This window comes from Campylobacter sp. BCW_6463 (assembly GCF_001762785.1).
In the GTDB taxonomy this organism is placed as follows: Bacteria; Campylobacterota; Campylobacteria; order Campylobacterales; family Campylobacteraceae; genus Campylobacter_D; species Campylobacter_D jejuni.
Window position 1 is genome coordinate 1 of record NZ_MJXL01000021.1, and the last position, 53,537, is coordinate 53,537.

At 30.4% G+C, this 53,537-nt stretch carries 53 protein-coding genes, 2 tRNA genes and 1 pseudogene; 18 read left to right on the forward strand and 38 right to left on the reverse strand.

Annotated features, from left to right (window positions below):
• Nucleotides 1-224: 224 nt before the first annotated feature.
• The 13 genes from hypA to AJ884_RS02230 form a co-directional block, all read right to left on the reverse strand.
• Nucleotides 225-569 (reverse strand): hydrogenase maturation nickel metallochaperone HypA, encoded by a 345-nt coding sequence (gene hypA / locus AJ884_RS02170; protein WP_070277230.1) that lies wholly within the window; start codon nucleotides 567-569, stop codon nucleotides 225-227.
• A complete protein-coding gene (gene hypE, locus AJ884_RS02175; RefSeq protein WP_070285957.1) occupies nucleotides 569-1,543 on the reverse strand; it encodes a hydrogenase expression/formation protein HypE in 975 nt (324 codons plus the stop codon). Before hypE ends, hypA begins: the two co-directional genes overlap by 1 nt.
• Nucleotides 1,540-2,631, reverse strand: a complete 1,092-nt coding sequence (gene hypD / locus AJ884_RS02180; RefSeq protein WP_002855234.1) for a hydrogenase formation protein HypD — start codon at nucleotides 2,629-2,631, stop codon at nucleotides 1,540-1,542. Before hypD ends, hypE begins: the two co-directional genes overlap by 4 nt.
• Nucleotides 2,615-2,896, reverse strand: coding sequence for a HypC/HybG/HupF family hydrogenase formation chaperone (locus AJ884_RS02185; RefSeq protein ID WP_002776342.1), 282 nt, complete (start codon nucleotides 2,894-2,896; stop codon nucleotides 2,615-2,617). The genes hypD and AJ884_RS02185 overlap by 17 nt, the downstream gene beginning before the upstream one ends.
• Nucleotides 2,896-3,639 (reverse strand): hydrogenase nickel incorporation protein HypB, encoded by a 744-nt coding sequence (gene hypB / locus AJ884_RS02190; protein WP_070276054.1) that lies wholly within the window; start codon nucleotides 3,637-3,639, stop codon nucleotides 2,896-2,898. Before hypB ends, AJ884_RS02185 begins: the two co-directional genes overlap by 1 nt.
• Nucleotides 3,640-3,715: 76 nt before the next feature.
• Nucleotides 3,716-5,905, reverse strand: a complete 2,190-nt coding sequence (gene hypF / locus AJ884_RS02195) for a carbamoyltransferase HypF (protein WP_070286391.1) — start codon at nucleotides 5,903-5,905, stop codon at nucleotides 3,716-3,718.
• A complete protein-coding gene (locus AJ884_RS02200) occupies nucleotides 5,886-7,406 on the reverse strand; it encodes a hypothetical protein (RefSeq protein WP_070233275.1) in 1,521 nt (506 codons plus the stop codon). Before AJ884_RS02200 ends, hypF begins: the two co-directional genes overlap by 20 nt.
• A gap of 41 nt (nucleotides 7,407-7,447) precedes the next feature.
• A complete protein-coding gene (locus AJ884_RS02205; protein ID WP_053872557.1) occupies nucleotides 7,448-8,095 on the reverse strand; it encodes a M48 family metallopeptidase in 648 nt (215 codons plus the stop codon).
• Nucleotides 8,071-9,387, reverse strand: a complete 1,317-nt coding sequence (locus tag AJ884_RS02210; RefSeq protein ID WP_053872558.1) for an MATE family efflux transporter — start codon at nucleotides 9,385-9,387, stop codon at nucleotides 8,071-8,073. The genes AJ884_RS02205 and AJ884_RS02210 overlap by 25 nt, the downstream gene beginning before the upstream one ends.
• A gap of 78 nt (nucleotides 9,388-9,465) precedes the next feature.
• Nucleotides 9,466-10,206, reverse strand: coding sequence for a phosphate ABC transporter ATP-binding protein PstB (gene pstB / locus AJ884_RS02215; protein WP_053872559.1), 741 nt, complete (start codon nucleotides 10,204-10,206; stop codon nucleotides 9,466-9,468).
• Complete coding sequence (gene pstA, locus AJ884_RS02220; RefSeq protein WP_044780021.1) at nucleotides 10,203-11,291, reverse strand: phosphate ABC transporter permease PstA; 1,089 nt, start codon at nucleotides 11,289-11,291, stop codon at nucleotides 10,203-10,205. The genes pstB and pstA overlap by 4 nt, the downstream gene beginning before the upstream one ends.
• Nucleotides 11,288-12,202 carry a phosphate ABC transporter permease subunit PstC gene (pstC, locus tag AJ884_RS02225; RefSeq protein ID WP_053872560.1) on the reverse strand — a complete coding sequence of 305 codons (915 nt, stop codon included), beginning with the start codon at nucleotides 12,200-12,202 and terminating at the stop codon, nucleotides 11,288-11,290. Before pstC ends, pstA begins: the two co-directional genes overlap by 4 nt.
• A gap of 9 nt (nucleotides 12,203-12,211) precedes the next feature.
• Nucleotides 12,212-13,207 (reverse strand): substrate-binding domain-containing protein, encoded by a 996-nt coding sequence (locus AJ884_RS02230; RefSeq protein WP_070209859.1) that lies wholly within the window; start codon nucleotides 13,205-13,207, stop codon nucleotides 12,212-12,214.
• A gap of 180 nt (nucleotides 13,208-13,387) precedes the next feature.
• Between AJ884_RS02230 and ctf the strand changes: the two genes are divergently transcribed.
• The 4 genes from ctf to AJ884_RS02250 are packed head-to-tail and all read left to right on the forward strand — an operon-like array spanning nucleotide 13,388 to nucleotide 17,486.
• Entirely contained in the window at nucleotides 13,388-13,891 is a 504-nt protein-coding gene (ctf, locus tag AJ884_RS02235; protein WP_002825034.1) for a non-heme ferritin, read from the forward strand.
• 42 nt (nucleotides 13,892-13,933) lie between these two features.
• Nucleotides 13,934-15,310, forward strand: coding sequence for an MBOAT family O-acyltransferase (locus AJ884_RS02240; protein WP_070286392.1), 1,377 nt, complete (start codon nucleotides 13,934-13,936; stop codon nucleotides 15,308-15,310).
• Nucleotides 15,311-16,321, forward strand: coding sequence for a DUF459 domain-containing protein (locus AJ884_RS02245; protein WP_044780017.1), 1,011 nt, complete (start codon nucleotides 15,311-15,313; stop codon nucleotides 16,319-16,321).
• Nucleotides 16,308-17,486: an SGNH/GDSL hydrolase family protein gene (locus tag AJ884_RS02250; protein ID WP_070277239.1), complete on the forward strand. Its 1,179-nt coding sequence runs from the start codon at nucleotides 16,308-16,310 to the stop codon at nucleotides 17,484-17,486. Before AJ884_RS02245 ends, AJ884_RS02250 begins: the two co-directional genes overlap by 14 nt.
• A gap of 2 nt (nucleotides 17,487-17,488) precedes the next feature.
• On the opposite strand, the gene AJ884_RS02255 is transcribed toward AJ884_RS02250, so the two are convergent.
• The 5 genes from AJ884_RS02255 to ppk2 all read right to left on the reverse strand — a co-directional run bounded on the left by AJ884_RS02255 (nucleotide 17,489) and on the right by ppk2 (nucleotide 24,117).
• A complete protein-coding gene (locus tag AJ884_RS02255; RefSeq protein WP_070277240.1) occupies nucleotides 17,489-18,859 on the reverse strand; it encodes a TolC family protein in 1,371 nt (456 codons plus the stop codon).
• 1 nt (nucleotide 18,860) lies between these two features.
• A complete protein-coding gene (locus AJ884_RS02260) occupies nucleotides 18,861-20,786 on the reverse strand; it encodes an ABC transporter permease (RefSeq protein ID WP_070277241.1) in 1,926 nt (641 codons plus the stop codon).
• Nucleotides 20,786-21,958: an efflux RND transporter periplasmic adaptor subunit gene (locus AJ884_RS02265; protein WP_002871376.1), complete on the reverse strand. Its 1,173-nt coding sequence runs from the start codon at nucleotides 21,956-21,958 to the stop codon at nucleotides 20,786-20,788. Before AJ884_RS02265 ends, AJ884_RS02260 begins: the two co-directional genes overlap by 1 nt.
• A gap of 78 nt (nucleotides 21,959-22,036) precedes the next feature.
• A complete protein-coding gene (locus tag AJ884_RS02270) occupies nucleotides 22,037-23,227 on the reverse strand; it encodes a M20 family metallopeptidase (RefSeq protein WP_070286393.1) in 1,191 nt (396 codons plus the stop codon).
• Between the two features lie 8 nt (nucleotides 23,228-23,235).
• Nucleotides 23,236-24,117, reverse strand: a complete 882-nt coding sequence (gene ppk2, locus AJ884_RS02275; RefSeq protein WP_053872584.1) for a polyphosphate kinase 2 — start codon at nucleotides 24,115-24,117, stop codon at nucleotides 23,236-23,238.
• Between the two features lie 93 nt (nucleotides 24,118-24,210).
• On the opposite strand from ppk2, the gene AJ884_RS02280 reads away from it, so the two are divergent.
• Genes AJ884_RS02280 through AJ884_RS02290 form a run of 3 tightly spaced genes read left to right on the forward strand, consistent with a single transcriptional unit; the run spans nucleotide 24,211 to nucleotide 27,973 of the window.
• Complete coding sequence (locus tag AJ884_RS02280) at nucleotides 24,211-25,914, forward strand: protein-disulfide reductase DsbD family protein (RefSeq protein ID WP_070209854.1); 1,704 nt, start codon at nucleotides 24,211-24,213, stop codon at nucleotides 25,912-25,914.
• Complete coding sequence (locus tag AJ884_RS02285; RefSeq protein ID WP_070209853.1) at nucleotides 25,911-26,579, forward strand: MOSC domain-containing protein; 669 nt, start codon at nucleotides 25,911-25,913, stop codon at nucleotides 26,577-26,579. Before AJ884_RS02280 ends, AJ884_RS02285 begins: the two co-directional genes overlap by 4 nt.
• Nucleotides 26,580-26,629: 50 nt before the next feature.
• Nucleotides 26,630-27,973, forward strand: a complete 1,344-nt coding sequence (locus tag AJ884_RS02290) for a sodium-dependent transporter (protein ID WP_070209852.1) — start codon at nucleotides 26,630-26,632, stop codon at nucleotides 27,971-27,973.
• On the opposite strand, the gene AJ884_RS02295 is transcribed toward AJ884_RS02290, so the two are convergent.
• The 5 genes from AJ884_RS02295 to peb4 all read right to left on the reverse strand — a co-directional run bounded on the left by AJ884_RS02295 (nucleotide 27,965) and on the right by peb4 (nucleotide 33,199).
• On the reverse strand, nucleotides 27,965-28,840 hold the full coding sequence (locus AJ884_RS02295) for a 1-aminocyclopropane-1-carboxylate deaminase/D-cysteine desulfhydrase (protein ID WP_053872869.1): 876 nt from the start codon (nucleotides 28,838-28,840) through the stop codon (nucleotides 27,965-27,967). The two genes, AJ884_RS02290 and AJ884_RS02295, sit on opposite strands and share 9 nt — an antisense overlap.
• Nucleotides 28,827-29,780, reverse strand: a complete 954-nt coding sequence (locus tag AJ884_RS02300; protein WP_002852313.1) for an OmpA family protein — start codon at nucleotides 29,778-29,780, stop codon at nucleotides 28,827-28,829. The genes AJ884_RS02295 and AJ884_RS02300 overlap by 14 nt, the downstream gene beginning before the upstream one ends.
• Entirely contained in the window at nucleotides 29,777-31,219 is a 1,443-nt protein-coding gene (locus AJ884_RS02305) for a MotA/TolQ/ExbB proton channel family protein (protein ID WP_070286394.1), read from the reverse strand. The genes AJ884_RS02300 and AJ884_RS02305 overlap by 4 nt, the downstream gene beginning before the upstream one ends.
• Before the next feature lie 94 nt (nucleotides 31,220-31,313).
• Nucleotides 31,314-32,378: a class II fructose-bisphosphate aldolase gene (gene fbaA, locus AJ884_RS02310; RefSeq protein WP_070286395.1), complete on the reverse strand. Its 1,065-nt coding sequence runs from the start codon at nucleotides 32,376-32,378 to the stop codon at nucleotides 31,314-31,316.
• Complete coding sequence (gene peb4 / locus AJ884_RS02315) at nucleotides 32,378-33,199, reverse strand: peptidylprolyl isomerase PEB4 (protein WP_070286396.1); 822 nt, start codon at nucleotides 33,197-33,199, stop codon at nucleotides 32,378-32,380. Before peb4 ends, fbaA begins: the two co-directional genes overlap by 1 nt.
• 80 nt (nucleotides 33,200-33,279) lie before the next feature.
• On the opposite strand from peb4, the gene nth reads away from it, so the two are divergent.
• Genes nth through AJ884_RS02340 form a run of 5 tightly spaced genes read left to right on the forward strand, consistent with a single transcriptional unit; the run spans nucleotide 33,280 to nucleotide 35,906 of the window.
• Entirely contained in the window at nucleotides 33,280-33,906 is a 627-nt protein-coding gene (gene nth, locus AJ884_RS02320; protein ID WP_044779333.1) for an endonuclease III, read from the forward strand.
• The gene (locus tag AJ884_RS02325) at nucleotides 33,903-34,553 is read left to right on the forward strand and encodes a DNA/RNA non-specific endonuclease (RefSeq protein WP_070286397.1); all 651 of its coding nucleotides are present in this window, start codon (nucleotides 33,903-33,905) and stop codon (nucleotides 34,551-34,553) included. The genes nth and AJ884_RS02325 overlap by 4 nt, the downstream gene beginning before the upstream one ends.
• Before the next feature lie 10 nt (nucleotides 34,554-34,563).
• Entirely contained in the window at nucleotides 34,564-35,196 is a 633-nt protein-coding gene (locus tag AJ884_RS02330) for a trimeric intracellular cation channel family protein (RefSeq protein ID WP_070286398.1), read from the forward strand.
• 57 nt (nucleotides 35,197-35,253) lie between these two features.
• Nucleotides 35,254-35,694, forward strand: coding sequence for an EexN family lipoprotein (locus AJ884_RS02335; RefSeq protein WP_070286399.1), 441 nt, complete (start codon nucleotides 35,254-35,256; stop codon nucleotides 35,692-35,694).
• Nucleotides 35,685-35,906: an EexN family lipoprotein gene (locus tag AJ884_RS02340; protein WP_072225837.1), complete on the forward strand. Its 222-nt coding sequence runs from the start codon at nucleotides 35,685-35,687 to the stop codon at nucleotides 35,904-35,906. Before AJ884_RS02335 ends, AJ884_RS02340 begins: the two co-directional genes overlap by 10 nt.
• Here the strand turns inward: AJ884_RS02340 and cmoA are convergent.
• From cmoA to AJ884_RS02390, 10 genes are read right to left on the reverse strand one after another with little or no spacing between them, the layout of a single operon-like run.
• Nucleotides 35,896-36,606: a carboxy-S-adenosyl-L-methionine synthase CmoA gene (gene cmoA / locus AJ884_RS02345; RefSeq protein WP_072225838.1), complete on the reverse strand. Its 711-nt coding sequence runs from the start codon at nucleotides 36,604-36,606 to the stop codon at nucleotides 35,896-35,898. The genes AJ884_RS02340 and cmoA overlap by 11 nt on opposite strands.
• Nucleotides 36,593-37,447, reverse strand: a complete 855-nt coding sequence (locus AJ884_RS02350) for a bifunctional riboflavin kinase/FAD synthetase (RefSeq protein ID WP_070233256.1) — start codon at nucleotides 37,445-37,447, stop codon at nucleotides 36,593-36,595. Before AJ884_RS02350 ends, cmoA begins: the two co-directional genes overlap by 14 nt.
• Nucleotides 37,413-38,174 carry a TlyA family RNA methyltransferase gene (locus AJ884_RS02355; protein ID WP_002880301.1) on the reverse strand — a complete coding sequence of 254 codons (762 nt, stop codon included), beginning with the start codon at nucleotides 38,172-38,174 and terminating at the stop codon, nucleotides 37,413-37,415. Before AJ884_RS02355 ends, AJ884_RS02350 begins: the two co-directional genes overlap by 35 nt.
• Entirely contained in the window at nucleotides 38,171-39,175 is a 1,005-nt protein-coding gene (locus AJ884_RS02360; RefSeq protein ID WP_079264392.1) for a hypothetical protein, read from the reverse strand. The genes AJ884_RS02355 and AJ884_RS02360 overlap by 4 nt, the downstream gene beginning before the upstream one ends.
• Nucleotides 39,156-41,099, reverse strand: coding sequence for an NAD-dependent DNA ligase LigA (ligA, locus tag AJ884_RS02365; protein WP_070233255.1), 1,944 nt, complete (start codon nucleotides 41,097-41,099; stop codon nucleotides 39,156-39,158). Before ligA ends, AJ884_RS02360 begins: the two co-directional genes overlap by 20 nt.
• Nucleotides 41,100-42,242, reverse strand: coding sequence for a dihydropteroate synthase (folP, locus tag AJ884_RS02370; protein ID WP_044779340.1), 1,143 nt, complete (start codon nucleotides 42,240-42,242; stop codon nucleotides 41,100-41,102).
• 1 nt (nucleotide 42,243) lies between these two features.
• Nucleotides 42,244-42,843 carry a DNA polymerase III subunit delta' gene (locus tag AJ884_RS02375; RefSeq protein WP_002921223.1) on the reverse strand — a complete coding sequence of 200 codons (600 nt, stop codon included), beginning with the start codon at nucleotides 42,841-42,843 and terminating at the stop codon, nucleotides 42,244-42,246.
• 5 nt (nucleotides 42,844-42,848) lie between these two features.
• Nucleotides 42,849-43,385 (reverse strand): HobA family DNA replication regulator, encoded by a 537-nt coding sequence (locus AJ884_RS02380; RefSeq protein ID WP_070233254.1) that lies wholly within the window; start codon nucleotides 43,383-43,385, stop codon nucleotides 42,849-42,851.
• Entirely contained in the window at nucleotides 43,386-44,588 is a 1,203-nt protein-coding gene (locus tag AJ884_RS02385) for an aspartate kinase (RefSeq protein WP_070233253.1), read from the reverse strand.
• A 1-nt stretch (nucleotide 44,589) separates the two neighbouring features.
• Nucleotides 44,590-45,060, reverse strand: coding sequence for an RNA pyrophosphohydrolase (locus AJ884_RS02390; RefSeq protein ID WP_052817268.1), 471 nt, complete (start codon nucleotides 45,058-45,060; stop codon nucleotides 44,590-44,592).
• Between the two features lie 101 nt (nucleotides 45,061-45,161).
• Between AJ884_RS02390 and hemW the strand changes: the two genes are divergently transcribed.
• The 4 genes and pseudogenes from hemW (at nucleotide 45,162) to queA (ending at nucleotide 48,454) form a co-directional block, all read left to right on the forward strand.
• Nucleotides 45,162-46,229: a radical SAM family heme chaperone HemW gene (gene hemW, locus AJ884_RS02395; RefSeq protein WP_070233252.1), complete on the forward strand. Its 1,068-nt coding sequence runs from the start codon at nucleotides 45,162-45,164 to the stop codon at nucleotides 46,227-46,229.
• A gap of 58 nt (nucleotides 46,230-46,287) precedes the next feature.
• Nucleotides 46,288-46,703: pseudogene (tatB, locus tag AJ884_RS02400) on the forward strand (Sec-independent protein translocase protein TatB).
• Entirely contained in the window at nucleotides 46,696-47,433 is a 738-nt protein-coding gene (gene tatC / locus AJ884_RS02405) for a twin-arginine translocase subunit TatC (RefSeq protein ID WP_002856930.1), read from the forward strand. The pseudogene tatB and the gene tatC overlap by 8 nt, the downstream one beginning before the upstream one ends.
• Nucleotides 47,426-48,454, forward strand: coding sequence for a tRNA preQ1(34) S-adenosylmethionine ribosyltransferase-isomerase QueA (gene queA / locus AJ884_RS02410; RefSeq protein ID WP_070233251.1), 1,029 nt, complete (start codon nucleotides 47,426-47,428; stop codon nucleotides 48,452-48,454). Before tatC ends, queA begins: the two co-directional genes overlap by 8 nt.
• Here queA and lpxD read toward each other — a convergent pair.
• From lpxD to AJ884_RS02435, 5 genes are read right to left on the reverse strand one after another with little or no spacing between them, the layout of a single operon-like run.
• Nucleotides 48,443-49,408 carry a UDP-3-O-(3-hydroxymyristoyl)glucosamine N-acyltransferase gene (gene lpxD, locus AJ884_RS02415; RefSeq protein ID WP_070233249.1) on the reverse strand — a complete coding sequence of 322 codons (966 nt, stop codon included), beginning with the start codon at nucleotides 49,406-49,408 and terminating at the stop codon, nucleotides 48,443-48,445. The two genes, queA and lpxD, sit on opposite strands and share 12 nt — an antisense overlap.
• Nucleotides 49,405-49,869, reverse strand: coding sequence for an acetolactate synthase small subunit (ilvN, locus tag AJ884_RS02420; RefSeq protein ID WP_002852211.1), 465 nt, complete (start codon nucleotides 49,867-49,869; stop codon nucleotides 49,405-49,407). Before ilvN ends, lpxD begins: the two co-directional genes overlap by 4 nt.
• Nucleotides 49,866-51,566, reverse strand: a complete 1,701-nt coding sequence (locus AJ884_RS02425) for an acetolactate synthase large subunit (RefSeq protein ID WP_070233247.1) — start codon at nucleotides 51,564-51,566, stop codon at nucleotides 49,866-49,868. The genes ilvN and AJ884_RS02425 overlap by 4 nt, the downstream gene beginning before the upstream one ends.
• Nucleotides 51,567-51,583: 17 nt before the next feature.
• A complete protein-coding gene (locus AJ884_RS02430) occupies nucleotides 51,584-52,027 on the reverse strand; it encodes a GatB/YqeY domain-containing protein (protein ID WP_002852081.1) in 444 nt (147 codons plus the stop codon).
• A gap of 11 nt (nucleotides 52,028-52,038) precedes the next feature.
• Entirely contained in the window at nucleotides 52,039-53,058 is a 1,020-nt protein-coding gene (locus AJ884_RS02435; RefSeq protein WP_070233245.1) for a bifunctional 3,4-dihydroxy-2-butanone 4-phosphate synthase/GTP cyclohydrolase II, read from the reverse strand.
• A 92-nt stretch (nucleotides 53,059-53,150) separates the two neighbouring features.
• On the opposite strand from AJ884_RS02435, the gene AJ884_RS02440 reads away from it, so the two are divergent.
• Both AJ884_RS02440 and AJ884_RS02445 read left to right on the forward strand, forming a co-directional pair.
• A tRNA-Gln gene (locus tag AJ884_RS02440) sits at nucleotides 53,151-53,225 on the forward strand.
• 33 nt (nucleotides 53,226-53,258) lie between these two features.
• A tRNA-Met gene (locus AJ884_RS02445) sits at nucleotides 53,259-53,334 on the forward strand.
• The last annotated feature ends 203 nt before the right edge of the window (nucleotides 53,335-53,537 follow it).

A 53,537-nucleotide genomic window follows, 5' to 3' on the forward strand; every position in this document is an offset into this window, starting at 1 on the left:
TCAATTTAAATTTTATTTTATATAAAAAATTAATTTAATGAGAGTAAATTTATATGAAATGTTGTAAATATTTTTGTGGTATTTGTAAATTATATTTAAAATAAATTTAAAAGTGTATTTTTTTAGTTTTTATATTTTGGATAAAAATTTAAAATTTTTGATTTTGTATTTTTTAGATATTTTATCTATAGATTAACTATAATTTAATCGAGCATCGCAATGTATTATTTCATCACAAGTCGCATAAGATGCAAGTCTTCACCTTTTGTGATTTTATATTCTATACTTTCACATTTGGGACACTTAAAAACATTTTCTTCTAAAATGCTTGTTTGATCGCATTTTAAGCATAAAATTTCAAGCGGAGCAAGTTCTATAAAAAGTTTGGCATTTTTACAAATATTTGAGTTTTCTTTAAAAGTTTCAAAACAACGCTTAAAAAGATCCACTTCTACACCGCTTAAACGCCCGATTTTTACATAAATTTCTTGCACATTGCAAGCCTTATTGTTTAAGGCATTTTCTTCGCAAAGTTCGATTAAAGATTCTACTATACTTAATTCGTGCATTAGCAAATTCTTGGTAAAAGTTCGCCTTTAGGGCTTTCTAAAAAGCGTTTTGCCCCATAAGCGTTTTGTAAAATCACGCGTGCTTTTTTCTCTTCTAAAACTTCTCCTATAATACTCGCATTTACATTGTATTTTTTTAGAATTTCTAAGGCTTTTAACTCATCTTCTTTTTCCACGCAAAGTATGAAAGTGCCTTCATTGGCAAGCTCATAAGCTTCATAACCAAAAAGTTCACAAAGTCCTAAAACCTCATCTTGAACGATGATTTTTTCTTCAAAGATCAAAAGATCATTTCCGCTTTGCTTTGCCCACTCATTTAAAACCGCACTAAGCCCCCCGCGAGTAGCATCTCTCATAGCTACAACCTTTATATCTTTTTCTAAAAGCTCTAAAACCTCTTTATCCAAAGCCTTACAATCGCTTTTAATATCGGCTTCTAACTCATTTCTTTTGATTAAAACACTAGCTCCATGCCTTCCTATATCGCCTGAAAGAAGTATGCTAAGCCCTACTTTGATATTTTTACTTTCTTTTTTGGAAACAATTTCACCTAAGGCCGTAGTGTTGATATAAATTTCATCTGCCTTACCCTTAGGAACGACTTTAGTATCGCCACAAACTAACATGACTCCGCATTTTTCACATTCTTCTTTAATGCTTTTTAAAATGCGTTCTAGTTTTTCTAGCTCAAAACCTTCTTCTAAGATAAGCCCTAAGCTTAGATATTTTGGCTTAGCACCCACCATCAAAACATCGTTAATAGAACCACAAACACAAAGTTTGCCTATATTAACCTCTTCATCTAAAAAAATCGGACTTAAAACAAAAGAATCCGTGCTTAAAGCCAAATTTCCTAAAATTGCTGCATCATTACTTGCGTTTAAAATTTCATTATCAAAGATCTTAAAAAGCTTAGTTAAAAGCTCATTCGTCTCTTCTCCACCACCTCCGTGGGCTAAGGAAATATTTTTCATACATTCACCTTTGAGTATTTATAATACGCTGCACAAGCACCCTCACCAGAAACCATACAACTTCCTATAGGACTTCTTGGTGTACAAGCCTTACCAAAAACTTTACAATCATAAGGCTTAGCCAAACCTCTTAAAATTTGTCCGCAAATACAGGCTTTGCTTTCATTTTTACTTTGCACCGCACAATCAAATTTTTTACTTGCATCATAGGCGCTAAATTCTTCTTTTAGCTCCAAACCTCCATCTTTAATAAGTCCTAAGCCACGAAATTCAAAATCACACACTCTAAAGTATTTTTTTACTAAATTTTGCGCTTTAACATTGCCTTCTTTACTTACGGCTCTTTTGTATTGATTATACACTTTAAAAGTGCCTTCATTGCTTTGTTTTATGATATTTAATACACTTTCTAAAATATCAACTGGCTCAAAACCACTCACCGCTATAGGGGTTTTAAACTTTGCTGCCAAAGGCTCATAAATACCATAACCTGTTATCACACTCACATGAGAAGGGCCTAAAAAAGCATTGATTTTTACATTTTCATCATTCATGATCGCTTCTACAGGTGCTGGAACTGTGATATGATTGATATGAAAAAAGACATTATTTATTTTTTCTTCTATAACCTTTTGAAGAAGTAAAGCACTCATAGGCGTAGTGGTTTCAAAGCCTATAGCAAAAAAGATGATATTTTTGTTTAAATTTTGCTTAGCGATTTCTAAAACCTCAAGCGGAGAATAAAGCGCTCTAACATCAGCCCCTTTAGCTCTTAAATCCAGTAAAGAAATTTCACTTCCAGGCACTCTCAAAAGATCTCCTAAAGTACAAAAAATCGTATCTTTCATGGAGGCTAACTTGATAGCTGTATCAATGCGAACTCTTGGCATAACACAAACAGGACATCCTGGTCCATGGATGAAGTTAATTTCTTTTGGCAAAATAGAAGGTAGGGCATATTTCATAATACTATGCGTATGCCCACCGCAAATTTCCATGATATTGATAGGATTTTTAAGTTCTTGTTCTATGAGTTTTTTTAAAGCTAAAATGCTTTCTTTATCTCTAAATTCATCGATGAAATTCATTTAAACCCAAATCTCCTTCATCGCTTTTTATCTCTCCGCTATTCATTTTTTCTACTATTTCTTGATAGGTTTTAATGCTTTCTAGTGCAGCTTCTTTGTCGATTTTTTCCATAGCAACGCCTACATGGATTAAGACATAATCGCCTTGTTTTAAAGGCTCATCAATCAAATCCAAATTAACTTTTCTTTTCACACCTAAAGTTTGCACTAAAGCATTGTTTAACTCATCGATTTCTAAAATTTCAGAAGGTATAGATAAACACATTAAAAAAGCTCCTTTTTAAGTTTAAGCACCTTATACCAAAGCTCCATATTAGTACCATTTTTTGCATCAAGAGTGATAATATCTGCTCTAGGATTTAATTCTTTAATCAACTTAATTGCCTCTTTAACATCAAAATCAAAATGATGAGCCAAATCTGCCTTTGTGATTAAAACTATATCAGCCTTTTTAAACATCACAGGATATTTTTGCGGTTTATCACTTCCTTCAGTTACCGAAAGCAAAACTACATTTAAATGCTCTCCTAAATCATAACTTGCAGGACAAACCAAATTTCCAACATTTTCTATAAAAAGCAAATCCACATCATCAATTGCCAAATGATGCAAAGCCTCATGCACCATAAAAGCATCCAAATGACAGCTTTGTCCTGTAGTGATTTGATACGCTAAAGCTCCGGCATTTTTTACTCTTAGAGCATCATTATTGGTTTCTAAATCCCCTTCAATCACAGCGATTTTAAGTTCATTTTTCAAAGCCTTGATCGTACTTTCTAAAAGCGTAGTTTTTCCACTACCTGGAGAACTCATTAAATTAATACAAAGCGTGTTAGCTTCATTAAAATGCGCCCTATTGTGCTTAGCTTCTTCATCATTTTTGCTTAAAATTTTAGAAATCACTTCTATGGTTTTACTTTCTTTTAAACTTAGATTTTCATGGTGGTGATCATGATGATGATCGTGCGTATGGCTTGAATTTATAGAACAGCCGCAATCTTTACACATTTTCTTTCCTTTATAATTTTTGTTTCATTTTAACCTTAAAAGCATTAAAAAATTATGAGTTTTTAGAATATTTGCTTTATTTTTCTAAATTTAAAAAATGCACCATTTGTCCTAAGGCTATGGAGCTATCATTGCAAGGATATTTTAAAGGTACAAAAAAATCAAAATTTTTAGCTTTTAAAATTTCAAGTAAGGTTTTGTTTTGAAAAACTCCTCCACTTAAAAGCACTTTTAAATCATAATCTTTGCTAAAATCTATGATAAAATTTGCCAAAGCATTAAACATACCTGTAATTGCTTTAGTTTTTTCATCTTGCAAAGCCCCTAAAATTAAATTTTTAAAATTAACCTGCCCTTTTTCTACAAAAAGCTTATAAGAAAAATCAAGATTTTTATCATAAAAAGCTTCACACATTAAGCCAACTTGGGCTTCATAAGAGCTTTTTTCTAAGTTAAAAACAATACTTCCAAAAGCATCGATAATGCGTCCTAAGGAACTTGTTTGTAAGTTAGAATGTGAATAAATTTTTTTAAGATTTTCAAGTTTGATTTTTGGAATTTTTGCTAAAAAATCCTTAGCCTTATCTTCTAAATCATAATGAAAAATAAGACTTAGAGCCAAATTTTGTATATTTTTAATATCACTATTTATGAGAGTGAAATTTTCAAAATGTACAATTCTTTCATATTCTTTTAAATTTCCTACAAAAACTTCTCCACCCCAAATTTTGCCATCTTCGCCATAACCTGTTCCATCACAAATAAAAGCTAAAGCCTTTTCATCTTTTGCAAAATTTTCTTCGTATTCAAAATAAGCCGCACAAAAATGCGCATAATGATGAGAAATTTTAATCCTTTCTTCAAATTCTTTTGCATAGCTAAAATGCGGGTGTTTATCACACAAAATCGCATCAAATTTCAAATCATAATTTTTTTTAAAAAATTCTAAAAGTTTAAAAAATCTCTCATGCACATCAAGACTTTTCAAATCCCCTATATAAGGAGAAATTAAAAGTTTATTTTCATAAAAAATCACAAATTCATTTTTAAGCTCCGCGCCCAAAGCTAAAAAAGTGCCTTTTTTATTAAAATTTCTTTCCAAATAAAAAGGATTTAAACCCCTTGAAGTACGCAAAAACATAGTTTTACCATTTACCACTTGAGCTATGCTATCATCACTTGCATTGATAATTTCTCTATCATAATCCAAATAAAAATCAAAAACTTTATCAAGTTTTTGACACAAATTAAACTCATCTTTAATGATACTTTCTCCGCTTAAATTCGCACTTGTTGCCACAAGACTTCCTTTAAAATACTCAAAAAGCAAAAGATGTAAAGGCGTATAAGCTAGCATAATACCGATTTTATCAACATCAGGTGCGATTAAAGAAAAGGCTTTTTTTGCCTTTAAAATCACAATAGGAGCTAAAACCCCGCCAAGCAAAGCTTCTTCTTTTTCATCTATAAAGGCAAGTTCTTTAGCACTTTGTAAATCTTTACACATCAAAGCAAAGGGTTTTTTGGGGCGATTTTTTCTAAGTCTTAGAGTTTTTAAAGCTTCTTCATTAAAAGCATCGCACATAAGATGAAAACCGCCCATGCCTTTAATGGCTAAAATTTTACCTTCCTTTAAAAACTTCGAACTTTGCATAAAAGCTTCTTGATCTTTGGCTAAAATTTCACCCTTTGGATTTTTAAGAAAAACATTGATTTTACACTTAGGACAACTAATAGGCTGGGCATGAAAACGCCTATTTTTAGGATCTTCGTATTCGCTTTTGCAAAACTCACACATCAATAATTCTTGCATGGAAGTATGGGCTCTATCATAAGGAAGACTTTTTATAATACTAAAGCGTGGCCCACAATGTGTGCAAGTGATAAAAGGATATAAAAAGCGTGGATTTTTTTCATCAAAAAATTCTTTTTTACACTCCTTACAAAGCGCAAAATCACTTAACATAGGCGTGCTTTTTGTATTCTCTAAAGAAGGAGTAATGCTAAAATTCTCATAGTTTGAAATAGAAATTTGCGTCATTATAAGCTTATCTATTCTTGCTAAAGGTGGAAGATGATTTTTTAAATTTTCTATGAAATTTTCACATTCTTTTTGAGCACAAGCAAGGATGATTTCTACCCCAAAACCATCATTTCTTACCTCTCCAAAAAGCTTTGATTTCAAAGCTAGTTCATAAACTAAAGGGCGAAAACCCACCCCTTGCACCAAGCCTGAAATTTTGATCTTATACCCTAAGTGGCACATCGCTTAACTGACAATTTTTAAGATGTTTTAAAGTATTTTTAAGCAAAGATTTATGTTCAAACAAAGAGCCACTTATAAGCGCTAAGTCGCTTTGCTTTTTCTCTCTTAATTCATCATAAGTATCACGTAAGAAATAAGCCAAACTCTCAACCGCTCCATAAGCGATATTAGCACTATCCACACCTGCTAACATAAAACTCATAGTAGATCTTAAAGTTCTTGTATAATCAAAACTTTTATCTTCTTTCAAGCGATAATCAATCTTTACTCCACGAGGCATTTTTGATTCATCAGCGATTTTTAAAAGCTCACTAGCACTCTCTTGTAAATTTTTACCCAAATTTAGCACTCTGCCTACCAAGCCAAGCAAGGAATAAAAATTGTTTTGAAGCTCAAAATTTTCATCTAAAAGAGGAAATTCCTTGCTAAAATTTTCTAAAAGCCTTGCACCAATTTCATCTTTTTTAATCTCTTCATAAAGTTCTTTGCTGTGTTTTGGTAAGCAAAGTTTAAGCAAATTAAGCTCTTTGTTAATAAGCAAAATATCTTCATAATCTTTGCTAAGCTCTAAAATAAAAGCTTTTTCTTTATAACGGCTTACAAGATAAGAAATTCTTGCCATATTTTTATCTTCTTTAGAAAAAATAAGCTCTCTTGCCTTAGCATTGATAAATTCAAAGCCTTCCAAAACCACCACTTGCTCATCTAAAGCACTGATATAAAAATCTTTTTGATATTCTTCTATTTTTTTTACGCTTAAAAATTTATATTCATTTTCAAAAAGTTTTAAACCTAAAGCAAAGCAAAACAAATCTCTAGCAAGTCTGATTTTAAAATCATTAAAATCAAGATTGTGATTTTTTCTAAACATGGCATTAAGTCTTAGCTTCATCAAAGGTTTTTCTAAACTTGCAAGAAGTTTTAAATTTTCATTTGAACAAACAAAAACTGAATTTATAGCCTTAATATCACAAGGAAGTAAAAAATCTCCTATAAATTCGTTCTTAAACAAAGAAAATTCATAAATGCCATTTTTATCTTTTAAATAAATCTTTTTTTCTTGACTTAACAAATCAAAGGCAAGATTTAAAAAAGTATTGAAATTTTCTTCATTGATTTTTTCAAATTCTGATAAATTGCTTGAAAATTCACACTCACAAAACACGCCCCACTCGTTTTTGTTTAAAAGTTTTTTTTCTTGATAGGCATTAGAATTTAAATGAGTAATATAAGAAAATCTTGAAAATTCTTTATCCTCTGGCATACAAGGGTTAAAATCCTGCCCCGCTTTTACATCAAATTTTTTCAAAAAAACACTATGACTCATGAAATTTAAAGAATCACAAAAAGTCTTTAAATTTTCTTCATCTGCATCAATAGAAAAATGATAAATATTTTCTTCTTTGCTAAGGGTGTAGTTATAATTTTTCGCATAAAAACGCAATAAATATTCAAAAATATTATTATCTGCATTATAAATAAAATCAAAATTCAAAGTCATATTATGCCTTTTTTGAAAAATAAACTATAAATATAACATTTTTAACTTAAAAATTCTTTCTCTCTTTGTCTAAAATCACTCATAAAATGCTCCATAAAAGAGTAAAATTCTTTGCTGTGATTGGGGAATTTTAAGTGGCTTATTTCATGCAAAATCACATATTCAATAGCCCTTAAACTCTTTTGAATGAGTTTTAAATTTAAGTTAATATAAGCTTTATTGTGATTACATGAACCCCAACGCGTTTTCATATTTTTAATACTTAAATGCGTGTAAAATAAACCTGTTTTTTGGCTCCATTTTTTAAGATAAAAAGTAAAAATCTTTTTGGCATTTTGTCTTAAAAATAAATCTAATTTTGCTTTATTTTGACAAAGAATTTTATCTTTATCAAAATAAGTTTTTTTAGCATTTTCATCAAATATAATTTTATATTTTTTAGCTAAAAAGATTAATTCATCATCTTTTAAAACTTTTTTTTCAAATCTTTTTTTTGCCTCATTTATCCAAGAACTTGATTTATCTAAAAACTCATAAACACTTTTAAAAGTGCAAAAATAAGGAATGCTAAGAACAAATTCACCCCTTTCATTTAGCCTTAATCTTAAAGTTTTTATGCGTTTTTTAGAATAAAAATAACACTCATCTTTATAAGTAAATGATTTTAAACTAGAGCTTTGCCTTGCCATTTTTTACTTTTCCATCTGTATGAATTTACCATTCCACGCAAAAACTCATCTGCACAAAATCCTATCCAAACCCCTAAAATTCCAAGATTAAAATGAAAACAAAGCACATAACCCACAGGCAAAGATACCCCCATCATAAAAACAAGTCCGCTAAAAAATGGAAACTTAGCATCGCCACTTGCACGTAAGGAATTAACCATGACTATATTGAAAGTTCGTGAAATTTCAAGAAAGATTGAAAGGGCAAATAAAGGTATCATTAAATTTTTTAACTCTTCTTTAAGTCCTAAAATTTGCATAGTAAAATCTTGGCAAAGATAATTCAAAAGTGCCACTAAAGCACTTGCCACCACACTAAAATACAAAGCACGCCAAGCATGTTTATAAGCGATATTTTCATATCTAGCACCGACTAATTTACCTACTATGATTTCATTAGCTATGCTTGTAGCTTGTCCTATAAGCATGATAAGCATTGAAATTTGAAAATAAATCGTTTGCACACTCAAACTTGCTTCGCCTAAGCTTGCTACAAAAGCAAAAGCTATAGTGTATTGGACTATCCACAAAAGATTTTCCCCTGCTGAAAATCCACCTATATTTAAAACCTTTTTTAATACCTCTTTTTCAAGTTTTATCATTTCTTTGATTTTAAGATGGATTTTAAGCTTATAAAAAAGTATCACAAGTAAAGCCGCTATAGCAACAATACGAGCAAAAATATTGCTAAGCCCTACTCCAAAAAGTTCTGATTTTGTATAATGCAAAACATAATAATTTCCACAAATCACCACTATATCCATCAAAAAGCCTATAAGCATGACCCAATAAGCCATATTATAAACCCTTACAATAGCAGCTAAAACAATTCCTATGGCATCAAAAAACAAACAAATTGCAAGCATATGCAAGTAAATTTCGCTATCTTTGAGCAATTCTTGTGGGATTTTTAAAAGATAAAGCAAATACTTCCCATGCCATAAAATAAGCGCGCCACACACAAAGCCTAAAAGTGCATTTAAAAACAAACTTTGATGAATCACTTTTCTTGCTAAAACATGATCTTTTGCACCAATAGCCTGAGCTATCACCACACTACAACCCACACTTAAAAATGAAAAAATAGTGATAAAAAGATCTAAAATTTGATTTCCAGCCCCCATAGCACCGACAAGAAAATTAGAATAATGCGACACCATAGCGGTATTGATAATCACGGTTAAATACTTAGAAAGCAAGTCCCAAAATATAGGAAAACTAAGCCTTGTTAAAGAGAGTTGTTTTTTTGCCATAATTAATGCCTTACAAAGATAAAAGGCAAATTTTAACAAATTTTTCTTAAAATAAAAAACCGCTAAAAAGCGGCTTTATTATCCAAAAGCACCGCTTAGATAAGCCTTGGTTTTTTCTTGTTTTGGATTTTCAAAAAATTCTTTACTTTCACCAAATTCTATAAGCTCACCTAGGTGAAAAAATGCAGTATAATCAGCCACGCGTTTACCTTGTTGCATATTATGCGTAACCATGATCATAGAAAGATTATGACTTAGCTCTTTTAAGAGCTCTTCTATAACACCTGAGCTAATAGGATCAAGTGCGGAAGTTGGCTCATCTAAAAGCAAGAGCTTAGGTTTTATTGCTAAAGCTCTTGCGATACAAAGGCGTTGTTGTTGTCCGCCTGAAAGAGCTAGAGCATTTTGCCTTAATTTATCTTTAACCTCTTCAAAAAGTCCTACTTTTTGCAAACAATCCACCACCAAAGCTTCTTCTTCATCTTTATTTTTAATCATACCATGAAGTTTTGGTGCATAAGAGATATTTTCATAAATGTTTTTTACAAAAACATTAGGTTGTTGAAAAACCATGCCTACATTTTTACGCAAAGCTACTACATCTTGATTTTTAACATCTTTTCCTTCAATTTCTACCAAACCATCGATTTTTGCGATTTTATCATTCATTCTGTTAAAACAACGCAAAAAAGTGGATTTACCGCATCCTGAAGCACCGATGAGTGCGGTAATTTTGTTTTGCTCTATTTGCATATTGATATCAAATAAAGCTTGTTTTTTTCCATAAAATAAATTTAAATTTGTTGTTTTTGCTATCACTTTAATTTTCCTTGAAAATATTTTCTTAATAATATCGCACTAAGATTTAACACGACTAAAAGTCCTAAAAGCACAATAATACCCGCTGCTGTTCTTTCTAAAAATGCACGCTCTGGCATAGCTGACCATGAGTAAATTTGAGCAGGCAAAACGCTAGTTGGATCAAAAATCGAACTAGCTACATCAGGGATAAATGCTATCATACCGATAATCATCAAAGGTGCAGTCTCGCCTATAGCCCCAGCTAAAGTCAAAATAGAACCTGTTAAAATCATAGGCATAGCCAAAGGCAACATAATACCTTTTACCATTTGAACCTTTGTCATACCTAAGGCATAAGCAGCATTTTTCATGTTAATGTCCACACTTTTTAAAGCCGCTTTGGTTGAAACAATGATAATAGGTAAACTCATGATCGCCAAAGTAAGCCCACCCACTAAAGCACTTGATCGAGGCATTCCAAAAAGATTGATAAACACTCCAAGTCCTAAAAGTCCAAACAAGATACTTGGAATACTTGCAAGGTTGTTAATACACACTTCTATAAAATGTGTAAGGATATTTTGTGGCGCAAATTCTTCTAAATAAATTGCTGCTGCAACGCCTATAGGAACACTCACAACCATACAAACAAGCATAACAAGCAAAGTCCCTACAACTGAAGATAAAATTCCTGAATTTTCAGGAGATTTTGAGTCCCCATTTAAAAAGAAATTGCTATTAAATTTAAGCTCTATATCGCCTTTTTGCACAAGATCATCGACTAAAGTTCTTTGTTTTTCACTAAGGCGATTATATTTTTGCTTCATATATTGATCCACTTCTGAATTTGCCAAAAGCCAAGTTTTTTCAGTGATTTGCCCTGTTCTTATTTTTCTTTGCTCAGCACGAGATAAAAGATCATAAACAGGAGAATTTCTATTAGCCTCTACAAAAATATAAGTTTGCTTAAAAGCTCCAATTCCAAGATAACCCACACTTCCTAAAAAGATACAAAGAAAAATTAAATTAATATAAAGCCCCATTTTACAAAGTCTTTTAAAAGACTTTGAAGCTTTTTGTCTTTTTTTAAAAAGTTTTTTCATAAATTTTTCCTTTTGTGAAAGCGATTAATGAGATAAACGCTAAACATATTGATGATTAAAGTGATGATAAAAAGCACCAAACCTAAAGAAAAAGCACTCAAAGCTAAAGAACTATCAAAAGCTTGATCTCCGCTTAAAGCTTCTACGATTTTTACCGTTACTGTTGTCATATCTTCTAAAAAATTCATCGTTAAATTTGGACGCAAAGAAGCTGCCATTACCACTATCATAGTTTCGCCTAAGGCTCTTGAAAGTCCTAAAAGACAAGCTGCAACTATACCAGGAATAGCCTCAGGTAAAATCACAGCAAAAACCACTTCTTTTTTTGTCATACCTAAAGCATAAGCGCCATTAATCCTTTTCTCGCTTACTGCTTCAATGCAATCTTGAGATAACGAAGCCACTATAGGCACTATCATGATCCCCATGATAAAACCTGCGCCTAAAGCACTTTGAAAACTTGCTTGTATGCCAAATAAAGAAAAAAACCACACTATAAAAGGCGCTACGACTATAGCTGCAAAAAATCCAAAAACAACAGTAGGAATCCCTGCAATGATTTCTAAAATAGGTTTTAAGTAATTTTTAGATTTTTTGCCAGCAAAAACACCTAAATATATAGCACACATAACCCCTAAAGGTAAAGCCGTTAGCATAGCAATCAATGAAATATAAAAAGTTCCCCAAAAAAGCGATAGCGCTCCAAAAACACCTTGTTTGCTCGTGCCATCTGCATTCATAAAAGCTGCATCAGCTGCCCACTGACTTGAGAATAAAAAGGTAGCAACACTTTCTTTTTGAAAGAATTTTAAAGCTTCAATTAAAATTGTAAGCATGATAGCAAAGCTTACTATCACGCTTACAAAAGCACATAAAAAAAGTGCAAATTTGATTATTTTTTCTTTTAGCAAAGTTTTTCCTTAAAAAACTTTTCCAGCTTTTACAAGCTCATCATTTAAAATTTTTCTATCTTCTATATGTTTTTGAGAAGCTTTTAATTTATCATCGCTTAAAGGAACAAGTCCTATTTTTTCAAGTTCTCCGCCACTTTTTGCCAAATCATCACTCATGTAAATTTTTGCAAAATCAAAGGCTTCTTTTGGATTTTTCTTAGCATTGATATAAATAAACAAGCTTCTTGCAAGTTCGTATTTTTCATCTGCAATATTTTCTTCACTTGGTGTAACACCATCGATAGTAGCGACATTGATTTTATCTGAGTTGCTCACTAAAAAGCTATAACCAAAAATTCCAAAAGCATCTTTATCAATAGTAAGTTTTGAAACGATTAGATTATCATTTTCACCGCTTGGGATATAAGCACCATCTTGACGCAAAGTTTTATACTCGCCTTTATACTCAGGAATTTTTTTAGACACATCACTCATAACAAGCTCTTCTATAGTATCTCTTGTTCCTGAACTTGATGGTGGACCATAAACACTAATTTTACGATTTGGTAAATTTTTATTGATTTGATTCCAGTTTGTATAAGGATTTGGTATAAGTTTTCCATTTTGTGGAATTTCTTTTGCCAATGCTAAGAAAAGTTCTTTTTTTGTGATATTTAATGGAGCATTGGTTTTATTTTGAGCTAAAACTATACCATCATAACCTATCATAATCCCTACTATATCAGTTACTCCTGCTTTTTTGCAAGTTTCAAATTCACTTAATTTCATAGGTCTTGAAGCATTGGAAATATCAGTAGTTCCTTCACAAAATACCTTAAATCCACCCCCTGTTCCCAAGCTCTCTACTATAGGAGTTTTTGTATTTTTGATCGAAGCATATTCTTCAGCTACAAAAGAAGTAAAAGGATACACAGTCGATGAACCTGCGATTTTTAAATCTGCTGCATTTAAAGCACCACAAAGTGCAAGACTTGCCACACTTAAAGATAGAATTTTTTTCATTTTTTCTCCTTAACTTTAAAAAAAGTAATGGAAGTTTAAAAAAACTTGGAAACATTTTGGAAACATTTTTTATTTTGTGTTTTTCTTAAATATAATTTTTAACTATCAAAAAATTTAGCTTGTTTTTAAAAAAATAATATATCATTACAAAACATTTTAAATTTTAATAAGGAGATAAGAATGCTTTCTAAAGAAGTTATAAAATTACTCAATGAACAAATAAACAAAGAAATGTATGCAGCAAACTTATATCTTAGTATGAGTTCTTGGTGTTATGAAAACAGTCTTGATGGAGCTGGAGCCTTCTTGTTTGCACATGCAAGCGAAGAAAGCGATCATGCTAAAAAGCTTATCACTTATCTTAATGAAACAGATTCTCATGTAGAGCTTCAAGAAGTAAAACAGCCTGAACAAAATTTCAAATCTTTACTTGATGTTTTTGAAAAAACCTATGAACATGAGCAATTTATCACAAAGTCAATCAATACTTTAGTTGAACACATGCTAACACATAAAGACTATTCTACTTTTAATTTCTTACAATGGTATGTAAGCGAACAACACGAAGAAGAAGCACTTTTCCGCGGCATAGTTGACAAGATTAAATTAATCGGAGAACACGGAAATGGACTTTATTTAGCTGATCAATACATCAAAAATATTGCATTAAGTAGAAAAAAATAATCTTTGCCCTATTATGGGCAAATCTCGCTTTGGATTGAAGGTATGACTTATTTTTCTCTAGAATTTAGTATTTTAATGATAGCTTTTTTTGCTATTTATTGGACTTTTAAAAATGATTATAAAATACAAAATATTTTAATTTTAATTTTCTCTTATATTATTTATATTTTAATCAATCCTTATTTCGCCTTAGTTTTATTTATATATACCTTTTTTATACACTATTTTGCCTTGCTTATTTTTGTGCGTCGCAAGCGTTATATTTTCGCTACTTGTATGGCTTTTATTGTTTTAAATTTATGTTTTTTTAAATACTTTCCTAGCATCAAAGGAAGTATTGATGAGATATTAGATTTTTTCGGTTTAGAATTTTTAAATATTGATTTAGTATTTCCAATAGGAATTAGTTTTTATACCTTTACTTCTATCACTTATCTTGTAGAAGTTTGCCAAAAACGCCGTTTAGAAAGCTTTTTAAATTTAGCAACCTTCTTATCATTTTTTCCAACACTACTTTCAGGGCCTATTATGCGAAGTTCTTTTTTCTTTGAACAAGCCTATCAAAAACGCGAATTTAAACATGCAAATTTAATCATCATCTTGCTTGTTTTTGGTATAGTTAAAAAAGTTTTAATAGCCAATTACCTTGGAATTTATGCTAAAAGTATTTTAGACTTTCCACAATCTTATAATTTCATACAACTTTTAAGCGCAATTTACGCCTATGCGATTCAAATATACTGCGATTTTAGCGGATATGTTGATTTAGTTTGTGCTTTTGCTTTAATGTTAGGTTTTACCCTTCCACCTAACTTTAACATGCCTTATCTTGCAAAAAATCTAAAAGATTTTTGGGCTAGATGGCATATCAGTCTTTCAACCTTTATAAGAGATTATATCTATATACCTTTAGGGGGCAATAGAAAAGGAATGCCACGCACTATAGTTAATATACTCATCGCTTTTATACTTTCAGGTATGTGGCATGGTAATACACTTGCTTTTATTGTTTGGGGTTTATTGCATGGTATTGGCATAGTTTTTATACATTTGCTAGCTTTAAGCAAATTTAGTTTACAAAAAATTCCAGCTTTAGGAAGATTTTTAACCTTTCAATTTATATGTTTTACTTGGATTTTCTTTTACTATAGCAAAAATCTAGAAGATGCAATAGAATATTTTAAAGCTTGTTATTATAATTTCTTCCAAATTCCATCTTATAATGATATTTATATGTTGGTTGCTTTTGGGGTTCTTTTTATGATCTATCCTTTATTTATTAATTTTAAAGAATATTGCATTAAGATTTTAAACCTTACTCCATTTTTACTAAAACCTTTTATCATAGCTTTTATTTTACTTTTGGTTTTTGCTTTTATGCCAGATGGAATTCCTGATTTTATTTATTCGAGTTTTTAGATGAGTGCAGTTAGATTTTTCTTCATTTTGATTATAGTGCTTGGCTTGGTTGTTGTAGTTATGAATCAGAGCATTAGCTCTTATATAGAACAAAAATATCACTTTGCATTCTATCCCCATAATGATCTTTTAAAAGAAGCCAATGGCTTCAAAATTAAATTAGAACAAATTCGTGCAATTTTAAGCAACGAACCCTTGCCTCAAACCAATGAAGAAGATACAAATCAAGAAAGTAAATCAACAGATGAAAACTTAAGTAAAATAGATAAAGTTTTAAACACTTTAGAAAATGATGAAAACACTTCTCATAAAGAAACAAATCTAACCTTAATCCAAGATGCAAATATTAGTTTTATCGACAATACCAAATTAGAGCTACAAAATGGAGATGAGTTTTTATTTATCGGAGATTCTTTAATGCAAGGTGTTGCAATAGCCTTAAATAGAGATTTAAGAAATTTAAATCTTAAGGTAACCGATCTTAGTAAACAAAATACAGGCCTTTCTTATAAATCCTATTTTAACTGGTCAAAAGCAACCAATGAAGCTTTTGTTAAAAACTCAAATATTAAATATCTTGTTGTTCTTCTTGGTGCTAATGATCCTTGGGATATTAAAAAAGGAGGAAATTACCATCGTTTTGGCTCCCCTTCTTGGATAGATATTTATACAAATCGTGTAGATGAAATCATTAAAATCGCTAAAAAACATAAAGCCAAAGTTTTTTGGTTTGAAATCCCTCCTGTAAAAAAAGAAGATTTGAACAAAAAAATACAAGTGCTCAATAAAATTTACAGCAATGAAATTCTTAAAAATAAAGAAATTTTTATCAACACTAAACTATTTTTTAGTGTCAATGATGAATACTCAGCTTATATAAAAGATGAAAACAATAGAAGTATAAAAGTAAGAACAGATGATGGGATTCACTTTACCCCAAGTGGTGCAAGAGAAATGTCTAAACTTTTATTAGAACACATAAAACTTAAGGAAGAAAATGCTAGTAAATAAATTTAAAATTATCTTATTGTTTTTTATTATTTTTACTAGCTCTTATGCACAAAATTTAAATACAAATGACACAATAGATTCCATACTCAATCAAAACAAAAATCACCCTGCTTTAGCAAATTATGTATCAAAAAAAGATCTTAAAAATCTAGAAAAAAAATTAGAAAAAAATCAAAACATAGGAATTAGAATTTATGGAGATTCTCATATGGCGGCTGATTTCTTTCCGCGTGTCATAAGAGGATATTTAATCCGCTCTAACTCTATAGGTTTTGCCTATCCTTTACAGCCCAAATATCAACAAAATCTTAATCTTGTTTATTCTTATAAAAACTTTGAAATTTTAAACTCAAGAAATCCTACTAATGCTGGACATAATTTTCCACTAGGTGGGATAATAGCCAAAGCAAAAATCAAAGGTGCAAAAATCAACCTTGATACAACCTTAGATAAAAAAAAATTCAAGATAGGATTTTTATTTAAAACCAAGCAAAATACCAATGCTTTTAGCATCAAAGATGCAAAAAACCAAAGCTATGAGTTAAGAACCACGCAAATTAATAAATGGTCTTATAAAGAACTAGAACTTGATCTTCCTTTACAAATTTCAGCCTTACAAAAGGATGCTGAGCTAGGAGGATATTTCATCACAAATAAAGATAATAATGTTTTCTTAGATACCATTGCAATCAATGGTTCTAAAAGTGATTTATGGCTCTCTTGGAATCAAGCAGTTGTAAAAAAAGAACTAGAACTTTTACACAATGATTTAATTATTCTTGCTTATGGTTCTAATGATGCACTCTTTAAAGGGTTTGAAAAAGAAAAATTCAAAAATAATTTAAAAAAATGGATTGGCATTTTAAAAACTTACAATAAAAACGCTGTTATCATGCTAATCTCTCCACCAACCGTAGTTCAAAAACAAGGTAAAAACTACAAGCTTGCTCCTGATTTTTTTACCATACGCAAAGCATTATATGAAGTTGCTAAAGAAGAAAAAACTCTTATCTTTGATATGCATCAGTTTATGCAAGATAGCGGAGGAAAAAACAAATGGATAGAACAAAAGCTTTCGCTCAATGATGTACATCTTACTATAAAAGGCTATGAGCTGATGGCTAAAAAGTTACTCGAGGATTTAAAAAATATCATCGATTATTAAATTTAATACTTAGGAAATTCTAAGTTTTCATCATTAAAACTTAAAGCTGTGATTTGATAGTAAGAATTAATGGTTTTTAAAAGATTAAATCTAGCTCTTAAAAATTCTTGCTGGGTAGAATTTAAAGTGTTATTTGCATCCAAATAATCTTTTAATTCACTTTTTCCTAAAATATATTTTTCATAATACGCCTTAGCGATAAGCTCTTGTTTAATGTTAATATTTTGCAAATTTTGCAAAAGCAAGGTGTCGCTTTGATAGTCTTTATAATTCAATGCAAATTCATTCATCGCACTTTGTAAAGCTTGCTCATAAGAAATTAAAAGTTGTTCATAAGCAAATTGTGAAATTTTGATATTTTGCTTTACTCTACCATAATCTAAGAAAGGCAAAGAAATCTTAACATTGCCACTTAAAATTTCAAATTTAAAACTATCATCAATTTTTTTATCACTCCCACTTAATGCTCCACCTAAAGAAATGCTAGGCAAAATAGATTTTTGTATGGAAGAATAATCCTTAAAAGCTGATTTTAAGCTATTAAGTTTAGACCTCACATCTGCACGGTATGCTAAGGCTTTTAAAGGTATGTTAAAATCAGGACTTAAGGTTTTAAAATCATTTAAAGATAAAGTTTTAAAATACTCTATATAGGCAAAACCTTCTTGCTTTGCCAATAAATCTTGTAAATTTTTTATGAGTAAATTACGATTTTTATCATTGCTTAATAAATTTTGTTTAGCTCTTAATAGACTTTGTTCTATGTTTAAAAGATCTAATTCTTCTATTTTTCCAAGTTTGTATTTATAGCTATAAAGCTCTTTCATTTGTTCTAAATTTGAAAGATAGACTCGAAGCAATTTATCTACATCGTTAAAATAAGCCAGCTCAAACACATTATTTAAAGCTGTATTGATCATGCTTATTTTTAAATTTTCAAGATCATAAGCACTTGCTTTCGCACTAAATTCACTCGCACTTGCGCTATCTCTTAATTTGCCATAAATATCAAGCTCATGGCTTAAATTTAAAGAATTATTGAAATTTTTACTTTGTTTGCCTGAATTTAAATCTTTATCCGCACCAAAACCCAAATTTCCACTTAAAGTCGGATATAAATCATAATTAATCAAATCGGCTCTAGCCAAAGCTGAAAGCAAAGTTTTTCTAGCAATATTAATATCACTATTATTTAATAAAACAAAATTTAGAAATTCATTTAATTTTGCATTATCATAAGATCTATACCAATCATAAGTGAGATTTAAATCTTTCATTTGTTCTTGAGTTAAATCAACTTCTTTAGGCAAGCTAAGTTTTGCACCACAAGCGCTCAAGAAAAATGCTAAAAAAATGCTAAGTATTATTTTCACTTTATTCCTTTGATAATGCACTAATAGGATTTAAATTTGCTGCATTTCTTGCAGGGAAAAAACCAAAAACCACACCGATAAACATAGAACTTAAAAGTCCCAAAAGCACAGAATAGGCATTTAAAATCATAGGAAAATCAGTACTTAAAGTATTAAAAGCAAAAATAACAAAAATCGATAAAATCACACCTAAAATCGCCCCTATAGTACAAATCATAACCGCTTCGATTAAAAACTGCATCATAATATCTTCTCTTCTAGCCCCTATAGCCATGCGTATGCCTATTTCTCTTGTTCTTTCACTTACAGAAACAAGCATGATATTCATCACTCCTATACCCCCAACAATCAAAGCAATCACAGCCACACAAGCTGTAAGTATCGTTGTAGTGCGTTTATTTGCTGTAATAGCTTGCTTAAAGGTGTCAGAATTAAAAGTAAAAAAATCCTTTTGTCCGCGTTTAATTTCTAAAATTCTTATGATAGCATTTTCAGCCAAAGTTGAACTCACATCATCTTTAACCTTAACTATGATTTCACGCAAATTTCTATCTCCTGTAAGCTTATTCATCAGTGTTGTATAGGGTATATAAAGACGCACTACATTATCTTCTATAGGCTTGTCTGTATCTTTTTGCAAAACTCCTATGATCTTAAAAGGTTGAGAATTAAAAAGTACCACACGACCTAAAATATTTTCACTTTTTTCATCAGGAAAAAGATTTTTTTTAGCGTTAAAATCTAACACAGCAACATTGGTACTATTTTTTACATCATCATTATTTAAAATTCTTCCCGCATCTATCCTTAAACCTTCTATGGCAAAATTATTTACCCCCACTCCTTCAGCTCTTGCACTTAAAGAAATATTGGTATAAGTTGCTACACCTGAAGTATTTGAGTGAGCATCAACTGCTTCTAAATATTCTAAAGATCTTAGCGTTTCTAAATCACTAAAATTAAGCCTTGTTTTACCCGAACGCAAATCCCCAAATCCTTTTCCAGGACGAATTTCAATAGTATTTGTTCCAAGTCTTGCAATGGATTCAAGCACCTTAGCTTGAGAGCCCAACCCCAAAGCTACAACACAAACTACAGAAGCAATACCTATGATGATTCCAAGCATAGTTAAAATAGAACGAAGTTTGTGTGCAAGTATGGAAGAATAAGCTATCTTAAAACACTCAAAGGCTTGATTTTTAAGCAAAGTAAGTGTTTTTTTCTCTTTAGACATTGTTTTTAAAGTGAGTTTTTCTTGAGCTTTTTCCTTTTTAGTATCGCTTAAAATTTCTCCATCTTTAATTTCTATAACCCTTTTAGCTTGTGCTGCAATTTTTGGATCATGAGTTACTAAGACTATAGTATGACCTTGCGCGTTAAGTTTTTGTAAAATTTCAAGCACCATAATACCGCTTTTACTATCCAAAGCTCCCGTTGGCTCATCAGCCAAAATAAGCTCTCCACCATTGATTAAAGCTCTTGCTATAGAAACGCGTTGTTGCTGCCCTCCGCTTAATTCATTCGGTTTAGAATCTAACTTGTGAGCTAATTCTAAATCATTTAAAAGTTTTTTAGCGTTTTGACTTCTTTCTTGTAAATTTTTTCCCGCATAAACTGCAGGTAAAGAAACATTTTCTTTAGCGCTAAGCAAGCTTAAAAGATTATATCTTTGAAATATAAAGCCTATTTTTTCACGCCTTAATCTTGCTTTTTCATCGTTATTAAGTTTAGTGACTTCATACTCATCAAAAACATAAGTTCCACTACTTGGCGTATCTAATGTTCCTATGATATTCAAAAGTGAAGTTTTACCACTTCCACTTTGTCCTATAATAGCAACAAATTCACCTTTTTCTATACTTAAACTTACATTTTTTAAAATGGCATTTTCGCCTATATTTTTGCAAATATTTTTAAGAAAAATCATTAAAATCTCAACTTCATTTTAGGAGCTAAGCCATCAGCACTTGAGCTTACTATCAATTCTTCATTTTCATTTACACCTTCTAAAATTTGAGTATTGATAGAATCTTTAATACCAAGTTTAACATATTTTTTAACAGCTTTTTGATTTTCTAAAATTTCAACATAATAGCCTTTTGGATCACTTTTAATTGCATAAGTTGGCACTGCTAAAACAGCCTTTGCACTTGCTACAACAATTTCATTTTGTATACTCATACCAATACGCAAAAAATCATCTTTATTGGCTACATAAAATTTTGCGTAATAATAAATAGCATTTGATGAGCTTGAGCTTGAAGAACTCGAACTTGATGAGCTTGAGCTTGTACTAGAATCACTCACTTCAGTATCAGCTGGATCTATACTTGCAATCTTAGCATGATAAGTTTTTTGAGGATCATTAAGCAAAGAAAAATCAAGCTCTGTTCCTACTTTTATCTTACTCACATCAGCCTCTGCTATTTCCATCCTTACTTCCATTTCATCTAAATTAGCTATACGGACTATAGTAGGAGTGTTTTGATTAGCATTAACTGTTTGTCCTTCATCTACAGCTACATTAATCACAACACCATCCATAGGAGCAGTAATGGTTGTATAACCTAAATCTTTTTGTGCATTTTTAAGAGTGATTTCAAGCTGAACTACTTGAGCATTAAGCTCTGCAACATTGGCTTTTAAAGTATAATAATTATTTTTTTGAGTTTCTAAATTTTCAAGAGAACTTGCTTTAGCTGCATAAAGTTTTTGCTCTCTTTGATATTGCTTACTTGCAATCTCAAGAGCAACTTTTTTACTCTCTAAATTAGCCTTAGCGCTTTCAAGCTGAGCTTTTGTAATATCTAAATCGTTTTGTTGTTTATCTTTGTCAATTTGAGCGATCAAATCACCTTGCTTTACATGAGTTCCCACATCGACATAAAGTTTTATAATTTGTCCGCTAACTTGAGCACCTACATCGACTTGATCTTTGGCATATACCTTTCCTACTGCCTCTATGGTTTGAGATATATCTTTTTTTTGTATTTTTTGAGTTAAATAGCTGATTTTTTCATCATTATTAAAAAAAATAAAATAAGCCCCAACACTTCCAAGTATTGCAATTAAAATGATTAAAACAATCTTCTTTTTCATAATAACAAATCCTAAAGAAAAATCAAGATTAAATTTTACTCATTTTTTGTGAATTTTTTGTGAATTTTTAATTCTATTTTATAAATTTAAAAATTCTAAAGCCATCATCACATCACCCTGCATTAAAACTTTTAAATTTTCATCATCCCAACAAAAAGTAGAACTATGGTGCAAAGCTGGATGATTTAAATCCTTTGAAATTCCAACAAATACATAAGCTCCCATTCTTTCTCGTGTTAAAAAAGCAAAATCTTCAGCCCCCATGTCAGGTTTAGAAGAAACAATGATATTTTCTTCTCCTAAGACCTTTGCAAAAGCTTTTCTTGCTATTAAAGCAGCTTTTTCATCATTAATCAATGGAGGAAATTCTTTAGTATATTTAAGCTTATAATCTCCACCATTAGATTTTGCTTTAGCAGCAGCTACTTCTTCTAGAGAACTTTTTAAAATATCTTGTGTTTTATCATTTAAAAAGCGCACAGTTCCTTTTAAATAAGCATTTGCAGGAATAACATTATAAGTAGTTCCTGCACAAATTTGACCTACGGTAATCACCCCTGCTTCATAAGGGGCTAAACGCCTAGAAACAACACTTTGTATATTATTTACAAATTGCGTTGCCATAATTATAGGATCTATACAAGTGTGCGGATGAGCTCCATGCCCTCCTCTGCCAATAAATTCCAAATCAAAAATATCCGTTCCAGCCATCATTTCACCACTTACAATTTGAGCAGTATTTTCAAGCAAAGACCCCCATAAATGACAACCAAAAACCGCATCAACATAAGGATTTTCCAATACACCTGATTCTATCATAGGTTTAGCTCCACCGCTTCCCTCTTCTGCGGGCTGAAACATAAACTTAATCGTGCCACAAAATTCATCTTTGAGCTCATTTAATATCAAAGCAGCTCCCAAAAGTCCTGCTGTATGTCCATCATGTCCACATGCGTGCATCTTACCATCAATTTTTGAAGCATAACTTAGATTAGTTTTTTCTTGTACAGGCAAAGCATCCATATCCGCTCTTAAAAGAACGCATTTTGGTTTTTTCTGACTCTTCTTTTTTCCTTCTATAATAGCTAAAATTCCTGTTTTTGCAATATTTTTTTGATATTTAATGCCAAACTCATCTAAAATTTTACACACTAAATGAGCTGTATTTTCTTCTTCAAATTCAAGCTCAGGATGCATATGAATTTGATGTCTTAAATCAACTACTTTATCATAGTACTTTAGTGCTAAATTTTCAACCAGCTTATGCATTCTTTTCCTTAATCTAAATCTTTTATTTTCTCATCTGCTTTTTTACTGTCAAGTTTTTCCAAATTCGCCTCCATTTTTCGTATTTCTTCTTCTCCACTACGCACTAATTTTGCATCAATTTTGGAAAAATCTCCAGTTTTTTTATTTGGATATTCTACCTTAGAAAGTATAAAACGCAATAAATTTAATCTTGCTTTTTTCTTATCATCTGAAGAAATAATAGTCCAAGGACAAGTTGGAGTATTAGATGCTAAAAGCATAGAGTATTTAGCTAAAGTATATTTATCCCATAATTCTTGTGATTTTTGATCTACAGGAGATAATTTATATTGTTTAAGTGGATCACTTCGGCGTTTTTCAAAACGTTTTTTTTGCTCGTCTTTTGATACTGAAAAATAAAATTTAAAAAAAATAATATCACTATTTGAAATCATATTTTCAAACAAAGACACTTCTCTTAAAAAATCTTTATGTTGTTGCGGTGTACAAAAACCCATAACCGGTTCTACTCCTGCACGATTATACCAAGATCTGTCAAAAATCACAATCTCACCGGCCGAGGGCAAATGTGCTATATAACGCTGAAAATACCACTGTGTTTTTTCCACATCACTAGGTTTTTCAAGAGCCACAACGCGGCAACCACGCGGGTTTAAATGCTCAATCAAACGTTTAATCGCCCCACCTTTTCCAGCTGCATCGCGTCCTTCTATAAGTATAAGAACCTTTAAACCCTTGGCTTTAACATGATTTTGAAATTTCAAAAGCTCAATTTGCAAATTCTTTAAATCTTTTTCATATTCTATTGTACTTTTCTTTCTTTTAACAGAAATATAAATTTCATTCTTTTTAACAGCCCCTTGTGTTTTTGAAGAATTATTTTCTTGCATTTTCAAACCTTTATAAAGTATTTAAAGTAAATTTATCATAATAAATTATAATTGAAGCTAAAGATAAAGGAAAAATAAGTTTTTAGGAAATTTATGCGTATTTTTGGTATTATTTTATTAAGTTTTTGCTTATGTTTTGCTTCTATATTGTCTTTAAATGAAGCTTTTAATGTAAAATCAAACTCTTATAATAGTTCTATCTCAATTGATATTGAACTTGGAAAAGATATTTATCTTTATTCTAATAAACTTAAATTATATATAAATGAAAAAGATATAAGTTCTTTGATTAATCTACCTCAAAGCTCTACAAGAGGCAATGAAAATGTTTATTATCAAAAATTAAATTTAGCTTTGCCAAATTTACTACTAGAGCACTTTGCAAAAAATACTACAAATTTAATCAAACTCGAATTTCAAGGTTGTTCTGAACAAGGCTTGTGTTATAATCCTCAAACTTGGTACTTTGATCTCATTTCTAAAAAAGATACTTTTGAAATTTCAAAACCTTATAAAGCTCAAAAAACAGATAAAAAAACTAAAATTGAATCTGAAGAAAGCTCTATAGCAAATTTTTTAGCAACAGATAACTTTTTTTGGATTTTACTAAGTTTTTTTGGCTATGGACTTTTACTCTCCTTAACACCTTGTATTTTACCTATGATTCCGATTTTATCTTCTCTTATCATAGCAAAAAGTAATGCTAAATTTTCAAAAAAACATAGTTTTTTTCTCTCTTTTATCTATGTTTTTTTCATGTCTTTAGCCTACGCTATTGCTGGAGTTATAGCAAGTTTTCTAGGAGCAAGTATTCAAGGAATTTTACAAAAACCTATTATTTTAATTCTTTTTGCTCTAATTTTCATAGCTTTTGCTTTTGCTATGTTTGGAGCTTTTCGTTTCGAATTACCATTAAGATTTCAAACCTTTATACATAAAAAAAGCGAAAAAGGAAAGGGAGTTGTAGGTATAGCTATTATGGGATTTTTATCTGCTTTAATAGTAGGTCCTTGCGTAGCAGCCCCTTTAGCAGGTGCTTTAATTTATATAGCCAATACAGGCAATGCTTTATTAGGTGGTAGTGCGCTTTTTATCATGAGTTTTGGCATGGGTATACCTTTGCTTTTCATAGGCTTAGGATTAGGTTTTATTAAACCTAGTTTTTGGATGGAAAAAGTAAAAATTTTCTTTGCTTTTGTTATGTTGGCTATGGCTATTTGGATACTTTCTAGAATTATTGAAGAAAATTACATTTTAATTGCCTATGGAATTTTAGGTGTATTTTTTAGTGTTTTTATGGGAATTTTTGAAAAAAGTTTTACAATAATTTCTAAAATTAAAAAAAGTATTTTAATTCTTATTTTAGCTTATTCTCTAAGTATTTTCCTAGGGGGACTTTTTGGGGCTAAAAATTTCTTAAATCCTTTAAATTTCAATACTATATCTGCCTCAAAACCTGCTTTAAGCTATGATTATATCAACAATTTTGAACAATTAAAGCAAGAAATACAAACAAATACAAAGCCCATAATGCTTGATTTTACTGCATCTTGGTGTGAAAATTGCAAACTTTTAGATGAATTGACCTTTAGCGATGAAAGAATCATACAAAAAATGCAAAATTACAAACTTATCAAAGTTGATGTAAGCGAAAATAATAATGAACAAATTAAAACCATGAAAGAATTTAATGTTTTTGGCCCACCTGTTTTAATTTTCTTTGAAAATGGAAAAGAAAAATTAAAAATCACGGGTTTTATCAGTGCTGATGATTTATTAAAAAAACTAGAACCATGAAAATTCAAAGTTTGCAAATAGGGAAAATTAAAAACTATAAAAATTTCCAAAGCGCATTTATTAAAGATACTTACCTAGAAGAAACACAAATTGATTTTCTAGGTATTTTAGATGATCAAATAGCTGATAAAATTCATCATGGAGGCTACCATAAGGCTATTTTTGCCAACTCTTGTCAAAACTATCCTATATGGGAAAGATTTCTTAATAAAAAGCTAAATTTTGGCTCAATGGGTGAAAATTTGAGCATCGATGGGCTTTGTGAACAAAATGTTTGCATAGGTGATATACATCAAATTTCAAATGCAATACTGCAAGTAAGCGAACCTAGAAAACCTTGTGTAAAAATTTCTAAAATTCACAATAATCCAAATTTTACACATGAAATTTTTAAAACGGGCTTGAGTGGATGGTATTATAAAGTTTTACAAGTTGGACAAATACGAAAGCATGAAAATATTAAAATTTTAGAAAAAAATTCTACTTCACTTAGTGTATTTGAACTCAATCAACTTTTTTACTCCCCGCATCAAATTCTTAAGCAAAATCTGAATTTATTAGATAAATTAGAAAAATTAAACTCTCTCATATCTCAAAATTGGCACGAAACGATACACAAACGCTTAAAAAATACTTACGATATAAGCTATATGGATAGCTTATAAGTTTTTAAAGTTATTTTTAGGTAAAATAATTCTTTTTCGAAAGGATAATCATGCAAAGACAAACATGGAGTAGCACACTAACTTATATTCTAACAGTTGCTGGAGCAACCATAGGATTTGGAGCAACTTGGCGTTTTCCCTATCTTGTAGGAGAAAATGGTGGCGGTGCTTATGTATTAGTTTTTTGTATAGCTATGATTATCATAGGCATTCCTGTTATTTTAGTTGAAAATGTCATAGGCAGAAAAGCGATGACAAATAGCGTAGATGCTTTCAAACAAAAATGGCAAAGTATTGGATATATGGGACTTTTAGGAAGCTTTGGCATAATGGCTTACTACATGGTACTTGGAGGATGGGTTTTAGTTTATATTTGGGAATTAACCCTAGGGAATTTTAGTCTTGCCAATGTAGTAAGCAAAGAATTTACTCATCAGTTTTTTAACGACAAAATAGCCTTCAATCCTTTAGGAGTTGGTATTTTTACCACTGTTTTTGTAATTATTAATTATATTATTTTAAAAAGAGGCATTATAGATGGTATAGAAAAATCCGTCAAATTTTTAATGCCCTTATTATTTATCTGTCTTATTGTTGTTGTGGGACGCAATTTAACCCTTGATGGAGCTATAGCTGGAGTTAAATTTTATCTTGAACCTGATTTTAGTAAAATTTTATCATCAAAACTTTTAATCGATGTTTTAGGGCAAGTCTTTTTTGCTTTATCCCTAGGTTTTGGGGTGATGATAACACTTTCATCTCATCTTAATAAAAATGAAAATATGGCAAAAACCGCTATTTATACAGGGGTTTTAAATACCATTATAGCTGTTTTGGCTGGTTTTATGATTTTTCCAGCACTTTTCTCAGCAGGACTTGCTCCAGATAGCGGGCCTTCTTTGGTTTTTGAAACTTTACCTATAGCATTTTCTCATATCCATTTTGGTACCATTGTGTGTATTTTATTTTTTGTCTTACTCTTGATTGCAGCTTTAACCACAAGCTTGCCAATTTATCAAGTTATTATTAGCGTATTAGAAGAAAAATTTAAATATTCTAAAAATCTTTCTATTAACCTAACTCTAGGGTTTATCTTCATACTTGGCAATCTTCCTTGTATTCTAACTTATGGGCCTTGGCGTGATATTGTTATCATCAAAGGAAAAAACATTTTTGATAGTTTTGATTTCATTAGTGGAAATATTTTGTTTGTTTTAACTGCATTTTTTTGCTGCATTTATGTAGGTTGGATTTTAGGCAAACAAGAAAGTCTAAAAGAACTTAGCAATAACAATACACTTAAAAGTTCATGGTTTGGAATTTGGTTTTATTATGTAAAATATATAGTACCTTTGATTATTTTAATCATTTTTATCTATGGAATTTTAAACTAATTTTTTAAATTTATATCTCTCTAACATAGTGGAATTTCCTAAAATTCCACCTTGATGTATATAAAGCAATGGTTTTTTCCACTCTTGTTTTAATGCTATACTTAATCCTAAAATATCATACAACAAGTCAAATTCTATATTGCACTTTAACTTTAAATCCATGTAAAGCTCATAAAATTCTTTATACGGTCTAGCAAAGTGATATTTTTTATCACTTGTTAAAAATTCTAAATTTGAAAAATCATAGCTTGGATCTAATGTTAAAATTTGTTTTTTAAGATATTTAATATCACCTACACAAGCGCAAGTAAATACTTTAAATTTAGAATACTTTGCCAAAAAAGCTGCCGAAGTGCCTGTACCCGAAGGTAAAAAAATATCAAAATCAAGCTTTAAACTTTGACTTTGCATTTGAATTTCTTGAGCAAGCTCCATATAGCCATATTGAGCTTCTAAATTAGCCATGCCTTGTTCTATAAAAATATCATCTTTTTTACACAAAGACAAGGCAAATTGCTTTAAGGATAAAGAATGGATATTTTCTACAAAATCAACACCATTTTCTAAAGCTAAAGCATAGTTTCCACAAGGATTATTCTTAAGAAAAGTAGAAATTTTTTCACAAGCAAAAACAAGCTTATATGATCTTTGTTTAGCAAAAATACTTAATGCCGCCAAAGCATTACTTTGGCTTCCTCCATAACTTATAAAAGATTGATTTTTAGGATATCTTTGATGGATATAAAAAGCAAGTTTCCTAGCTTTATTTCCATTAATTTCTCCTAATAAATCATCTCTTTTAATATAAAATTCAAATCCGTTAAAATTGATTTTTTGTATAGGACTAATTGTTTTAATGAAATTCAAAGAATTTTTCTACATCTTTTAAAGCATTATCATTTTTAATGCTAAATTTTATCTCTATGCGACGACTCTTATCCTTATCTTCAACTCCGTTGACAAACACAGGATCTGAAAAAGAACGTCCACTTGCCATTAAAAGCTTTTGAAGCTTATCACTCTTATAAAAAGTATAGATAAAATTCATCACCTCATAAGCTCTTTTTTGCGACAAATCTAAATTATAAATATAAGATCCATCACTATCAGTATGTCCTTCAATAATGATATTTTCAATGTTAGAAAAAATTTTTGGATCTTCAAGAATAGCATCAAAATATTCGCTTAAGATTTTTCTCAAACTTGCCTTTGCTTCATTTTTTAACACATAAGAATCTTTATCAAAAAGTACTTCAGCAGGCAAAGAAATAGATCCTGTCTTTTCATCTATAGTGATATTATTATCAAGTTTGCTTTGCAATTCCTTGCTTAAATTTTCACGAATCAAACCAAGATTTTGCACCTTTTCTTTAGCTTTTTGAAAATCTTCTTGTAAATTTTTAAGCTCTTCATCTTTTTTCTCTAATTGACCTAGTAAAATCAAAATTTGCTTATCTTTATTATCTAAAGTTGAGTTCAAATCTTTACTTAACTGCTTGTAATTTGTAATATTAGCCTCTAATTCTGCTTTTTGAGAATTAGCAAGATTTAAAGCACTAGAAGCATTGTTTAAATCAGAACTTAGTTTAAACACTATAGCTTCTTTATTTCTAAGCTCTTCTTTGCTCTCCTCTAAGCGTGCCTCTTGTTTATTGAGATTGTCTTTAATTTCTTTTAAATCACTTTGAGTTAAAACATATTTTACAACAATAGCACCTATTAGCAAAATAAAAACAAACAGCAATCCTGCCATTAAATCAGCATAAGCTATCCAAAAATTGCTATCTTCTTTTGACTCATTTTTCATTTATTTTCTTTATCTTCATTTTTTAACTCATCATTGCTTTCTTGCTTAGATATTTCTGCTTGAATTTCATCTTGATTTTCTTCAGTCTTAGACTCTGAAAAATCTTCTATTTGTTTGGTTTCATTTTCTTTATTTTGATTTCCATCCCCAGAAAGCTTACTCATCATTTGACTTGTTTCTTCATCAAGTGCTTTCATTTCTTTTTTAAGCTCATCCATCATTTTGATTTTAGCATCGATACTTTTTTCTTCTTCATATACTTCCTTAAATTTATGCATACCTTCAAACAAGCTTGCTTTAAATCCCTCAAAAACCTTTTCTTGACTTTCCAACATTGCTTTTTCATAAAGTTCAAAATTTTTGCCAAAACGCTCTACTTTTTCATCGAATGCACTTAGCGTCTTATCAAGATGATGAATTTTATCACTACTGATATCGAGCAAGCGATTATATTGTTCTGACATTCTTGTATTGATTTCTTTCAAATTTTGATTGAGCAAACCTATGCCATTTAACATTTCACTATAAAGCTTTCCAAGATCGCGTTGATCTCTTTGTGCTTTACTAAGCTCACTCATGGTTTGTTTGATGTGTTCACTACTTAATCTAATAGCTTTTTCTTCTACATTTAGCATATCTTGAAAAATGCCAAATTTTCTATCAATAGCATGATCAAGCTCTGCAAAAAAATCATCATTGCTAACTTGTTTAAAAATTGCTCCAATTTTTTCAAAATGTTGCAAACTCTCAGTTAAATATCTTTGATCAAGCTCTTCTTTTGTCCAAAAAAATCCACTTGTAGCGTTTTTTTGACGATTTAGTAAACGATCTATTTTACTTTTACCATATTTTTCAAAAAACATCCACCATAATGCAAGAAAAATTCCATAAATTGAAACATAAAAAGCAGTTCCTACTCCACTTAACAAATCTGCAATTTCTTGTTCTAAAGCGGCTGTATCACTAGAACTAAAATTTGGCATTGAAAAAGCTATGCTGATAAAAGTTCCTAAAATTCCCATCATTGGAAAAATTGCCGAACCTATACTAGCAAAATTCTCATTTCTTGCACCTTTAATATATGTATAAGCAAAGTCATCAAAATTGGCATTTGATTTCGTGTCTTTCCCTATGGCAAGAAAATGCCTCATAATATGTCTTTTTAAAGCCTGTTTAAATTCATCTTTTTGTTGTTCAAAAATACTATACGCATACTCAGCACTATGTCTAGCAAAAATCAATGCTGTAAAAAAAATCACACCTGTCATAATAACCGTATGTAATTCAACCTTAAAGTCAATTACATTAAAATAACCTAATAAAATCAAAATATAAAGAAAAGCTGGAATAAAAATAATTTTAAAATAAACCAAAGAACCTCTTGCATCTTTGCCTTCAGGCAAAACAAGTTCTGAAATTTCATCTGATTTAATCTCCATGAAACCAATACCTCAATAAAAATTTTATTTTAAAGATTGCTACTTAATTTGATAAAAATTTTTAAAACAAAATAAAACTAAGCCTTTAAAATGCTTAGTTTTTGTTTATACAGTTTAAATCTTCAAAAGCGACTTCAAGACGCTTTATCATGCTTTCTTCACCACTCCTTAACCAAACACGCGGATCATAGTATTTTTTATTTGGCTTGTCATCACCTTCTGGATTTCCAATTTGTCCTTGCAAATAAGCCCTATTTTTAAGTTCATATTCACGTACCCCATCCCAAAAAGCCCACTGGGTATCTGTGTCAATATTCATCTTAATTACGCCATAACTTACTGCATTTTTAATATCTTTTAGCTCGCTACCGCTACCACCATGAAATACAAAATTTATAGGCTTATCATTTTTTAAAGCAAATTTATCTTTGACAAATTTTTGCGAATTTTTTAAAATTTCAGGTTGTAAGCTAACATTTCCTGGTTTGTAAACTCCATGTACATTTCCAAAGCTTGCTGCAATTGAAAATTTATCACTAATTTTTCCAAGTCTTTCATATGCAAGTGCTACATCTTCTGGTTGGGTATAAAGCTTAGAATTATCAATACCTGTATTATCCACTCCATCTTCTTCGCCACCTGTACAACCTAGTTCTATTTCAAGCGCGACACCTAAAGCATCAAGTTTTTGAAGATAAACTTCACATGTGTTAAGATTTTCTTCTAAACTTTCTTCGCTAAGATCAAGCATATGAGAACTAAATAAAGTTTGTCCATGGGTTTTTTTATATTGTGCATTTGCCTCAATAAGCCCATCAATCCAAGGTAAAAGTTTTCTTGCGGCATGATCAGTGTGTAAAATCACAGGCACACCATAAGCTTTAGCAAGTAAATGTACATGTTTAGCCCCACTAATTGCACCTAAAACTTCTCCATTAGGACAATTTTTCCCTGCATAAAATTTTGCCCCACCATTTGAAAACTGGATAATAACTGGAGAGTTAACTTTTTTTGCAGCTTCTAAAACTGCATTAATAGAATCAGTTCCTACAACATTAACAGCAGGAATAGCAAAACCCTCTGCTTTAGCATAGTCATAAACTTTATTAAGCTCATCTCCGCTAATCACTCCTGCTTTTACAATGTCTAAAACACCCATTATTTATATTCCACTTTAGCACTATTTAAAAGATCTTGGCCTTTTTGATTGATAACTTTTTTAAATTCTTCAAATTTAAGTCCGTTTTCAATACCTTGTTTCACTTCATCAAATTTGATTTGACCTTTAGCCTGCGAATTTTCTTTTAAGATTACATGATAGCCAAAATTCGTTTTTATCGGAGTTGTAGTAATAGTACCATTTTTAAGTGCGAAAGCAGCATCTGTAAAAGGCTTTACCATAGTTGATTGATCAAACCAACCAAGCTCACCACCTTGGTTTTTTGAACCTGGATCAATTGATTTCTCTTTAGCAAGCTCACTAAATTTAGCATCTAGCTCTTTACCTTTTAAACCTTTAAGTTCGTTAATAATATCCTTAGCTTCTTTTTCTGTCGCTACTAAGATATGTTTTGCTTGCACTCTTGCAGGTTTTACATATTTGTCTTTATTTTGTTCATAAAAAGCTTTAACTTTAGCCGCATCAATTTTAATTGTATTTAAAATTTTCTCTTGATAAACATTAACAAGTATTGCATCTTTTGCACGATCAAGTTCTTTTGTGTATAAAGGATCTTTTTCTAAATTTTGTTTTTTAGCATCTTGTAAAATTAAGTCTTGCATAATATACTGCTGAATAAGAGCTTTTTTTTGATTATCTGGCAAAGTTTTAAAATCCTGTCCTCTAAGCATAGGGGCAAAAAATTCACTTACTTCTGTATCACTAATGCTCTTGCCATTAACAGTGGCTACTGTAGCTGCATTTACATTTAAAGCTACACCTGCAATCAAAGCTGCTGCAACTAAAGAAATTTTTTTCATTGGGTTTCCTTTTTAATAAAATGTATATAAAATCGATTATATCTAAACTTGGTTTAAAGCTAATTAACTAAAATTAAAAAATGAAAAGAAATTTAGAAATCAAAGAGCTTTTTTTAAAACATTTTGAGAAACCTGTAACAGAACTTAAATTTTCAAATTTATACGAACTATTAGTCTGTGTGATGCTTTCAGCCCAATGCACTGATAAAAGAGTTAATCTCATCACTCCTGATCTTTTTAAAGCTTATCCTGATATCAAATCTCTTGCAAATGCAAATTTATCAAGCCTTAAAACCTACATACAAACTTGTTCATTTTTTAATAATAAAGCACAAAATCTTATAAAAATGGCAAAATCAGTTTGTGAAAATTTTGACGGAGAAATTCCCCTTGAAGAAGAGAAATTAAAATCCTTAGCAGGCGTGGGACAAAAAACCGCCCATGTGGTTTTAATAGAATGGTGTGGAGCAAATTTCATGGCTGTAGATACTCATGTTTTTAGAGTTTCTCACCGCTTAGGACTTAGCAAAGCAAAAACTCCAGAAGCTACAGAAGAAGATTTAACACGCATATTTAAAGATAATCTTAACTATCTTCATCAAGCCATGGTTCTTTTTGGACGCTACACTTGTAAAGCTAAAAAACCTTTATGTAAAGAATGTTTTTTAAATCATCTTTGCAAAAGTAAAGATAAGGAACTTAAATGAAAATTTTCATCTTTTTACTCGCTATATTTCTTAATATTTTCGCCTTAGAATCTTACAAGCCTAGTGCTGTTTTTTCTTCTTATTTTAACAACATAAACTGCTCGCAAATCTTAGATAAGTTTTTTTATCTAAATTGCTATGATTATAAACTCAAAGGTACAAAAGCCATTGCTTATAAAGCAGAAGCTTCAAATTTAAAAAATAAACAAATTAAAAAACGCCCTCGCTTTGAAGATGATACAAATATTCCTAAAAAATACCGCACTACTTGGAGTGATTATAAAAACAGCGGCTACACGCGAGGACACACTGCACCCAATGCTTCTTTTAGCTTTAGTAAAGCTGCTCAAAATTCAGTATTTTTAATGAGTAATATTACCCCACAAAATGCGCAAATAAATAATAAAATTTGGAATGAAATCGAACAAAGAGAAAGAAATTTGGCTTTAAAATTTCAAAGTATTGAAGTTTTAAATTTAGTACTTTACGATAAAGAACCACAATACATTAAAAACCGTATTGCTATACCAAGTTTTTATGTAAAAATTATTAAAACTCCGAAATTTAAAGAATGCTATCAAGTACCAAACCACGAAGTAAATGATGAAAATATTAAACAGTATCAAATAAATTGTGATAAATTTTAAGGTATAAATTATGGAGATAAATGCTCTTACAATAACCACTCTTTATATCATAGGTATTTCCGCAGAAGGAATGACAGGGGCTTTAGCTGCAGGACGCCATAAAATGGATCTTTTTGGAGTTATTTTTATTGCTCTCGTAACAGCAATTGGAGGCGGAAGCATACGAGATGTGCTTTTAGGACATTATCCTTTAACTTGGGTTAAACATCCTGAATATATTATTTTAATCTGTTTTTGCGCCCTTATAGCCACAAAAATTCCACGTGTAGTAACCAAGCTTGAAACTTTATTTCTAACTCTTGATGCTATAGGACTTGTTGTTTTTAGCATACTTGGAGCTCAAATAGCCATAGATCAAAATCATGGGTTTATCATAGCCGTTGCTGCTGCTGTAATTACGGGTGTTTTTGGTGGAATTTTAAGAGATATTTTATGTATGAGAATCCCTTTGGTATTTCAAAAAGAAATTTATGCAGGAATCGCCATAATTGCAGGAACAATCTATTACTCTCTAATAATTTGGCTTGAGCTTAATGCTCTAGTTTGCACACTTTTAACTCTTTTTATAGGAGTTATTGCAAGACTTTTAGCTATCAAATATCAATGGTCTTTACCTATTTTTTCTTACAATGAAGAAAAATAATTTATCGTTGCTTTATGCAAGTTTGCTAAGATATTAGAAATTTTAGGAGATTGATAAATGCAAAGACTAAGTATTTTACTTACAATTTTAATAATTATTAATATAACAGCTTGCGATAGCAAAACAGAAAATTACTACAAAAATCATCCTAGCGAAGCAAAAGAAAAAGCAAAAGAATGCAAAGAAAGCGGAACTCTTAGCGAAGATTGTATTAATGCATTAAAAGTTGGTATTAAGCCAACAAATGAAGAGAGTAAATACAGTCCAAACACACCAAAAAAATCTGATAATCAGATATCAGAAGCTTTAAAGCAAAATGATTTAAAAAAAGAAAAAATCACAAAAGATATTAACCAAAGTTCAGAAAATAATGAAAGTATTATAATGCCGCCCATAGCAGAAACACCTTCTGAAATTTATCCTTCCAAAACAACAGAAAACAATCAAAGTTCTATCTTTAGTGATGATATTAATATAACACAGGAAAAATTACCATGAAAATAACTCTTTTTTTAAGCCTTATTGGTATATTTTTTGCAGCATGCGAACAAACCAAAAGTGTAGAATATTATCAAAATCACCCTGAAGAAGCAAAAAAAAGAAGTTTAGAATGCAGGCACAAAGCTATCATCAGTCAAGATTGTGTTAATGCGTATAAGGTAGGTTTTCCAAAAGATGAATGGGAAAATGAAAATATCTCTAATCCTTAAAAGCTATAAAAGTTTCAAAATTTGCCCATTTAAAAATACTTTCTATTTTCTTAAAACCTGCCTTTTCTAGCATGTTTAAATTTTCTTTTTGACTATAAGGAATTAAAACATTTTCTAAGGCTTCTCTTTTAGCTGCAATTTCAAATTTAGAATAGCCTTGTTTTTCTTTGTAGTCTGCATAAAGTTCTATGATATTTTTAGACAAAAAAGCATCTTCATAAAGGATTTTTTCACTCATAATCAAAATGCCTTTAGGATTTAAATTTTTATAAATTTTATCAAGCAATTCCTGTCTTTTAGGAGGACGAATAAACTGCATGGTATAATTTGCCACAAAAACATCGCAAGTAAAAAAATCAAATTCGCATAAATTAGCTTCAAAAAAACTTATATCAAGTCCATAAGCTTTAGTTTTTGACTTTGCAACTTCAAGCATAGAAGCAGAATTATCCACGCCAAAAAGTTTAAAATCCTTTCTTAGATTTGCCAACAAAATCAAAAAATTAGCACTTGAACAGCCCAAATCACAAATACTTGCATTTGCAAGTAAAATTTTAGCCAATAAATTAGCACAAAGTTCTAAATTTTCCCTATAAAATGGTACAGAACGATTAATCATATCATCAAAAACACTAGCCACGCTTTTATCAAATTCAAATTGTTTTTTAGGGCTTTGTTTAAAAAGTTCATCTTTCATCATTTTTCCTTAATAATTCTCTAGCTTGTTCTATGTCTTTGGCAATTTGATTTTTAAGTTTTTTTAGATCTTGAAATTTCTGATTCTCTCTTAGAAAAGATATAAACTCAAGTTCGAAAAACTCCCCTTGTGTGAAATTTTCACCCAATTCCTCTAAAATATGACTTTCTATGGCAAAATTTTCATCGCTTGATCTTACACCTAAAAAACTCACACTTTTATAAATATTTTTTTGGCTTTTTAACAAAGTAGCATAAACACCATTTTGAGGCAAAAAATAGCCTTTACAATCTAAATTTATAGTCGCAAAAAGTTCTTTAGAGCCCAAACCTTGTCCTTTAATCAACTTTCCTTTAATACTATAATCTCTTCCTAAAAATTCTTTTGCTTTTTGTAAATTTGCTTTTGATAAAAAATCCTTAATTAAACTTGCATGAACACCTACTCCGCCTATACTAAATTCATCAACTATTATAGTTTTTATCCCACTTAAAGACTCAATATCTTTAGCACTATAAGCCCTATTTTTCCCGAAAGAAAAATCATATCCCACTACTATAAATTTCAAATTGATAAATTCTTTTTTCAAAAAGCTTAAAAAATCTTTACCATCTAAAGATTTTATACTTTCAAAATCCACTTCTATAACTTTTTTTCCTGAAATTTCTTCTTTTTGACGATTTGAACAAAGAAATTGACCCTTAAATTTATTAATAACCAACAAAGCCCCATTCTCATCTAAACATTTTACAAGTTTTAGATGCCCTAAATGTATACCATCAAAACAACCTATAGCTAAAGAAGTAATATTAATTTTTGATATAGTAGTAAAAATATTCAACATTACCTTCCTTTCCTTTAATGCTTGATTTTTGCGTATTTTTTAAAAGCCAACCTAACTTAGCACATGCTTTTTCAAAATCCATTCTTGCCTTTAAGATTGCCTTGTCATCTTTTAAAACACCTTTTTTATCTCTTTTGATATTTTTTCCCACTTCAAACTGAGGTTTAAAAAGTAAAATAATTTCCTTTAAAGCTAAATTATCGATATAATAAAGTAAATTAATAAGAGAAATAAAACTCACATCACAAGTAACAAGTTCAAATTTTTCTTCACTTTTAAAGGCTCTAAGATCTGTATTTTCATGCAAGATAATTATTTCATTTGCTCTTAAACTTGGATGGAGTTGATTACTACCCACATCAAGAGTAGTGATTTTTAAAGCCTGATTTTCAAGTAAAATTTGCACAAAACCGCCCGTGCTAGATCCTATATCAAGACAATTTTTATGTTTTATTTCAATATCATTTTCTTCTAAAAAATTTTTTAATTTCAAAGCTGCTCTTGAAACATAAATTTCACTTAAAAGATCCAATTTTAACTCATTGGCTAAAAGTATATCTTCAAGATTTAAATCTTGCGTTTTTTTTAAATTTTCTAAAAAATTTTTCACATCAAAAGAAGCTTTAAAACTTTTACCATTAAGTAAAATCTCTTCATTTTCTATAAGCTCTAAAGCTTTATTTCTACTGATATTTAAACGCTTTGAAACAAAAAAATCAAATCTCATTTTAAACTCTCATTTATTCTTTTTTCCAAGTCTTCTTTTTCTTTAGAAAACCACCAAATTCCTATTTCAAAAGCATTTTTTTTAAAAATTTCTCTAAGATCTTTAAGATCTTTTTCAAAAAGATCTTTTTCTTTTTGAATTAAACTTAAGTTATTATCTTTTAAAAAATTAAAATTATTCATCCATAAAAGTATTTGTTCTTGTTCAGATTTTAAGGCATTATTTCTTTGCTCTTTTAAAAAATAACTTCCTAAAACCATGATAAAACATAAAAATAAAACAATTATTTTTATGTTTATTTTCAAAACAAAATTAAAAACAAAAGCCAAAAGAGAGCAAAACATAAAAAAATTAAAAAAATCAAAAATAAAATTTAAAGCTCTAAAGCTCAAATATCCAAAATGAGAAAAAATAAAAAGTTTTAAATTTGAAACAAAATACAAAAATTCAGATAAAAAATCAAAATAAACAAAAGAAGCACTCTTATAAGCAATGATTTTCCTAGAAAAAAGTTCTAAATTTAAAAGCTCATTGTAAGTAAAAAAAAGCCCATAAAATGCATAAAATAAAGCGGTAAAAAAACTAGCGATAACAACTATTCTAAAATCATTATAAGCATTATTTACAAATTGCAAATGCAATTCTTTTTTTAAAAATATCATCAATAAAGGCAAAATTATAAATATAAAAACTAAATCAATTTTTTCAAGATTTAAAAAATTTAAAAATAAAGAAACAAGTCCAAAAATCGCCAAGAAAAAACTAAAAATATAAAGATAAAAATCCCCCATACTAATACGATAAAACAAACTTCCCTTAATCAAAGTAGCTTCTTTTATAATATTTTTTCTAAGCTTTAAAAATAAAAAGAATTCCCAAAAAAGTGTTAAGAAAATAGGAATTAAAAAAAACAGAGAAAAAGCACTCCTTTGCCAAGTTAGCAAAAATCCAAAAAGGCTTAAAAGTGTTAAAATATAAGAACTATTCTTTAACAAGTTCATTAAAAGCACTTTCATCTATACATTTTACTTCAAGCTCTTTAGCCTTACTCAGCTTAGAACCTGCCTCTTCTCCAAAAAGCACATAGTCAGTCTTTTTAGAAACCGAACCACTTACCTTACCTCCAAGCTTTTCTATTAAAGCCTTAAACTCATCTCTTGGTCGTGAAAGAGTTCCTGTAATCACAAAAGTTTTACCAAAAATCACACCATCGCTTTTGATTTCAAGTTTTTCTATTTTCAAATTTAAAAGCCTGTAAAACTCATCAATTCTTGTATGATTAACACGCGTAAATTCGCAAAGACTTAAAGCCATTTGCTCCCCAAAACCTTCTAAATTGGCATAAGCTTCAAAGCTTTGCTTGTGCCACTCTTTACCAAAACTTAAGCTTAATTTTTTAGCCGCAACCTCGCCAATATGATCTATCCCTAAAGCTGTGATAAAACGAAAAAGCTCACATTCTCTTGCTTGTTCTATAGCATTTAAAAGATTGTTGATTTTCTTTTCTTTAAAGCCTTCCAAACCTTCAAAATCACTAAATTTTAAATGAAAAATACTCTCAAGTGTAGTGATTTTTTTGTGTTTATATAAAAGTTCTACTATATTTTCTCCAAGTCCGTCGATATTAAGACATTTTTTAGAAACAAAATGAATGATAGAATTTACAAGTCTATCTTCACAGTCTATATTTTGACATTTTATTAAAGTTCCTTCATCTAAAAGCTCACTTTGGCAAGTAGGACAAAGTTTAGGGCGTAAAATTTCCATCTCTAAACCTTCTCTACGCTCTTTAAAAACCTTAGTAATTTTAGGGATAACATCGCCACTTCTTATCACGCTTACAAAATCATTGATTTTAACATCAAGTCTTGCAATCTCATCAAAATTATGAAGGGTGGCTGATTTTACTACAACCCCATCTAAATTTACAGGCTCTAAAACCGCCACAGGAGTGATCACCCCACTTCTTCCTACTTGTAAATTTACCCCTATTAAACGCGTGGTTTTTTCAAGTGCAGGAAATTTAAAAGCTGCCATAAATTTTGGAAATTTTACCGTATAGCCTAATTCTTCACAAAGCGCAAGATCATCAACTCTTACCACCATTCCATCCATCATCATAGACTTTTTTTCTCTTAAAGCTAAAAGCTCATCATAAGCTTTTAAAACCTCATCTAAATTAGCGCAAAGTCTTACAAAATCATCCTTTAAAAAACCAAGCTCTCTGATAAATTGCATCACCTCGCTGTGTTTAGTAAAATTTAAGGTATTTTCCCCTACTCCCCAAGGATAAAATTTCAAATTTCTTTCTTTAGTGATGCTTGTATCAAGCTGCCTTAAACTCCCGCTTGCAGCATTGCGTGGATTAGCAAATAAACTTTGATTTAAAAGAGCTCTTTTTTCGTTGATTTTCTCAAAATCATCTTTTAAAATCACCACTTCTCCACGAATTTCTATCCTTTCTTTATAGGCTATATTTTTAGGTATATTTTCTATCTCAAAAACATTAAGTGTTATATCCTCGCCCACTTCGCCATCACCTCTAGTGGCACCGCTTACTAATTTACCATTTTCATAAAGTAAATTTAAACTCGCTCCGTCAAATTTAGGCTCTATAAAAAAGTTTTTTTCACATTTTGTGCGTTTTGCCCAAGCCCTAAGCTCACTCTCATCAAACACATCTTCCATCGACCACATACGCTTTAAATGAGCTATTTTTTTAAACTCGCTTTGTATAGTAGGAGCTATTTTTTGCGTTGGAGAGTCTTTTGAAATTTCATCTTTATTTTGTTCTTCAAAAACTCTTAATTCTCTGATTAAAGCATCGTATTCTTCATCGCTAGCCAAGGGTTCATCTTTTTCATAATATGCCCTCATCCACAAATTTGCTAAAGCAACTTTTTCTAAATACTCTTCTTTTTTCATCTAAACTCCTATATTGTCCATTGCCTGTGCTAAAGCAAAAAGTTGTTTGTGCTCGTATAAATCATGCACTCTTATAATACTAGCACCATTTTCAAAAGCCTTTAAATGCAAATACAAAGTTCCTGCTAAACGATCTTTAATCTCGCTTTGAAAATACGCATTAATCACACTTTTGCGACTCGCACCTATAAGTAAAGGTTTATTAAATTGCAAAAAATGTTCTAAGTGTTTGATTAAAATCATATTATGCTCCGCACTCTTTCCAAAACCAATACCTACATCTAAAATACTTTCTTTTACTCCAAAACTTTCTAAAAGTTCAAGTTTTTCTTTAAAAAACAAAGTCATCTCATCGAGTAAATCTTCATAAAAAGGATTATCTTGCATGTTATTTGGATTGTTTTGCATGTGCATTAAGCAATATTTTGCCTCATATTTACTTGCAAGTTTAGCCAGATTAAGATTTCTTAAACTTGTAATATCATTTATAAGTTTAAAACCCTTATTTAAAGCATATTCTAGACAATATTCATCAAAACTATCTAAACTAAAAATCGCTTTTTCATGATAATTTTTCTCATAAATTAAGTCAAGTACTTTTTTTAGTCTTTTAAATTCCTCTTCCTTGCCACAATACTCACTCCCAGGTCTTGAACTAACCGCACCTATATCGATATACTCAGGCCTTAAAGCAAGAAAGTCATTAAGCCTTTTTTCAAAGTCTTCTTCACTCACACGACTTTTTGCATTAAAACTGTCTTCATTAACATTAATCACTGCCATAAGCTCAGCTTTTTTTGTTTTTAAAAAATCTTTTTGCAAAAAAAGAGCCAAATTTTTAAGTCCAAAATCTTGAAGTTTTTCTTTAGCAATAAGTTTTTGAATTTGCTCTTTACTTGCCATTAAAAGCGCATTTGAATGAGTGATTTTTGCAGTAATTACTTCTTTATGAGTAATAAGTTCAGCTCCTACTCTTAAAGCATCTTGTTTTAAAATATTTGCCGCAGGAGTAGAAATATCTTTGATAAAAATAAAATGAATTTTTGTTTTTTCACTCATAATCTTTTGTCCCATTTTATGAGGATTTATAAAAGAGCAAAGTAAATTAAAATCGGTATTTGGATTGATTTTAAAAAATTTCATTTTATTTCTTTGTATAGTAATTTAATAAAAGAGTAGCCAAAAGTACCCCGCTTTTAGAATTTAATTTTGCAAGCTCATAACTTTCATAAAAAAACTCTAATTCTTCAGCGTTAAAATCTTTATATTTCACACATTCTTTAGCAAGCAATGCGATTTGATCCATAAGTTCATTTTTATCCAAATTTTCATTTTTTTGCAAAAAATCAAAAAGCATTCTTAAATCCATTCTTTTAAGATCTAAATCAAGTTTTTTAACTTCCTTTTCAACTTTTCTTTTTTCACAAATAAGACGTGATTTTATAGTAGGTAAAAGTAAATTTTTAGAAGGTACCACAATAAGAAATTTAATATTTTTTGGAGGTTCTTCAAGAAGTTTAAGTAAAAAATTTTGTGCTTCTATCCTATAAGAATCCGCCATTAAAACAATAATTTTTTCTTCGGTTTCTGCGATATAGCTTTCTTTTTCAACTGCTCTTGCATCATCAAGTAAAAATTCATTTTGTGGCATAAAAAATCTTAATTTTTTAATACCAAAATTATTAATCATTTCTTCTTTAATACCTAAAAAATCTTCACTGATAATAATCTTACTAATAAACAAAATATTTATCCTAATTGCACCTTGGAAAATAATATTGCATCCAAACTTACATCAAAAAGTTGATATAAACTAATAAGCTTGATATCCAAGTCTTTATCTTTAGAATTTAAATAAAAACTATCTTGTAACTGCTCATCAAAAAGCCACAATAAACTATCATCTCTTGATTTAGCGATTAAAGATTTATTATCAGAAGCACTTCCTACATAAAAATACACATAACCATTAGGAAAAGAAATGTCAAGCAAGTCATTAAGTAAAGCTATATCTTCTGAACTTTGTACTTTCTTCTTGCATAAAGAATTTAACGACACAAAAGGAAGCATAGGACGAGCGGCTTTTGAATTTATATTTTTTAAAAAATACTCTTCATACCAAGATCTTTGTTCATCACACATTAAGACAAAAGTGCGTCCTTCTAAAAGATATTTAAGTCTTGCAGCCATCAAAGGAGCCCATTCTAAACGACGCGACTCCAACCATGCCATAAAAGCTCCGCCATTGCGGATATTTTCAAGAGTAAAACTTAAAAAATCACTCATTTATTTATCAAGTCCATAGCACTCATGTAGTGCTCTAACTGCAAGTTCTCCGTATTTTTCATGAACTATCATCGAAATTTTAATTTCGCTAGTAGAAATCATACCGATATTAATCCCCTCATCAGCTAAAGCTTTAAAAGCTTTACTTGCCACTCCTGAATGTGATTTCATACCTACACCCACTATGGAAACTTTTACCACAGCGCTATCGCTTTCTATGGTTGTTTTTGGACTTAAAATTTTTTGCATAGCATTTTTGACTAATTCAAGTTCATTTTGAGGAACTGTAAAACCTAAATTTGTAGCACCATCAACTCCAACATTTTGTATAATCATATCTACATTAATATTTTCATTTGCTAAAACAGAAAAAATTTCAGCTGCGATTCCAGGTTTATCTTCTACATTTCTTAAAGTCACTCTTGCTTGATTTTTATCTAAAGCAATACCACTTACTAAAGCTTGTTCCATTCCATCTTCCTTTGTTATCATTGTTCCTTCGTTATTGTTAAAACTACTTCTGGTTACTAAGTTAACATTTAATTTTTTTGCAAGCTCTACAGAACGATTTTGCAAAACTTTTGCACCCAAACTTGCAAGTTCAAGCATTTCTTCATAAGAAATTTTATCCAATTTCTTTGCCTTTGGTTCAATTCTTGGATCTGTTGTATAGACCCCATCAACATCGGTATAAATTTCACACAAATCCGCATTTAAGGCACCTGCTACTGCCACAGCACTTAAATCGCTTCCGCCACGCCCTAAAGTAGTTACATTACCTTCCTCATCTACACCTTGAAAACCCGCTATAACGACTATTTTACCATTTTGAAGTTCTGATTTTATCGCTTTTGTATCAATATGATGAATTCTTGCCTTTGTAAAAACACTATCTGTAATAATTCCTGCTTTTCTCCCAGAAAATGATATAGCAGAATAACCCTTTTCATTTAAAGCAATAGAAACTAAAGCGCTTGTTACACGCTCTCCGCTACTTAAAAGCATATCCATATCTTTACCATTAGGAGTTTTACTAAAATATTCAGCTTGCTCGATAAGAGTATTTGTCACCCCACTCATTGCAGATACTACAACAACAAGTTGATTACCCTGTTGCGCACTCTGAATAACCCTATTGGCTACTGCTTCGATACGCTCAAGTGTTCCAACGCTTGTTCCACCATATTTTTGAACTATAAGCATTTTAGATATAACCTTTCTCTTCAAAATATTTGATCACTTTAACATAAATATTTTTTTTGAAATGATTAATCATTTCAAAAATTTGTTTAACACTCACAAATTGATAATCATCAAATTCAGGATGCTTGGTATTGATATTGATTGTAGCACCGTGCTTTAAACGCACTAAAAAATATTTTTGAATCTGCCCATCATAAGGATACATTTTTTTAACAATTTTACTCGGAAAATCATAACTCAACCATTCTGGATACTCAGCAATGATTTCAACCTCATCAGTACCTATTTCTTCTTTTAGTTCTCTAAATAAAGCGTTTTTGACACTTTCACCCTTATCAATACCTCCTTGTGGAAATTGCCAAATATTATCCATATCACTTCTTCTAGCTATAAAAATCTTACACTCAAAAGGATAAGAACTTGATAAAACAATAGCTGCAACATTTGGTCTATAATTTTTCTCGTTTTCCACAATATTTTTCCTTAATTTTAAAGGAAATAATTTTAACCTAAATCAAATCAAATTTTTATTAAAATACATTAAAAAATTTAATAAAATATTTTAGGGTTTTTATGCATTTTTATATCCATATTCCATTTTGTGAAAGCAAATGTAATTATTGTGCTTTTACAAGTTTGAAAAAAAATGATTATGAAAAAGCCTATTTTAAGGCTTTAAAAGAAGATATTATTTTTCAATTAAAACAATTTAACATTCAATCAAATCAAATTAAAACCTTATTCATAGGCGGAGGAACACCAAGTTGTGTTGATGCGTATAATTATGAAGATATTTTTAAAATTTTATATCCTTTACTAGATAAAAATGTAGAAATTTCATGCGAAGCTAATCCCAACTCAGCAACATTAAATTGGCTTAAAAATATGAAAAATCTAGGAGTTAATCGCATTTCTTTTGGAGCTCAAAGTTTTCATCCTAAAAAACTTCACTTTCTTGGAAGAATTCATAATCAAGAAATGATTATCAAAGCATTAGAAAACGCAAATAAAGTAGGTTTTAAAAATATCAATTTAGATCTTATTTATGATACAAAATTAGACAATAAAAAAATGCTTGAATTTGAACTCTTACACTTAAAACAAATCAAGGCTTTAATCACACACCTTAGTGCTTATAATTTAACCATAGAATCAAACACAGCCTTTGCCAAAAAAGAACATTTCAAAAAAAATGCTCCTAATTTAATGAAATTTTTCATCAAACAACTCCTAGAACTTGACTTTTTTCAATATGAAATCAGTAATTTTTCAAAAACCAAAGCCCAAATTTGCAAACATAATCTTGCTTATTGGCAAGGAAAAAACTACCTAGCTTGTGGATTAAGTGCGGTAGGATTTTATGAAAACAAGCGTTTTTATACAGCAAAAAATTTAAAAAATTACATAGAAAATCCCACTTTTAGATCTATAGAGCAGCTAAGTTCTAAAGACTTGAATTTAGAACACCTATTTTTAGGACTTAGAAGTATAGTAGGGATTGATGAAACAAAACTCAATCAATGGCAAAAAAACAAAATAAATATATTATTAAAAGAAAAAAAACTTTTTTACAAAAATAAAAGATATTTTAATCCTAATTTTCTCATTAGCGACGAACTTGCTTTATATCTCTCATCTTAAATTTAAGTTTTTTAAGTAAAATATTTATTTAAAATATCAAATCAAAGAGTAATGATTAATGAGTTTTGGTGAAATTATAGTTATTTTAGTTGTAGCGATTTTAGTCTTAGGGCCTGATAAACTTCCAGAAGCTATAGTACAAATAGCAAAAATTCTAAAGGCTGTAAAACGCAACATAGATGATGCAAAATCAAGCATAGAAAAAGAAATACGCATCAATGACTTAAAAGAAGAAGCTAAGAAATACAAAGATGAATTTTCAAGCACTAATGAAAACATACGCAAAAAACTCAGTTTTGAAGAATTTGATGACCTTAAAAGAGATATTTTAGATAAAACAAAGGTAGATTTAACCTTTGATAGCAGAGATGATAACACAAAAAATAACCTTAGCGGACAAAATTTAAATACAGAAGAAAAACCAAATCTTAGCAAATTAGAAACACAAGATAAAACGGAAAAATAAATGTTTGAAGAATTAAGACCTCATTTAATAGAACTTAGAAAACGCCTTTTTATAAGCGTTGCTTGCATTGTAGTTATGTTTATTGTATGTTTTGCTCTACGAAGCTATATCTTAGATATTCTAAAAGCTCCACTTATAGCTGTTTTGCCCGAAGTAGCCAAACATGTGAATGTAATTGAAGTACAAGAAGCCTTATTTACTGCAATGAAAGTTAGTTTTTTTGCAGCCTTTATCTTTTCTTTACCTGTAATTTTTTGGCAATTTTGGAAATTTGTAGCTCCAGGACTTTATGATAATGAAAAACGCCTTGTGGTGCCTTTTGTTAGCTTTGCAAGCATTATGTTCGCCTTAGGGGCTTGTTTTTGCTATTTTGTTGTAGTGCCTTTGGCTTTTAAATTTTTGATTAATTTTGGTTTAAATGAAGATTTTAATCCTGTGATTACCATAGGAACTTATGTAGATTTTTTTACAAAAGTTGTTGTGGCTTTTGGTTTAGCTTTTGAAATGCCTGTAATTGCCTTTTTCTTTGCTAAAATCGGGCTTATAGATGATAGTTTTTTAAAACGCCATTTTCGCATAGCTGTTTTAGTTATTTTTGTTTTTTCAGCCTTTATGACTCCACCTGATGTTTTATCTCAATTTTTAATGGCAGGACCACTTTGCGGACTTTATGGACTTTCTATTTTAATTGTTCAAAAGGTAAATCCTGCCCCAAAAGATAAAGAAAGTGATGAATAAAGACTTACTTCTTTCAAGCTATGATTACACTCTAGCTAATGAACTCATAGCTAACTATCCTGCAAATCCAAAAGAAAATGCTAGGCTTTTGGTTTTTGATCGCAAAAACAAAGAAATTTTTCACACTACTTTTAAAAATTTACAAGACTTTTTACCCAACTGCGCGATTTTTTTCAATGATACTAAAGTTATTAAAGCAAGAATTTATGGCAATAAAGCAAGCGGAGGAAAAATAGAGCTTTTCTTGCATCAACCTTTTTTAAATTCTCACAATCCACTTTTTCTAGCTCAAATTAAAGGGCGTGTTAAAAAAGATGAAATCTTATATTTTAGAGAGGATTTAAAAGCGCACGTTGTAGAACTTTTAGATGATGGTCTTCGAAAAGTTCAATTTTTTCAAAATGATAAAACCTTAGACACCTCAAATCTTTACAACCTGCTTGACAAGATAGGACATATACCCTTGCCTCCTTATATTAAAAGGGAGGATGAAAAAAGTGATTTGAAAGATTATCAAAGTATCTTTGCAAAAAATTTAGGCGCAGTGGCTGCTCCGACTGCAAGTTTACATTTTAGTGAGACTATGCTTGAAAATTTAAGAAAAAAACACGAAATTTACCATTTAACCTTACATGTAGGAGCTGGAACCTTTAAAAGCGTAGAATGTGAAAATATACAAGAGCATAAAATGCATAGCGAATTTTTTAACATTCCGCAGCAAGCATGTGAAATTATAGATTCAAAACAAGCTATTTTAGGCATAGGAACAACGGTAACAAGAACTATAGAATATTACGTAAGAACTAAAACAAAAAATGGTTTTTGTGATCTTTTTTTACACCCGCAAAATCCACCTATAAGACAAAATCATCTTTTGACCAATTTTCATTTACCAAAATCTACTCTTATCATGCTAGTTTCAGCTTTTATCGGTAGAGAACAGTGTTTAAAACTTTATGAACTTGCCATAAAAGAAAAATATCGCTTTTACTCTTATGGCGATGCGATGCTAATCTTGTGATTTTTCTTTAAAATTTATTGCTATTTTAGCTTGAAGTTTTAGCCAATCTTTTTGAAGCATGATAGGAAAACCACCATAAACGCGCCCGCCTTCTAAATTTTTACTCACACCGCCTCTTGCAGCTATAGTACTAAAATCGCCTATTTTTAAATGTCCACTCGTTGCACTTTGACCACCCATAATAACATTGCGTCCTAACTCACTTGAACCTGAAATTCCAGTTTGTGCTACAATGATACAATTTTGACCTATATTGCAATTATGTCCGATTTGAACTAGATTGTCTACCTTAGTACCTGCTTTGATAATAGTACTATCAAAAACTGCTCTATCTATAGTTGTACAAGCCCCCACTTCTACAAAATCTTCTAAAATCACATTGCCATTATGATAAATTTTATAATGTTCGCCGTTTTTATTGTGCGCATAACCAAAACCATCGCTTCCTATTACACAATTAGCAAGCAAATGACATTTTTTACCAATTTTAGTGTCATTATAAATCACTACATTAGGATGGATAATACTCTCATCACCAATGCTGACATTATCGCCTATATAAGCTCCTGCCATAATGATTACATTTTCACCTATATTTACATTATCACCTATATAAACATTAGGCATGATTCTTGCGCTTTTTGCGATATTTTGTATTTTTTCTTTAACTGTGCTTATCAAAGGCTTAGCAAAAAGCTTGCTTAAAAAAGCAAAATTCAAATGTGGATTTTGAGTAATCAAAGCTTTAGTATCTTTAGGTACTAAATTTTCATATTCTTTAGATACTAAAATAGCAGCAGCTCCTGTGTGAGGTATATCTTTGGTATTTTTCTCACCATCACAATAAGTAAGCTCTGTAAAATTTGCTTTCAATAAAGAATTTAAAGCACTGATTTCTATATCCTCACCTTTATACTCCAAGCTTAAAAATTCTGCTATTTCACTTAATTTCATTTAATCTCCATCAAAACAGATCCACTGCGAACTATATCACTAGGATTGTATTTTTTAATTGTTTTTAAAAAATTATCAATGCGATTTGCATCATCAGCAACCATTAAAAACAAAAAATTCTCATTACTATTTGCAATAGTACCATTATAAGCTTTCAAAACGGCATCAAGTCCACCTAAATTTTCATTTAAAGGAATTTTCACCAAAGCCATTTCTTTGTCAATAAATTCTTCACTTTCTATCACTTTATAAGTAGGAATAAGCTTATGAAGTTGTTTGACTATCTGCTCAAAAGTTCTTTCATTTCCTGAAGTGACTATATTAATACGCGAAAATTCTTTATTTTCCAAAGGTGCTACTGTGAGCGAGTCAATATTATAACCTCTTCCTGAAAAAAGTCCTACTATACGAGATAAAACCCCATGCTCATTTAAAACAATTACCGATAAAACCCTTCTCATTGTCTATCCTTTGCCTTTGGTAAAATCATATTATAAATCGCACTTCCTGCAGGCACCATAGGTAAAACATCTTCAAAGCGATCAATTTTTACATTTAAAAGAGAGGTTTTATCACTTTTTAAAGCTTGGTTAAAAGCTTGAATGAATTCTTCTTTGCTTGAAATTTCATAACCTTCGCAACCAAAGCCTTGAGCAATTTTGATAAAATCAGGCTGAGTGCTTAAATCTGTTTGTGAAAAATGCTCTTTATAAAACATACTTTGCCATTGTCTTACCATACCTAAAAAGGCATTATTTAAAATAATATTTATAGTTTTTATACCATACTCACGAGCAGTCATAAGCTCTTGGATATTCATTAAAACCGATCCATCACCTACGAAATTAATCACCACTTCTTCATCCACAGCAAGCTTTGCACCCAAAGCAGCAGGCAAAGAATATCCCATAGTTCCTTGCCCTCCACTTGTTGCAAGCTGTCTTGGATAATTAAAAGGATAAAACTGTGCTACCCACATTTGATGCTGACCCACATCGGTAATAATCCTTGCATCAGGAGCCATCTTCGCACATTCTTCAATCACCCATTGCGGTTTTAAAACTTCATTGCTATCTTCATAAGAAAGTGGATAAAGTTCATTATAACGCTTTAAAGTTTCGTGCCATTCTTTAAAAGTTGTGTTGAAATTTTCCTTTTTAAGCTCTTCTAAAAGCTCTTTAAGAACTTCTTTAATATCTCCTACTATAGGATAATGCGCATTGATAATCTTTGAAATAGAACTAGGATCAATATCAACATGAACTATAGTCGCATGTTTGGCAAATTCACTTGTTTTTCCTGTAATCCTATCATCAAATCTCGCTCCTACACTCACAAGCAAATCACACTCACTTAAAGCCATATTAGCGACATAGCTTCCATGCATGCCTGCCATTTTGAGATTAAAAACATCATCACTTCTTAAAGTTCCAAGCGCCATCAAGGTTTCAACTGCTGGAATTTTTGTAAATTTTACAAGCTCTCTGATTTGCTCACTTGCATTAGAACTGATACAACCTCCACCCAAGTAAAATAAAGGTCTTTTTGCTTCTTTTAAAAGCTCTGCAAATTTTTTAATTTGCTTTGAGTTACCCTTATAAACAGGCTTATAAGTTTTCATAGAAATTTCTTTAGGATATTCCCAAAGTCCCAAAGTTGCACTTATATCTTTTGGCACATCTATATGCACAGGCCCAGGTCTACCACTTCTTGCTATATAAAAAGCCTCTTTTAAAATGCGTGGAAACTCTTCTATGCAAGTAACTAAATAATTATGCTTTACACAAGGTCTTGAAATACCTACTGCATCAATTTCTTGAAAAGCATCTGTACCAATAAGAGAATTTGCCACCTGTCCTGAAATCAACACCAAAGGGATAGAATCACTATAAGCCGTAGCTAAGCCTGTAATAGTATTTGTAAAACCTGGTCCACTTGTAACTATGGCTACACCCACTTCTCCACTCATTCTTGCGTAAGCATCAGCAGCATGCAAAGCCGCTTGTTCATGACGCACTAAAATATGTTTAAAATACTTTTGATTGTAAATTTCATCATAAATATTAAGCGCAGCGCCTCCAGGATAACCAAAAACAATTTTAACATTTTCTTCTTTTAAAGCCTCGCAAATCATTGCTGAACCGCTTAACTCTTTCATAATAACACTCCAAAAAATTATTGTAAAAGCTCTTTAAGTGCTAAATTAAGTCTTTTGCCATCAACACTCGCACCTAATTTTATTTTAGCTTCTTTCATTACCAAACCTTGTTCTTTTAGTGAACTTACACCCAATTCTTCTATAAGTTGTTTTAAGGCTAAAGTTAACTCCTCATCACTTAGTTGTTTAGGCAGATAAATTTCAAAAAGACTTATTTCATTTTGTTCTTTTTGTGCTAAATCTTCACGATTTGCCTTAAGATAAAGTTCGATTGCGTCTTTGCGTTTTTTGATTTCACTTGCAATGATTTTATAAATTCTTTCATTATCTAATTCTATTCTTTCATCCACTTCTATTTGCTTAAAAGCTGCATTTAGAGTTCTTAAACTATCTCTTTTAAAATCATCTTTTTGTTTCATTGCCTCTTTGATATCGTTTAAAATTTGTTCTTTTAAAGTCATTTTTTTCCTTTTTAGTTAAAATTACAAGCTTTAAGATTTAAACCAAAACCTTCTAAGCCTATATAGTCTTTATCACAACTTTGAGATAAAAGTTTAATTTCTTCTATACCAAAATATCTTAAAATCTGTGCTCCTATACCATAGTTTTTGTATTGAGTGGTACTGGATTTTTCTCCTTGCATGAAAACTATAACGCCACCATTTTCACTAAGAAATTTGATTTGCTCTAAAAGTTTTGAAAATTTATCTGAAGTTAAAAGCTCAAAATCACTACCACTGATATGAAATTTAACATTTTCACATTTTTTTATATCTTTAAAGCAAAAAGCTATATGTTGGGTTTGATTATGATCGCTAAAGATAAATTTTTCTGCTTTAAAGCCTGCTAAAACACTTTGACTTTTTTCTTCAAGCTTAATAAGGCTTTCATGTTTTAGGCGATATTCTATAAGATCACTTACGGCTATCATGTTTAAATCATGCTTTTGGCAAAAAAATTCTAGATCTTCTCTTCTTGCCATATCTCCATCATCTTTTACGATTTCACAAATCACACAAGCACCTTTTAATCCTGCTAATTTACAAAGATCAACCGTACCTTCTGTATGACCTGTGCGTTCTAAAACTCCGCCTTTTTTTGCGATTAAAGGATTGATATGTCCTGGTCTTACAAAATCACTCGCTTTAGCATTATCATCAGCAAAAATTTGTATAGTCATATTTCTTTCATAAGCACTAACTCCCGTTGTAGCATCTTTTGCATCTACGGTTATGGTAAAAGCGGTTTCGTGGTTTGAAGTATTTTTAGGCACCATTAAAGGAAGTTCAAATTTTTTTGCCAAAGTTTCATCTAAAGCTACGCAAACCACACCACGAGCTTCTTTTATCATGAAATTTACTTTTTCTTGAGTGCTAAATTGCGCAGGAAAGATTAAATCGCCTTCATTTTCTCTATCTTCTGCATCTACCATTACAAGCATTTTCCCTGCTTGTAAATCCCTAATCGCTTGTTCTACGTTAACAAATTTCATCTTTATTTCCTTAAAATTTTTAAAATTATAACTTAAATTGCTTGACAAATAAATTAAAATTCACTATAATTACACTTTTAAAAAATATTTATTGGGGTATCGCCAAGCGGTAAGGCAACAGGTTTTGGTCCTGTCATTCAGGGGTTCGAATCCCTTTACCCCATCCACTTCTTATTTTATATTTCAAATATCTTATATGCCGCGAAGTAGAGCAGTGGTTAGCTCGTCGGGCTCATAACCCGAAGGTCGGGAGTTCAAATCTCCCCTTCGCAACCAAATGTATTAATCTTCAATCCTCTTCACTTCTTTTTAATCGTCTTAAAATAATTTAAAATGATTTATTGTTAATCTTAGCTGAGTTTTTAAAATACTTTAAAAGAATGATTGTAATCTAAAAAGAGTTTAACAACCTTAAAAACATCCATCCCAATAATTTTAAAATTATCAGGATGAAATTTTTAACAAGTAGGAGAGTAAAC

Excerpts from the sequence above, each read along its gene's own strand:
- lpxD (WP_070233249.1), bottom strand. The coding sequence starts at position 49,408 with ATGAAATTAAGTGAAATAGCAGAATTTTTAAGCTTGGAGTATAAAGGT.
- AJ884_RS02430 (WP_002852081.1), bottom strand. The coding sequence starts at position 52,027 with ATGACTTTAAAAGAACAAATTTTAAACGATATCAAAGAGGCAATGAAA.
- hypA (WP_070277230.1), bottom strand. The coding sequence starts at position 569 with ATGCACGAATTAAGTATAGTAGAATCTTTAATCGAACTTTGCGAAGAA.
- AJ884_RS02380 (WP_070233254.1), bottom strand. The coding sequence starts at position 43,385 with ATGAGTGATTTTTTAAGTTTTACTCTTGAAAATATCCGCAATGGCGGA.
- AJ884_RS02305 (WP_070286394.1), bottom strand. The coding sequence starts at position 31,219 with ATGGAGATTAAATCAGATGAAATTTCAGAACTTGTTTTGCCTGAAGGC.
- AJ884_RS02350 (WP_070233256.1), bottom strand. The coding sequence starts at position 37,447 with ATGTTGAATATTTTTACTACTATATCAAAAATTAATATTACTTCTTTA.
- AJ884_RS02250 (WP_070277239.1), top strand. The coding sequence starts at position 16,308 with ATGCTAGTAAATAAATTTAAAATTATCTTATTGTTTTTTATTATTTTT.
- ligA (WP_070233255.1), bottom strand. The coding sequence starts at position 41,099 with ATGAAAAAAGAAGAGTATTTAGAAAAAGTTGCTTTAGCAAATTTGTGG.
- AJ884_RS02230 (WP_070209859.1), bottom strand. The coding sequence starts at position 13,207 with ATGAAAAAAATTCTATCTTTAAGTGTGGCAAGTCTTGCACTTTGTGGT.
- AJ884_RS02355 (WP_002880301.1), bottom strand. The coding sequence starts at position 38,174 with ATGAGATTTGATTTTTTTGTTTCAAAGCGTTTAAATATCAGTAGAAAT.
- AJ884_RS02330 (WP_070286398.1), top strand. The coding sequence starts at position 34,564 with ATGGAGATAAATGCTCTTACAATAACCACTCTTTATATCATAGGTATT.
- AJ884_RS02265 (WP_002871376.1), bottom strand. The coding sequence starts at position 21,958 with ATGAAAAAGAAGATTGTTTTAATCATTTTAATTGCAATACTTGGAAGT.
- AJ884_RS02260 (WP_070277241.1), bottom strand. The coding sequence starts at position 20,786 with ATGATTTTTCTTAAAAATATTTGCAAAAATATAGGCGAAAATGCCATT.
- AJ884_RS02245 (WP_044780017.1), top strand. The coding sequence starts at position 15,311 with ATGAGTGCAGTTAGATTTTTCTTCATTTTGATTATAGTGCTTGGCTTG.
- AJ884_RS02285 (WP_070209853.1), top strand. The coding sequence starts at position 25,911 with ATGAAAATTCAAAGTTTGCAAATAGGGAAAATTAAAAACTATAAAAAT.
- hypD (WP_002855234.1), bottom strand. The coding sequence starts at position 2,631 with ATGAATTTCATCGATGAATTTAGAGATAAAGAAAGCATTTTAGCTTTA.
- AJ884_RS02300 (WP_002852313.1), bottom strand. The coding sequence starts at position 29,780 with ATGAAAAATGAGTCAAAAGAAGATAGCAATTTTTGGATAGCTTATGCT.
- AJ884_RS02270 (WP_070286393.1), bottom strand. The coding sequence starts at position 23,227 with ATGCATAAGCTGGTTGAAAATTTAGCACTAAAGTACTATGATAAAGTA.
- fbaA (WP_070286395.1), bottom strand. The coding sequence starts at position 32,378 with ATGGGTGTTTTAGACATTGTAAAAGCAGGAGTGATTAGCGGAGATGAG.
- AJ884_RS02325 (WP_070286397.1), top strand. The coding sequence starts at position 33,903 with ATGAAAATTTTCATCTTTTTACTCGCTATATTTCTTAATATTTTCGCC.
- hypE (WP_070285957.1), bottom strand. The coding sequence starts at position 1,543 with ATGAAAAATATTTCCTTAGCCCACGGAGGTGGTGGAGAAGAGACGAAT.
- hypF (WP_070286391.1), bottom strand. The coding sequence starts at position 5,905 with ATGTGCCACTTAGGGTATAAGATCAAAATTTCAGGCTTGGTGCAAGGG.
- AJ884_RS02280 (WP_070209854.1), top strand. The coding sequence starts at position 24,211 with ATGCGTATTTTTGGTATTATTTTATTAAGTTTTTGCTTATGTTTTGCT.
- AJ884_RS02385 (WP_070233253.1), bottom strand. The coding sequence starts at position 44,588 with ATGCTTATAGTTCAAAAATATGGTGGAACAAGCGTTGGAACACTTGAG.
- hypB (WP_070276054.1), bottom strand. The coding sequence starts at position 3,639 with ATGTGTAAAGATTGCGGCTGTTCTATAAATTCAAGCCATACGCACGAT.
- queA (WP_070233251.1), top strand. The coding sequence starts at position 47,426 with ATGAATAAAGACTTACTTCTTTCAAGCTATGATTACACTCTAGCTAAT.
- AJ884_RS02435 (WP_070233245.1), bottom strand. The coding sequence starts at position 53,058 with ATGAAATTTGTTAACGTAGAACAAGCGATTAGGGATTTACAAGCAGGG.
- tatC (WP_002856930.1), top strand. The coding sequence starts at position 46,696 with ATGTTTGAAGAATTAAGACCTCATTTAATAGAACTTAGAAAACGCCTT.
- ilvN (WP_002852211.1), bottom strand. The coding sequence starts at position 49,869 with ATGAGAAGGGTTTTATCGGTAATTGTTTTAAATGAGCATGGGGTTTTA.
- peb4 (WP_070286396.1), bottom strand. The coding sequence starts at position 33,199 with ATGAAAAAAATTTCTTTAGTTGCAGCAGCTTTGATTGCAGGTGTAGCT.
- AJ884_RS02205 (WP_053872557.1), bottom strand. The coding sequence starts at position 8,095 with ATGGCAAGGCAAAGCTCTAGTTTAAAATCATTTACTTATAAAGATGAG.
- folP (WP_044779340.1), bottom strand. The coding sequence starts at position 42,242 with ATGAAATTTTTTAAAATCAATCCAAATACCGATTTTAATTTACTTTGC.
- AJ884_RS02210 (WP_053872558.1), bottom strand. The coding sequence starts at position 9,387 with ATGGCAAAAAAACAACTCTCTTTAACAAGGCTTAGTTTTCCTATATTT.
- pstA (WP_044780021.1), bottom strand. The coding sequence starts at position 11,291 with ATGAAAAAACTTTTTAAAAAAAGACAAAAAGCTTCAAAGTCTTTTAAA.
- AJ884_RS02200 (WP_070233275.1), bottom strand. The coding sequence starts at position 7,406 with ATGACTTTGAATTTTGATTTTATTTATAATGCAGATAATAATATTTTT.
- nth (WP_044779333.1), top strand. The coding sequence starts at position 33,280 with ATGAAAAGAAATTTAGAAATCAAAGAGCTTTTTTTAAAACATTTTGAG.
- AJ884_RS02185 (WP_002776342.1), bottom strand. The coding sequence starts at position 2,896 with ATGTGTTTATCTATACCTTCTGAAATTTTAGAAATCGATGAGTTAAAC.
- AJ884_RS02360 (WP_079264392.1), bottom strand. The coding sequence starts at position 39,175 with ATGAACTTGTTAAAGAATAGTTCTTATATTTTAACACTTTTAAGCCTT.
- cmoA (WP_072225838.1), bottom strand. The coding sequence starts at position 36,606 with ATGATGAAAGATGAACTTTTTAAACAAAGCCCTAAAAAACAATTTGAA.
- AJ884_RS02425 (WP_070233247.1), bottom strand. The coding sequence starts at position 51,566 with ATGAAAGAGTTAAGCGGTTCAGCAATGATTTGCGAGGCTTTAAAAGAA.
- AJ884_RS02240 (WP_070286392.1), top strand. The coding sequence starts at position 13,934 with ATGACTTATTTTTCTCTAGAATTTAGTATTTTAATGATAGCTTTTTTT.
- hemW (WP_070233252.1), top strand. The coding sequence starts at position 45,162 with ATGCATTTTTATATCCATATTCCATTTTGTGAAAGCAAATGTAATTAT.
- AJ884_RS02335 (WP_070286399.1), top strand. The coding sequence starts at position 35,254 with ATGCAAAGACTAAGTATTTTACTTACAATTTTAATAATTATTAATATA.
- AJ884_RS02290 (WP_070209852.1), top strand. The coding sequence starts at position 26,630 with ATGCAAAGACAAACATGGAGTAGCACACTAACTTATATTCTAACAGTT.
- ppk2 (WP_053872584.1), bottom strand. The coding sequence starts at position 24,117 with ATGCAAGAAAATAATTCTTCAAAAACACAAGGGGCTGTTAAAAAGAAT.
- ctf (WP_002825034.1), top strand. The coding sequence starts at position 13,388 with ATGCTTTCTAAAGAAGTTATAAAATTACTCAATGAACAAATAAACAAA.